63 protein-coding genes, 1 tRNA gene and 13 pseudogenes (2 of these 77 cut by a window edge) are annotated in these 57,671 nt (G+C 45.4%); 43 read left to right on the top strand and 34 right to left on the bottom strand.

Translation table 11 applies throughout. The features are described from left to right. The 7 genes from RS881_RS07545 to RS881_RS07515 form a co-directional block, all read right to left on the bottom strand. Window positions 1–269, bottom strand: the beginning of a protein-coding gene (locus RS881_RS07545; RefSeq protein ID WP_315820508.1) for a sensor histidine kinase. 592 nt of this gene lie to the left of the window's left edge; 269 of the gene's 861 nt are visible here — the first part of the coding sequence; the start codon lies at window positions 267–269; its stop codon lies beyond the left edge, outside the window. Between the two features lie 11 nt (window positions 270–280). Then, window positions 281–1,243 (bottom strand): tetratricopeptide repeat protein, encoded by a 963-nt coding sequence (locus tag RS881_RS07540; protein WP_315820507.1) that lies wholly within the window; start codon window positions 1,241–1,243, stop codon window positions 281–283. A 60-nt stretch (window positions 1,244–1,303) separates the two neighbouring features. After that, complete coding sequence (locus RS881_RS07535) at window positions 1,304–1,948, bottom strand: response regulator (RefSeq protein ID WP_315820506.1); 645 nt, start codon at window positions 1,946–1,948, stop codon at window positions 1,304–1,306. Window positions 1,949–2,311: 363 nt separating this feature from the next. Further along, on the bottom strand, window positions 2,312–3,580 hold the full coding sequence (locus tag RS881_RS07530) for a DUF1501 domain-containing protein (protein WP_315820505.1): 1,269 nt from the start codon (window positions 3,578–3,580) through the stop codon (window positions 2,312–2,314). A 121-nt stretch (window positions 3,581–3,701) separates the two neighbouring features. Continuing rightward, window positions 3,702–4,454, bottom strand: coding sequence for a DUF1800 family protein (locus RS881_RS07525; protein WP_315820504.1), 753 nt, complete (start codon window positions 4,452–4,454; stop codon window positions 3,702–3,704). Beyond that, a complete protein-coding gene (locus RS881_RS07520; RefSeq protein ID WP_315820503.1) occupies window positions 4,391–5,374 on the bottom strand; it encodes a DUF1800 family protein in 984 nt (327 codons plus the stop codon). The genes RS881_RS07525 and RS881_RS07520 overlap by 64 nt, the downstream gene beginning before the upstream one ends. A 337-nt stretch (window positions 5,375–5,711) precedes the next feature. Further along, window positions 5,712–6,890 (bottom strand): acetyl-CoA C-acyltransferase, encoded by a 1,179-nt coding sequence (locus RS881_RS07515; protein ID WP_315820502.1) that lies wholly within the window; start codon window positions 6,888–6,890, stop codon window positions 5,712–5,714. Between the two features lie 283 nt (window positions 6,891–7,173). Here RS881_RS07515 and RS881_RS07510 point away from each other — a divergent pair, with 283 nt between their 5' ends. The 4 genes and pseudogenes from RS881_RS07510 (at window position 7,174) to RS881_RS07490 (ending at window position 9,173) form a co-directional block, all read left to right on the top strand. Beyond that, a complete protein-coding gene (locus RS881_RS07510; RefSeq protein WP_315820501.1) occupies window positions 7,174–7,359 on the top strand; it encodes a hypothetical protein in 186 nt (61 codons plus the stop codon). Window positions 7,360–7,361: 2 nt separating this feature from the next. Next, a pseudogene (locus tag RS881_RS07505) lies at window positions 7,362–8,296 on the top strand (quinone-dependent dihydroorotate dehydrogenase). 68 nt (window positions 8,297–8,364) lie between these two features. Continuing rightward, window positions 8,365–8,748, top strand: a complete 384-nt coding sequence (locus tag RS881_RS07495; protein ID WP_315820499.1) for a TerC family protein — start codon at window positions 8,365–8,367, stop codon at window positions 8,746–8,748. Between the two features lie 26 nt (window positions 8,749–8,774). Further along, window positions 8,775–9,173 carry a TerC family protein gene (locus RS881_RS07490; RefSeq protein ID WP_315820498.1) on the top strand — a complete coding sequence of 133 codons (399 nt, stop codon included), beginning with the start codon at window positions 8,775–8,777 and terminating at the stop codon, window positions 9,171–9,173. Here RS881_RS07490 and RS881_RS07485 read toward each other — a convergent pair. Next, complete coding sequence (locus tag RS881_RS07485; RefSeq protein WP_315820497.1) at window positions 9,170–9,886, bottom strand: RsmE family RNA methyltransferase; 717 nt, start codon at window positions 9,884–9,886, stop codon at window positions 9,170–9,172. The two genes, RS881_RS07490 and RS881_RS07485, sit on opposite strands and share 4 nt — an antisense overlap. A gap of 253 nt (window positions 9,887–10,139) precedes the next feature. Beyond that, a pseudogene (dnaB, locus tag RS881_RS07480) lies at window positions 10,140–11,581 on the bottom strand (replicative DNA helicase). A gap of 732 nt (window positions 11,582–12,313) precedes the next feature. On the opposite strand from dnaB, the gene RS881_RS07475 reads away from it, so the two are divergent. The 11 genes from RS881_RS07475 to RS881_RS07425 all read left to right on the top strand — a co-directional run bounded on the left by RS881_RS07475 (window position 12,314) and on the right by RS881_RS07425 (window position 19,458). Next, window positions 12,314–12,559 (top strand): hypothetical protein, encoded by a 246-nt coding sequence (locus tag RS881_RS07475; protein ID WP_315820496.1) that lies wholly within the window; start codon window positions 12,314–12,316, stop codon window positions 12,557–12,559. A gap of 330 nt (window positions 12,560–12,889) precedes the next feature. Next, window positions 12,890–13,066: a hypothetical protein gene (locus RS881_RS07470; protein WP_315820495.1), complete on the top strand. Its 177-nt coding sequence runs from the start codon at window positions 12,890–12,892 to the stop codon at window positions 13,064–13,066. 166 nt (window positions 13,067–13,232) lie between these two features. After that, window positions 13,233–13,913, top strand: coding sequence for a hypothetical protein (locus RS881_RS07465; RefSeq protein WP_315820494.1), 681 nt, complete (start codon window positions 13,233–13,235; stop codon window positions 13,911–13,913). A 46-nt stretch (window positions 13,914–13,959) separates the two neighbouring features. After that, entirely contained in the window at window positions 13,960–14,778 is an 819-nt protein-coding gene (locus tag RS881_RS07460; protein WP_315820493.1) for an N-acetylmuramoyl-L-alanine amidase, read from the top strand. 27 nt (window positions 14,779–14,805) lie between these two features. Further along, window positions 14,806–15,219 (top strand): hypothetical protein, encoded by a 414-nt coding sequence (locus RS881_RS07455; protein WP_315820492.1) that lies wholly within the window; start codon window positions 14,806–14,808, stop codon window positions 15,217–15,219. A gap of 5 nt (window positions 15,220–15,224) precedes the next feature. After that, window positions 15,225–15,509, top strand: coding sequence for a hypothetical protein (locus RS881_RS07450; protein WP_315820491.1), 285 nt, complete (start codon window positions 15,225–15,227; stop codon window positions 15,507–15,509). Beyond that, window positions 15,485–16,072: a hypothetical protein gene (locus tag RS881_RS07445; protein ID WP_315820490.1), complete on the top strand. Its 588-nt coding sequence runs from the start codon at window positions 15,485–15,487 to the stop codon at window positions 16,070–16,072. The genes RS881_RS07450 and RS881_RS07445 overlap by 25 nt, the downstream gene beginning before the upstream one ends. A gap of 38 nt (window positions 16,073–16,110) precedes the next feature. After that, window positions 16,111–16,464, top strand: coding sequence for a hypothetical protein (locus RS881_RS07440; protein ID WP_315820489.1), 354 nt, complete (start codon window positions 16,111–16,113; stop codon window positions 16,462–16,464). A 267-nt stretch (window positions 16,465–16,731) separates the two neighbouring features. Next, window positions 16,732–18,714, top strand: coding sequence for a phenylalanine--tRNA ligase subunit beta (gene pheT, locus RS881_RS07435; protein ID WP_315820488.1), 1,983 nt, complete (start codon window positions 16,732–16,734; stop codon window positions 18,712–18,714). Window positions 18,715–18,779: 65 nt separating this feature from the next. After that, window positions 18,780–19,025: a phenylalanine--tRNA ligase subunit beta-related protein gene (locus RS881_RS07430; protein WP_315820487.1), complete on the top strand. Its 246-nt coding sequence runs from the start codon at window positions 18,780–18,782 to the stop codon at window positions 19,023–19,025. A 166-nt stretch (window positions 19,026–19,191) separates the two neighbouring features. After that, a complete protein-coding gene (locus tag RS881_RS07425) occupies window positions 19,192–19,458 on the top strand; it encodes a hypothetical protein (RefSeq protein ID WP_315820486.1) in 267 nt (88 codons plus the stop codon). A 6-nt stretch (window positions 19,459–19,464) separates the two neighbouring features. On the opposite strand, the gene RS881_RS07420 is transcribed toward RS881_RS07425, so the two are convergent. Next, window positions 19,465–19,719 carry a hypothetical protein gene (locus RS881_RS07420; protein WP_315820485.1) on the bottom strand — a complete coding sequence of 85 codons (255 nt, stop codon included), beginning with the start codon at window positions 19,717–19,719 and terminating at the stop codon, window positions 19,465–19,467. 154 nt (window positions 19,720–19,873) lie between these two features. Between RS881_RS07420 and zapA the strand changes: the two genes are divergently transcribed. Beyond that, window positions 19,874–20,164: a cell division protein ZapA gene (zapA, locus tag RS881_RS07415; RefSeq protein WP_315820484.1), complete on the top strand. Its 291-nt coding sequence runs from the start codon at window positions 19,874–19,876 to the stop codon at window positions 20,162–20,164. A 96-nt stretch (window positions 20,165–20,260) separates the two neighbouring features. On the opposite strand, the gene RS881_RS07410 is transcribed toward zapA, so the two are convergent. The 3 genes from RS881_RS07410 to RS881_RS07400 form a co-directional block, all read right to left on the bottom strand. Beyond that, entirely contained in the window at window positions 20,261–21,118 is an 858-nt protein-coding gene (locus RS881_RS07410; RefSeq protein ID WP_315820483.1) for a DUF6263 family protein, read from the bottom strand. 236 nt (window positions 21,119–21,354) lie between these two features. Continuing rightward, a complete protein-coding gene (locus tag RS881_RS07405) occupies window positions 21,355–21,996 on the bottom strand; it encodes a peroxiredoxin family protein (RefSeq protein ID WP_315820482.1) in 642 nt (213 codons plus the stop codon). Between the two features lie 181 nt (window positions 21,997–22,177). Beyond that, the gene (locus RS881_RS07400) at window positions 22,178–22,489 is read right to left on the bottom strand and encodes a DUF4369 domain-containing protein (protein ID WP_315820481.1); all 312 of its coding nucleotides are present in this window, start codon (window positions 22,487–22,489) and stop codon (window positions 22,178–22,180) included. Window positions 22,490–22,761: 272 nt separating this feature from the next. On the opposite strand from RS881_RS07400, the pseudogene RS881_RS07395 reads away from it, so the two are divergent. From RS881_RS07395 to RS881_RS07360, 8 genes and pseudogenes are all read left to right on the top strand, one after another. Next, window positions 22,762–23,315, top strand: a pseudogene (locus tag RS881_RS07395) (Rnase Y domain-containing protein); the annotation flags it as partial. Then, a complete protein-coding gene (locus RS881_RS07390) occupies window positions 23,295–23,567 on the top strand; it encodes a KH domain-containing protein (RefSeq protein ID WP_350340193.1) in 273 nt (90 codons plus the stop codon). The pseudogene RS881_RS07395 and the gene RS881_RS07390, both read left to right, overlap by 21 nt. A gap of 56 nt (window positions 23,568–23,623) precedes the next feature. Next, on the top strand, window positions 23,624–24,136 hold the full coding sequence (locus tag RS881_RS07385) for an HDIG domain-containing metalloprotein (RefSeq protein ID WP_315820479.1): 513 nt from the start codon (window positions 23,624–23,626) through the stop codon (window positions 24,134–24,136). Beyond that, on the top strand, window positions 24,073–24,324 hold the full coding sequence (locus RS881_RS07380; protein WP_315820478.1) for a hypothetical protein: 252 nt from the start codon (window positions 24,073–24,075) through the stop codon (window positions 24,322–24,324). The genes RS881_RS07385 and RS881_RS07380 overlap by 64 nt, the downstream gene beginning before the upstream one ends. 236 nt (window positions 24,325–24,560) lie before the next feature. Further along, window positions 24,561–24,851: a 50S ribosomal protein L19 gene (rplS, locus tag RS881_RS07375; RefSeq protein ID WP_425476373.1), complete on the top strand. Its 291-nt coding sequence runs from the start codon at window positions 24,561–24,563 to the stop codon at window positions 24,849–24,851. Between the two features lie 218 nt (window positions 24,852–25,069). Next, on the top strand, window positions 25,070–25,318 hold the full coding sequence (locus RS881_RS07370; protein ID WP_315820477.1) for a Sec-independent protein translocase subunit TatA/TatB: 249 nt from the start codon (window positions 25,070–25,072) through the stop codon (window positions 25,316–25,318). A 128-nt stretch (window positions 25,319–25,446) separates the two neighbouring features. After that, window positions 25,447–26,638: pseudogene (locus RS881_RS07365) on the top strand (amidase family protein). A gap of 376 nt (window positions 26,639–27,014) precedes the next feature. Next, window positions 27,015–28,061 carry a lytic transglycosylase domain-containing protein gene (locus tag RS881_RS07360; protein ID WP_315820476.1) on the top strand — a complete coding sequence of 349 codons (1,047 nt, stop codon included), beginning with the start codon at window positions 27,015–27,017 and terminating at the stop codon, window positions 28,059–28,061. Between the two features lie 225 nt (window positions 28,062–28,286). Here RS881_RS07360 and RS881_RS07355 read toward each other — a convergent pair whose 3' ends face one another. The 10 genes and pseudogenes from RS881_RS07355 to RS881_RS07310 all read right to left on the bottom strand — a co-directional run bounded on the left by RS881_RS07355 (window position 28,287) and on the right by RS881_RS07310 (window position 38,428). Next, window positions 28,287–28,472 carry a chorismate-binding protein gene (locus RS881_RS07355; protein WP_315820475.1) on the bottom strand — a complete coding sequence of 62 codons (186 nt, stop codon included), beginning with the start codon at window positions 28,470–28,472 and terminating at the stop codon, window positions 28,287–28,289. Beyond that, window positions 28,462–29,207 (bottom strand): annotated as a pseudogene (locus RS881_RS07350) (chorismate-binding protein). Before RS881_RS07350 ends, RS881_RS07355 begins: the two are co-directional and overlap by 11 nt. Then, window positions 29,195–29,482 (bottom strand): hypothetical protein, encoded by a 288-nt coding sequence (locus RS881_RS07345; RefSeq protein WP_315820474.1) that lies wholly within the window; start codon window positions 29,480–29,482, stop codon window positions 29,195–29,197. Before RS881_RS07345 ends, RS881_RS07350 begins: the two are co-directional and overlap by 13 nt. Before the next feature lie 773 nt (window positions 29,483–30,255). After that, window positions 30,256–31,516 (bottom strand): annotated as a pseudogene (locus RS881_RS07340) (adenylosuccinate synthase). 260 nt (window positions 31,517–31,776) lie between these two features. After that, window positions 31,777–32,331, bottom strand: a complete 555-nt coding sequence (locus RS881_RS07335) for a RagB/SusD family nutrient uptake outer membrane protein (protein ID WP_315820473.1) — start codon at window positions 32,329–32,331, stop codon at window positions 31,777–31,779. Next, entirely contained in the window at window positions 32,328–33,014 is a 687-nt protein-coding gene (locus tag RS881_RS07330; protein ID WP_315820472.1) for a hypothetical protein, read from the bottom strand. Before RS881_RS07330 ends, RS881_RS07335 begins: the two co-directional genes overlap by 4 nt. Next, entirely contained in the window at window positions 33,004–34,719 is a 1,716-nt protein-coding gene (locus tag RS881_RS07325; protein ID WP_315820471.1) for a TonB-dependent receptor domain-containing protein, read from the bottom strand. The genes RS881_RS07330 and RS881_RS07325 overlap by 11 nt, the downstream gene beginning before the upstream one ends. A gap of 113 nt (window positions 34,720–34,832) precedes the next feature. Further along, entirely contained in the window at window positions 34,833–35,465 is a 633-nt protein-coding gene (locus RS881_RS07320) for a TonB-dependent receptor plug domain-containing protein (protein ID WP_315820470.1), read from the bottom strand. Then, window positions 35,398–35,931 (bottom strand): carboxypeptidase-like regulatory domain-containing protein, encoded by a 534-nt coding sequence (locus RS881_RS07315; RefSeq protein WP_315820469.1) that lies wholly within the window; start codon window positions 35,929–35,931, stop codon window positions 35,398–35,400. The genes RS881_RS07320 and RS881_RS07315 overlap by 68 nt, the downstream gene beginning before the upstream one ends. Window positions 35,932–36,371: 440 nt before the next feature. Then, window positions 36,372–38,428, bottom strand: a pseudogene (locus tag RS881_RS07310) (RelA/SpoT family protein). A gap of 285 nt (window positions 38,429–38,713) precedes the next feature. Between RS881_RS07310 and RS881_RS07305 the strand changes: the two are divergent. The 16 genes and pseudogenes from RS881_RS07305 to RS881_RS07230 all read left to right on the top strand — a co-directional run bounded on the left by RS881_RS07305 (window position 38,714) and on the right by RS881_RS07230 (window position 48,057). Continuing rightward, window positions 38,714–38,795 (top strand) — tRNA-Leu (locus RS881_RS07305). 413 nt (window positions 38,796–39,208) lie between these two features. Beyond that, window positions 39,209–39,643, top strand: coding sequence for a hypothetical protein (locus tag RS881_RS07300; RefSeq protein ID WP_315820468.1), 435 nt, complete (start codon window positions 39,209–39,211; stop codon window positions 39,641–39,643). A gap of 37 nt (window positions 39,644–39,680) precedes the next feature. Then, window positions 39,681–39,869, top strand: a complete 189-nt coding sequence (locus RS881_RS07295) for a hypothetical protein (protein WP_315820467.1) — start codon at window positions 39,681–39,683, stop codon at window positions 39,867–39,869. 327 nt (window positions 39,870–40,196) lie between these two features. Further along, window positions 40,197–40,754, top strand: coding sequence for a sensor histidine kinase (locus RS881_RS07290; RefSeq protein WP_315820466.1), 558 nt, complete (start codon window positions 40,197–40,199; stop codon window positions 40,752–40,754). 52 nt (window positions 40,755–40,806) lie between these two features. Continuing rightward, window positions 40,807–41,076: pseudogene (locus tag RS881_RS59115) on the top strand (LytR/AlgR family response regulator transcription factor); the annotation flags it as partial. Window positions 41,077–41,332: 256 nt separating this feature from the next. Then, window positions 41,333–41,524, top strand: a complete 192-nt coding sequence (locus RS881_RS59110) for a LytTR family transcriptional regulator DNA-binding domain-containing protein (RefSeq protein ID WP_350340097.1) — start codon at window positions 41,333–41,335, stop codon at window positions 41,522–41,524. Between the two features lie 199 nt (window positions 41,525–41,723). After that, window positions 41,724–42,226, top strand: a pseudogene (locus RS881_RS07280) (universal stress protein). 32 nt (window positions 42,227–42,258) lie between these two features. Then, complete coding sequence (locus tag RS881_RS07275; RefSeq protein WP_315820464.1) at window positions 42,259–42,537, top strand: putative universal stress family protein; 279 nt, start codon at window positions 42,259–42,261, stop codon at window positions 42,535–42,537. Between the two features lie 98 nt (window positions 42,538–42,635). Next, window positions 42,636–43,147, top strand: a pseudogene (locus tag RS881_RS59105) (trigger factor). Window positions 43,148–43,161: 14 nt separating this feature from the next. Beyond that, window positions 43,162–44,115, top strand: coding sequence for a trigger factor (locus RS881_RS07260; protein ID WP_315820461.1), 954 nt, complete (start codon window positions 43,162–43,164; stop codon window positions 44,113–44,115). Between the two features lie 169 nt (window positions 44,116–44,284). Further along, on the top strand, window positions 44,285–44,710 hold the full coding sequence (locus RS881_RS07255) for a hypothetical protein (protein WP_315820460.1): 426 nt from the start codon (window positions 44,285–44,287) through the stop codon (window positions 44,708–44,710). 378 nt (window positions 44,711–45,088) lie between these two features. Next, complete coding sequence (locus RS881_RS07250) at window positions 45,089–45,784, top strand: ClpP family protease (protein ID WP_315820459.1); 696 nt, start codon at window positions 45,089–45,091, stop codon at window positions 45,782–45,784. Window positions 45,785–45,805: 21 nt separating this feature from the next. Next, window positions 45,806–46,434: pseudogene (locus RS881_RS07245) on the top strand (ClpP family protease). A 125-nt stretch (window positions 46,435–46,559) separates the two neighbouring features. Then, window positions 46,560–46,823, top strand: a complete 264-nt coding sequence (locus RS881_RS61545; protein ID WP_315820458.1) for a ClpX C4-type zinc finger protein — start codon at window positions 46,560–46,562, stop codon at window positions 46,821–46,823. Next, window positions 46,814–47,797 (top strand): ATP-dependent Clp protease ATP-binding subunit ClpX, encoded by a 984-nt coding sequence (gene clpX / locus RS881_RS07235; protein ID WP_315824388.1) that lies wholly within the window; start codon window positions 46,814–46,816, stop codon window positions 47,795–47,797. Before RS881_RS61545 ends, clpX begins: the two co-directional genes overlap by 10 nt. A gap of 110 nt (window positions 47,798–47,907) precedes the next feature. Beyond that, window positions 47,908–48,057, top strand: a complete 150-nt coding sequence (locus RS881_RS07230) for a hypothetical protein (RefSeq protein WP_315820457.1) — start codon at window positions 47,908–47,910, stop codon at window positions 48,055–48,057. A gap of 9 nt (window positions 48,058–48,066) precedes the next feature. Here the strand turns inward: RS881_RS07230 and RS881_RS07225 are convergent, their stop codons facing one another. From RS881_RS07225 to RS881_RS62535, 11 genes and pseudogenes are all read right to left on the bottom strand, one after another. Then, window positions 48,067–48,549 (bottom strand): c-type cytochrome, encoded by a 483-nt coding sequence (locus RS881_RS07225; protein ID WP_315820456.1) that lies wholly within the window; start codon window positions 48,547–48,549, stop codon window positions 48,067–48,069. A gap of 23 nt (window positions 48,550–48,572) precedes the next feature. After that, window positions 48,573–49,025, bottom strand: a complete 453-nt coding sequence (locus tag RS881_RS07220) for a c-type cytochrome (RefSeq protein ID WP_315820455.1) — start codon at window positions 49,023–49,025, stop codon at window positions 48,573–48,575. Between the two features lie 199 nt (window positions 49,026–49,224). After that, window positions 49,225–49,733 (bottom strand): annotated as a pseudogene (locus RS881_RS07215) (acyl-CoA dehydrogenase family protein). Then, window positions 49,730–50,365, bottom strand: coding sequence for an acyl-CoA dehydrogenase family protein (locus tag RS881_RS07210; protein ID WP_315820454.1), 636 nt, complete (start codon window positions 50,363–50,365; stop codon window positions 49,730–49,732). Before RS881_RS07210 ends, RS881_RS07215 begins: the two are co-directional and overlap by 4 nt. Window positions 50,366–50,468: 103 nt before the next feature. After that, the gene (locus RS881_RS07205) at window positions 50,469–50,996 is read right to left on the bottom strand and encodes a ComEA family DNA-binding protein (protein ID WP_315820453.1); all 528 of its coding nucleotides are present in this window, start codon (window positions 50,994–50,996) and stop codon (window positions 50,469–50,471) included. Further along, on the bottom strand, window positions 50,983–51,408 hold the full coding sequence (locus tag RS881_RS07200; protein ID WP_315820452.1) for a hypothetical protein: 426 nt from the start codon (window positions 51,406–51,408) through the stop codon (window positions 50,983–50,985). The genes RS881_RS07205 and RS881_RS07200 overlap by 14 nt, the downstream gene beginning before the upstream one ends. A gap of 66 nt (window positions 51,409–51,474) precedes the next feature. Then, entirely contained in the window at window positions 51,475–51,822 is a 348-nt protein-coding gene (locus RS881_RS62215) for an MBL fold metallo-hydrolase (protein ID WP_315820451.1), read from the bottom strand. Next, window positions 51,777–52,097 carry an MBL fold metallo-hydrolase gene (locus RS881_RS62210; RefSeq protein ID WP_315824387.1) on the bottom strand — a complete coding sequence of 107 codons (321 nt, stop codon included), beginning with the start codon at window positions 52,095–52,097 and terminating at the stop codon, window positions 51,777–51,779. Before RS881_RS62210 ends, RS881_RS62215 begins: the two co-directional genes overlap by 46 nt. A 183-nt stretch (window positions 52,098–52,280) precedes the next feature. After that, on the bottom strand, window positions 52,281–52,559 hold the full coding sequence (locus RS881_RS07185) for a hypothetical protein (protein WP_315820450.1): 279 nt from the start codon (window positions 52,557–52,559) through the stop codon (window positions 52,281–52,283). Window positions 52,560–52,858: 299 nt separating this feature from the next. Beyond that, window positions 52,859–53,170 (bottom strand): PglZ domain-containing protein, encoded by a 312-nt coding sequence (locus tag RS881_RS07180; protein ID WP_315820449.1) that lies wholly within the window; start codon window positions 53,168–53,170, stop codon window positions 52,859–52,861. Continuing rightward, window positions 53,170–54,242, bottom strand: a pseudogene (locus RS881_RS62535) (response regulator); the annotation flags it as partial. The pseudogene RS881_RS62535 and the gene RS881_RS07180, both read right to left, overlap by 1 nt. Before the next feature lie 421 nt (window positions 54,243–54,663). On the opposite strand from RS881_RS62535, the gene RS881_RS07165 reads away from it, so the two are divergent. The 3 genes from RS881_RS07165 to lpxC form a co-directional block, all read left to right on the top strand. After that, on the top strand, window positions 54,664–55,881 hold the full coding sequence (locus tag RS881_RS07165) for an HD domain-containing protein (protein WP_315820447.1): 1,218 nt from the start codon (window positions 54,664–54,666) through the stop codon (window positions 55,879–55,881). Window positions 55,882–56,113: 232 nt separating this feature from the next. Further along, the gene (lpxD, locus tag RS881_RS07160; protein ID WP_315820446.1) at window positions 56,114–57,037 is read left to right on the top strand and encodes a UDP-3-O-(3-hydroxymyristoyl)glucosamine N-acyltransferase; all 924 of its coding nucleotides are present in this window, start codon (window positions 56,114–56,116) and stop codon (window positions 57,035–57,037) included. Window positions 57,038–57,128: 91 nt separating this feature from the next. Further along, window positions 57,129–57,671, top strand: the 5' portion of a protein-coding gene (gene lpxC / locus RS881_RS07155) for a UDP-3-O-acyl-N-acetylglucosamine deacetylase (protein ID WP_315820445.1). The gene runs 420 nt beyond the window's last position; 543 of the gene's 963 nt are visible here — the first part of the coding sequence; it begins with the start codon at window positions 57,129–57,131; its stop codon lies beyond the right edge, outside the window.

Raw genomic sequence — 57,671 nt, 5'->3', positions numbered from 1 at the left:
TGAAGTATATGACTCCATACCTGGATGCTGGTAAAAGGAGTACTCAGATCGTGCGATACAATACTGATCAGCGAGTTCTTCTCATAATTAAGTTCAGCCAGTTTTTCATTTTGCTGAACAATCAGTTCATTGATATTCTTTAACCGACGATTAGCATTCCGTTTCGTAATGAAGGCAATGGCAATTAGTACCCCAATTATTGCCATGGCAATGGCCAGGATCGTCACTATTTTAGTTTTCAACGCCTCCTTCTCCACCTGTTCTTTCAACAGCTTATTTGCTACTTCCGTTCTTTTGCATGAAACCGCTCCTGCAACTCAGCAATCCTTTTATACGTATCCCCATTAATAATGGCTGTATCAAGCTTATACCATTTTTTTAGGTTATCGTAAGCTGTACGGTAATCTCCTTTGTATTCGGCCAGCTTGGCTAAAATTGCATACGAATCAGCTTCTTTTCCCTTTGATTCCAACTCCTGCGCCAACTTCATAGCGAGTTGACTATACTTTGTGGCCGAATCGAACCGCTTTTGTTCACTGTAAACATCCGCCATGTTCAAGAGGTCAACCCATAGATCGCCGGGATTATTAGCCACCCGGTGTTGCTCATAGTTGCGCCGGAAATAGATAAGCGCCTGGTCATAATTCTTTTCCTGGCAAAACAGGTTACCCATATTGTTATAGGTACTTGATAGGTCGAGCTCCTTTTCATAAGGCTTGCCATATCGGATCGCATCGTTCAGTAATAACCGGGCACTATCAAATTGCTTCAATTGCGTATAAATAACCGCCAGGTTATTATAGGTATTCACAAGGTCATATACATCCCCTGTTCCTTTTGAAATTCTGGCAGCCTGGATATAAAACTCTTTGGCCTTTATTGGTTCTTTGATATTGGCATAGGCTATTGCCAGGTCGCTCAATGCAGCTTTTTCATAGGCCACATCCGTTAATTTCCGGGAAGCATCCAGCGATTGCAGGTAATACTCAATGGCCACAGAATAATTATTATTCATCTCCTCATAGATGCCTTTGAGACGAAGGGACAGTACATCCCCTTTCACAAACTGTAGCCGGTCTGATTCTTTTTTGATAAGTACCGCATAGTGAAACATTGAATCAATCTTGTCTTCCGAAAAATCCAGGCAGCGGTCATACAGTGCCTTCAGGTAGGTAGTATCAACCTGGGCAGGGGCCTTGATAAACACGCAGAATAAGGAAAGGACCAGTAACCAATATTTCATTGATTAACAGATTACTGCGGCAAGATAACGAATTCTGGTGTTTGGGTAGTTTTAATTAAACTAATCGATCAGCCTGTTTTTAAGCGCAAATTTTACCAGGCCTACCGTATTGTTTACGCCCAGCTTGGCAATCAGGTTCTTTCGATGCGTTTCTACCGTACTTACACTCAGAAACAGCTTTTCCGCTATTTCCGAGTTACTGTACTCCTTACAAATGAGGGTGAGTATTTCTATTTCCCGCCGGGAGAGTATTTCATCCACCTTTTTGTCCTCGATCGTAATTGTATGGCGGAAATCCTGTTCCGTATCCAGGATATTAATTTCCTTACTGAAGTACTTCTGGCCATCCGCAATGGAATGAAGTGCCAGTTTCAATTCATCAATACTGCTGTTTTTGAGCAGATATCCCTGAATATCATATTTAACCAGCTTATGAATATAGCGGGTACCCCGCATAATCGTCAAATAAAGTATCTTCAGATCAGGTTTTACCACCCGGATCTTCTTCAAAAGGTCTTCTTCCTCAATATCAGGCAGGTTCACGTCCAATAACAGTACATCTATTTCCAGTTCGGGTAGCTTTTGCAACAGGCTTTCGCCGGTTAAGGCCGACCCTACTACCTGCATCCCCTCTTGCTTGTTCAACAACAATGTCAGGCCCTCCAGGTATAATTCGTGGTCGTCAGTGATAAACAGTTTCAACATAGTAGGTTTCGAATCGGTTTACTTTTAGTAAAGCTATCGAATTGTATGGATTCCCAATCACCAGCAATTTAAAACTATTTACTATATGATACAAAAAAGCCCCTTTCGGGGCTTAAATTTCGTATTCAGTAGGTAGGAACCTGAATTTACCGCGTCTTGAGCATCGACCTCACCTGCTGGATCGAGCCATTCTGATAGCGGGCATAATATACCCCTGTAGGCATCCCATAACTATCAAAACTAAACGTATAGACCCCGGGGCATACACCTTGTCCGTGAGCGTACGCACTACCCTGCCCAAACTATCCATTACCTGTATAAGCGTATGACCGCCCTTTGTGCGGAATGTAATTTTAGTGCTTTCTACAAAGGATTGGGATAATTAGTGATCAGCTCCTCACCCGATCCCCTGATAATATCATCCAGGCCAGTAGTACCGCAGGCCGCATTCACCGCAAGCGGTATTTGCTGAAAATTGCGCAACATGATCGTTTCCAGGTCCGTCGCATTCACACAAAACCACTGCTGCAGGATCGAAGCATAAATACTGCGGAAGTCATATTGAAAGGGGATATTATCATTTACCGATGCCCCACCCGGAATGAAGGGATTATTCCCCACGATGCCGGGTCGCACATTTTTCCCAAATACAAACATCGGTGCCGCCGAACCATGGTCCGTTCCCATACTACCATTCGATTTGATGCGGCGCCCAAATTCAGAAAAGGTAAGCCCAATCACCCTGTCTGCCACACCCAGCCCTTCCAGGTCATCCACGAAAGATTTAATAGCACTGGATAAGCCCGCCAATAAATTATTGTGCGTTCCAATCGTCGTATCCAATGAATTTACCTGGTCCGAATGCGTGTCAAACCCACCTGTCGTCACCATATAAATACGCGTTTTTAAGCCCCCTTTCACCAGCCGCGCCACGATCTTTAATTGTTGCGCCAGGTAATTATTGCCGGGATAAGTGCCCTGTGAGGTAACCTTTGCCGCTGCCGCCCTAATCACATTGGAAAATTGTTCCGTTTGACCAGCTATGAGCCGTATATATTTCAATTCTTTTCCCCAGGGTGTATCCGGCACAGGATCTTGTACCCCATCCAAAAAGTCATAGAAACTATTGGGATCAAAAATATTCATGGCCATATTCATCACCGGCCCTTGCAACGCCAGCGAAGGGATGGCGCCTATCTGAATAGCCAGCGGATCCGGTACCTGCGTATTGGGATAACCATTTGGATAATTAGGATACTGCGTGCCCAGGTAACGGCCCGCCCAACCTGAACTAAGCACTTCTTCAGGGTCAGAAGCACTCATCCAGATATCCGTAGCCCTGAAATGCGAAAAGCTGGGAGCAGGGATACCAACAGATTGTACAATCGATAATTTACCTTCATTGAATAGTATTTGCATGCCCGGCATTCCCGGATGAAGTGCTGTTTTCGTAGTTCCATTCAATGACAATACCTTATTCTGTGGTATCGCAATATTTTTACGCGCATTATAATAGTTGGCATAAAACTCAATTGGGATCACCATGTTCAGCCCATCATTACCTCCATTGAGCTGCACCAATACCAATACTTTATCAGTATCTGTTGGCGGAGCACTCATCAGGGCCTGCACCAGCGGCGAAGCCCCGTATAAGCTTTTACAGAAAAGCCATTGATCAGCGCCGGCATCGTGATGGCAGCCGGCAAACTTTGTTTGACAAAATCTCTGCGTTTCATAGCTATTGGGTTGGGTGTCAGGATAACTGGTATTCAGCCAGGTTCATGAAATATTTGTACATCGACTGTAAACGCATGTTTACCGTTTGATAGGCTGTATCATTGCCCGGGTTGTTAATATGCGCATTCCAGGCATTCGTCCAATAATAATCCTGTTCCTGGTTACTCAACAGTATCTGTTTTTTGATCGTTAGTCTGGATGCATCCGACAAGGGTACCCGGTACAATACAGTGAGCGAATCATTGATCAACGCATTGGGATCTCCCGGATTGGGCAGTGTTTTAGCAAAGGCTACCGGATCGATCTTCAGCGTGATATTGTCACGCATATAACCAATCGTTACCAGCATATCACCATAAATATTACGCTTAGGCAACGTATCCGAATTGATCCACATTTCATGAAACTGTGGCAATTGATAATATGCCGGCCAGCCCGATACGCCGGGCGGATCGCCAATATTCTGTTGCATATTGCCCGCTTGATCCTGCACAAAAGCCCACATATTATATACATGCCCATAATCACCAGCAGCCGGAAAGCTGATGCCAAATTCACGGCAAAGCCCCACTGTGAGGTCTACCGGACTTTTGATCAAACAGCCCTGGTTGAGCACATCAAAGAAATGTTCACTCTTAAATAGGGTAGCCAGTACTGGTTTTATTTCCCAGTTACCATCACGGAATTGTTGCGCCAGGGGTTTGATCACATTCGTTTCCGTGCTGGAATCGATGATGTAATAACAAAACCAGCGGTACAACTTGCGCACAATAAACTCCGATACCTGTACTTTTTATTGAAGATCATCGTAAGCATATCATCCAGTTCCGCATCACCGGCCGTAGCATCACTGCGGCCCGCGATCGTAACACCATAGAAGGATGAAAACGCTTTACTATTGGTATCATGTTTGGCCGGATCAAATTTCACTGTTTCCGTGGCCTTATCAATCGTCCAGCCCGTCAATACCCGGGCCGCCGCCATTACATCCGGTTCGGTGTAATTGGGATTATTTTCTTTTCCCAACGTAAATAATTCCTGCAATTCCCTCCCATAGTTTTCATCCGGCGCATCTTTAATATTGAGAAAACCATTCAGGTAGCGCAGCATGGCCAGGTCGAGCGTAATACCCCGCACCAACTGCTTAAAGTTGCCCAGCGCCATTTGGTGAAGCAATACATAATGCCGGTAACCGGCAATCCCATTCCTATACATACTGGCTTCAGTAGTAAAATGGTGGTGCCAGAACAGGATCAATTTTTCCGTGATACTACGATCCTGGTTGATCATTAACCCAGCCCACCAGGCTTTCCAGGACATGATACGTTTATCATTCGCTTCTTCATCCGTAGTAGGTGTATTAACCCAGGTACTACCCGTGGCAATCGCCAATTCAGCGTCACCACCTGCAATACCTGTATTATCATACGTTTTTACCGGAGGCGCTGGAGCCGGAGAGGTTGTTAATAAAGCATCGACTGCTTGGGATACCGACATCGACCTGAAATAATCTATGTCTGCTTTTTTAGAGCCAAACATCGTACGCTTTAGCAGGTGCGCTACTTCCGCCGAAGTCCACGGCCCTCCATAAGGAGCTAAACCAGAAGTGATGAATCGTAAACCAGCATAAGCCTTTTCCGCAGGCGCACTGGCTTTTCTATTAAGCAGGAAGAATGTTCTTCTATCCATAGGTTTGATTTTGGGGTGGTCGTCTGGATCAGGAAAGGTTAATCCTGATTAAGACGATCGCTTTCACTCTCCTCCTACAAACAAAAATGCTGCCATTTGGCCATAAATCACCCCAACGAGTACATTTCCTTGCTTTTTTCGTAAGAACTCGATTGAAAGGCAGGTAGAATGCAGAATTCCGAATACAGAAGCCAGAGAAAACAGCCAATCCATAATGCCAGCGATATATAAAAGTCAAAGTCATAACATGGACCTCACTGTTATATCCATAAAAAAATGCTATGTCTGCGACAATCGCAAAACATAGCATTTCATGTATACTGTTTACTGTATTCTTCTAACTAATGTTCTCAATAATCCCGGCTATTCCTTGCCCACCACCTACACAGGCTGTTACAATACCATACTTTTTATTAAGCCGTTTCATATCATTGGTAATTTGGATAGTAAGTTTCGTACCCGTACAACCCAGCGGATGTCCCAATGCAATGGCGCCGCCATTGATGTTCACGATAGCAGGATTCATTTCCAGCTTGCGAATTACGGCCAGTGCCTGCGAAGCAAATGCTTCATTCAATTCCACCAGGTCAATTTGCCCCAGGCTCATATTAGCCTGTTTTAAAACTTTGGGCACCGCTTCTACCGGACCAATGCCCATAATTCGTGGGTGTACCCCTGCCGAAGCACAATTGACCAACCGGGCAATCGGTTTCAGCCCCAACTCATTCACCATTTTCTCTCCCATCACAATCACAAAAGCGGCACCATCCGATGTTTGCGAAGAGTTGCCGGCCGTTACTGATCCATTCATAGCAAATACCGGTTTCAGTTTTGCCAGGGCATCCACGCTGGTATCCTGGCGCGGTCCTTCATCCGTATCTACTACATAACTTTTTGTTTTCTTCTTCCCTTTTTCATCCACATATACCTGCTCTACCGTCACCGGCAATATGCCACTTTTAAAATAACCCTGTTCAATAGCATTGATCGCCTTCTTATGCGAGTTATAAGAAAAAGCATCCTGGTCTTCACGGTTTACATTGTATTCTTTGGCCACCGCTTCGGCAGTAAGCCCCATACTGAGGTAATAATCCGGATCATCTTTCGCAATCGAGTAAGCAGGAACCGTTTTCCATCCCGCAGTAGGCACCAGGCTCATACTTTCCGTTCCACCGGCCACTATACATTCCGCTTGTCCCATCCTGATCTTCGCAGTAGCAATGGCAATTGTTTCAAGTCCCGAAGCACAATACCGGTTTACCGTCATACCCGGCACCTCAAAACCCAGGGCCCTGGCCGCAATGATACGCCCTACCTGCAGCCCCTGCTCCGCTTCAGGTACCGCATTCCCTACAATTACATCATCTACCCGCTTGGGATCCAGTTGTGGTACCGACGCCATGAGCCCCTTGATCACATCTATCGCCAGGTCATCAGGCCGGTAAAACCTGAATACACCCCGCTTTGATTTACCTACAGCAGTACGAAATCCTGCTACGATGTAAGCCTCTTGCATATAAAGATGTTTATAGTTTCTGAATTAAGTTAGTTGTTTATGCAACTTTGTATACCAAAGGTAACAAGAAGCAAGTAGTTTTCAAAACACCCTGCCCAGTCATAATCATCCGTTCACAATCATTTAGTTACAACTATTTCCAGTCTTTGGCGGGTAGAGAAAATGAAAGGCCTTACCCAACCGTCTTGCCACCCTGTTTAGCATGCTACCCTGAATGGTATCCGTAAAATATTACCTTTTTGCAGCGCCAACATTTGATAAAGAAATATCTTCGCAGCCGTCTATGTATACGTTTATCCGACAACTGTTGTTCCTGTTTCCAACCGAAGGAGTACACTATTTTTCCATGAATGCCTTAAAGCTGGCCTGTAAGGTTGGTTTTATCAAGCGTATTGTAAGTAAGAAAAGCACCCCCGCCCGCAAAGGCCTGGAGCATGAACTGTTTGGCCTGCATTTCAAAATCCCGTAGGATTGGCTGCAGGCTTCGACAAAAATGCCCTCTACCTCAATGAACTGGAAGCACTGGGCTTTGGCTATGTAGAAATTGGTACCGTTACCCCCAAACCACAGGCAGGTAATGATCCGCCCCGTTTGTTCCGGCTGCCTAAAGACAAAGCCCTCATCAACCGCATGGGGTTCAATAATGAAGGCGTAAAAGTAGTAGCCAAACGCCTAAAAGATTGGAAAGAGAAGAAGGAAGCAGAGATCAGGAACTTGAAAATAGATAGCCTTGTTGGCAAATCGGGAACTACCCACTCGCCGCTCCCTGCTCACCACTTGCCACTCATCATCGGCGGCAACATCGGTAAGAATAAAGTAACCCCCAATGAAGACGCCTGGAAGGATTATGAGATCTGCTTCCACGAACTATTTAATTGGGTGGATTATTTTGTGGTAAATGTAAGTTCTCCCAATACCCCTGGCCTGCGCGAGCTGCAGGAAAAAGACGCTTTAAGAAAGATCTTATCCCACCTCCAAACCATCAATCAAACACTGGCAGGCACTAAGCAGGAGCCCAAACCTCTATTGCTTAAAATTGCCCCCGACCTTACCCAGGAACAAATTGACGATGTGATTGACCTCGCCCTGGAGATCAAACTGGACGGACTTGTAGCCACCAATACCACCATCGATCGATCTAACCTGCAAACCACCGAAGCCGAACTTACGATTATTGGGGCAGGTGGTTTAAGTGGTAAACCCCTCACTAAAAAGTCGACTGAAATAGTACAATACATCACCCAAAAACCAATGGACAAATACCTGTAATTGCTTCAGGCGGTATATTTACTGGCGCTGATGCCAAAGAAAAATTACAGGCAGGTGCAGCACTCGTACAGGTATGGACAGGATTTATTTATGAAGGCCCGGGTATTGTGCAAAATATATGTCAGTCATTAACCTAAGCAGGACAGTATAGATTAATATTCCACCTGGTGTAATAAATACCAACTTATACAACTTATATATACAAATGGAACATCTATTTACGACGGATAGTATCATCAGCTTTGTGGTATTGGTTATCCTGGAAATTGTATTGGGTATCGATAATGTGATCTTTGTAAGCATCATCATGAATCGCTTGAACACCAGGAAGGAAATAAATAAGGCAAGGCGCTTCTGGATGATCAGCGGTATCATTGTGCGCAGCCTATTATTGTTGGCCCTCGGCTGGTTACTGGAACAAAAAGGCAAGTACGTTATTCCCGAAAGCTGGTTTGGCAAAGGTTTCGACCTGGCAAGCCTCGTTATGCTGGCCGGCGGATTATTCCTGATCTATAAAACAGTGATGGAAATACACCATAAACTCGAAGGAGAAGACCCCAATGCTTCTACAAAAATAAAAAGCCCTTAGCCCTGGGACAAGCCTTGGGACAAATAGTGTTGATAGATGCCGTATTCTCTTTCGATAGCATTATTACAGCGGGCGGTACCGCCAAACATGTAGAGATCATGATTGCAGCCGTGGTCATTGCCATGATCGTGATGTTCTTGTTCAGCCCCGCCATCTCCAGTTTTGTACATGAACATCCTACTATTAAAATGCTGGCACTCTCCTTCCTCGTAATGATTGGATTAAGCCTGGTCATTGAAGGTTGGGATTCCGAGAAAGCCCATGAACTTCACCTGAAGAACTATATCTACTTTGGTATGGCTTTCTCTTTTGGGGTGGAACTCCTGAATATGACCATGCGAAAACGGCAGGCAAAACGGGTGGTGCAGTTGAATGCTCCTACCTTGCCCTCCACAGAAGAAAACAAGGACGATGTAGCCCACTAAACGATCTTCAGTAGCGTAGCAGCCACTACACCAGCAGTTTCTGTACGTAGGCGATTATTACCCAATACCACCGGAATAAACTGGTGCTGTAATGCCAATGCTACTTCTCTGGGCGTAAAATCACCTTCGGGTCCAATCAGGATGATCTGCGATGGTTGAGCTGCTTGCACTGCCTGTTGCAATTCCTGACGGGCCTCCTCCATGCAATGCGCAATAAACTTTTGCTCATTGAGCATGACCTCTTCCTGTCGGAACAACTGCTCATATCCTACTGGCTGGTGCAGTACAGGTAACCAGCTTTGCTGGCTTTGTAACATAGCACTGATAAGAATACCCTGCATTCTATCGTACCTGAAATGCTCCCTTTCCGTTCTTTCACATAGCAAGGGAATAATCGTTTGTATGCCTATCTCTGTAGCTTTTTCCAGGAACCATTCAAAGCGACTGGCATTCTTCAGCAATGAGATCGCCACCGTAATACGTCGTGCGGGCGCCGGCGTAAATTGCCCTTGCAGAATGCGTACACCGCATTTCTTCTTATGGTCGTTGATGATCTCTGCCGTTAACAGGTTACCCATTCCATCTGTCAACAGTACCTGCTCACCAATTTGCTTGCGCAAAACCTGTATAATATGTTTGGAAGCTTCTTCTGGTAAAGTAAGGATACCATTTACCGAGGCGGTAGCTTCTATATAGAAGATCGGTAGGCTCATAATGCAAATTAAGTGAAAGAAATTTGTACCAGCCTTGCCATCAACTAGCAGGCAGTAAAAAGCCCTCCCCGTTGCATATTTGGGAGGGCTTAGGATAGAAACCTCAGAAGTTTATAATAATCTTTATAGTGCTTTTAATACGCTCAACTGCTCACTGATCTTTCCTGGTTAACCTATCAACTTTTCAACCTGTTGACCTTTTTACCTGCCTTCCTGCTCGTTGGCTCAATGCCTTTATACCTCGTGGCCTTAATTAAAACGGTGCATCGTCATCATCACCAAAAGGCATATCATTCATTTTGCTACCGGCCTGGATAAACAGTTTGGCGCCACCACCATCAGCTCCTTCCGTAGGTACTGGCTTCCAGTTGCCGCCACCACCGCCGGCGCCAATACCGCCAAAATCATCATTTTCCATCTCTTCAAATTTCTGGATGTGCAGCAAGGCACGCAGTTTGATCGTTTCCAGCGAACCGTTCCGGTGTTTGGCTATCCGGATATGCGTTTCCCCTTTATTACTTTCTCCCATTTCATTGGAAGTAATATCATAATATTCAGGCCGGTAAATAAACATTACCATGTCCGCATCTTGCTCGATCGCACCCGATTCCCGAAGGTCACTCAACTGCGGCATCTTATTACCCTCTTTACGCGTTTCCACCGCCCGGCTTAACTGCGACAGTGCAATGATCGGCACCATCAACTCCTTGGCCAGCGTTTTCAGGTTACGCGAGATCGTACTGATCTCCTGCTCACGATTTTGGTTCTTACCACCACCACCACTCATCAGCTGCAAGTAGTCAATGATGATCAGGCCAATATTGTGTTTATTCTTCAAACGCCGTGCCTTGGCCCTCAATTCAAACACGTTCAATGCAGCTGTATCATCGATAAAGATGGGCGCTTGTGCCAGCTTTTGGATACCCTTGGCATACAATTGCTTCATCTCATGCTCTTCCATTTTACCTCGCGAGATCTTTTCCAACCAGATCTCACTCTCGGCCGAGAGGATACGCTGTACCAGCTGGGCCGAACTCATTTCAAGGCTAAAAAAGCCACCGGCGTGGGCTTCCGCGGATCCAATGCTGCATTCCGCACCAGGTTGAGGGCGAACGCCGTTTTACCTACCGCAGGACGAGCGGCCAGGATCACTAAGTCAGAAGGCTGCCACCCATACGTCACCTTGTCCAACGAAACAAACCCACTGGGCACACCCGTAATATCTTCTGTACGGCTGCGCATATCTTCAATACGCTGTACCGTTTTCACCAACACACTGTCAATACTGTCAAAATTCTTCCGAAGGTGATTATTCGTGATCTCAAATAACTTGCTTTCCGCTTCATCCAGCAGATCAAATACATCCGTACTATCCTCGTATGATTCACTGATAATTTCACCACTGATACGGATCAACTCACGCTGGATAAACTTTTGCAGTATGATCCGGGAGTGGGCATCAATATTGGCAGAAGATACCACCGCATTCGTAAGCCGGGTTACATAGTAGGGACCACCCACCATTTCCAACTCGTCCTTTGATTTCAACTCCTCCACTACCGTCAAAATATCGATAGGCTGGTTCTTCTGCTGAAGACTCAGCATCGCCCGGTAAATACGCTGGTTCGCATCCACATAAAAACATTCCGGCTTCAGGATCTCGATCACTGTATCGAAAGCGCTCTTTTCCAACATAATAGCACCCAGTACAGCCTCTTCCAGGTCTTTGGCCTGAGGAGGTACTTTTGCCATACACCATCGTACTCATGTCGATGGTTCCTTTCCGGCGCTGCTTGCGGTCTTTATTAAAATTCGTTAGCTCCATTGGTTCAATTGGTCAGTAAGTAAATGAGAACGTTGGCAATACAATCCACTGAACGATGGTTTCTGTTTTAGGGGACGGTTTTCCTGGTCACTCAATCGGAAATCCAATCAATGACTGGCGGGTTAGTATTCCAGACTTGTGTTACGAAATTGTTAATCCAGGGTTACCTGAATGTTACCGCTTTAGTCAGGACGGCGAATATATAACCCCCTAACGTCCCGAAAAAAAATTTCTGGAACCTATATTTAATCACCCGCAATTCACGAGCCGATTCACATCATTTGCCGGGTTATCCACATTGATGTGCAGGATATTCCCAATTTACAAAAGTTTGACACCCTTTCCCAAAGGAAATACACACACCCTTGTGCGAAAGAATTATACCCCAAAAATTTGGTAAATAGGTCCTTCAGATAAGATACAGCAGCACTAAGGGTTTACCTGTTTTGGATATAAGAAAACTCTTACAGCGCCTGCGTTTTAACCAATTCATAATGCTCAAACTCGCATAAAATCGTTATTTTTAAACACAAAAAATGAACAAAGCTTTACTGCTATTGTTTTATGAGCGATATTAGTGGTGAGATCAATTTTAAGCCATCATGCGGGTATATCAACTAAGGCATTATGAGGTGTTGCTGAATGATCAGCAAGGAGAAGAATTGGAACTCCTGATCCAGTATGAAAAGCTTTGTAGCCGCTTACTCACCACCAAAGCACTCGCCTTCTCCAATACCATCGAAATCGCCCGCATACGCCACTATCGCATGGAACGCCGCGCTCCCCGTATCCACCGCCTCCTGGCCGAAACCATCCCCCCTTTCAGCTTCCTCATGAGCAAGAACTGAACGCTTATACCGTCTTTATAGCGAGTTTACAGCGACCTTATAGCGAGGTTATAGCGACCTTATAGCGATATTCCTTTACTCTTCCTTGCCTGTAGCTCCCTGGTTGCCCTATATCATATCCACATCCAAGGCATCCCCCCTTAATAATCCGGTTATCCTACCTACCCTATTTGTGGTATTGATTAAACCAGAAATTCTTCCCAGCTTTGCCCTTCCCCTCCCAACCAGTCACCTTTAATCCGGTTCAATCAGGTGCTATCCACCTTGTTTCTTGCCCTCTGATCAGACTACCTGGTAACGAAAGATTACTAACCTTTCAAATCAACCCATATGGCCAACAACAACTTGGCAGATCCCCAGATCACCCGGGGAGGCAAAATAACTGCCGGCATATTGCTCGTCTTCTTCACCGTCATTTCTATCATCACCATTATTGCCTTCTGGCCCGACCGCTTACCCGACCCCGGCAAAAATGCGCCCAGTATCAGTTTAAACTGTTTGCCATGACCCTCGATACCAGTGCCTGCAAACAAGCTCCCTCCCTACCCGACTCCATAGCCGATTCAACCCATAAGGCCCTGCCAAAGCCGCCCCTGATTCAACAAAAGCAGATACGACAGGCAATAACGCCCTTTCAAAATCAGCCTCCAGCCCAAAAGCCGATTCTCCGGCGGTGGCCATACCTGTTAAAACAGCCGGCACCTCCTCAACACATCACTATATCAACCTCAATATTATTCTACTCTTGCTGGTGGCCGCTGGTGGCTTCCTCGGCAATATGATCCATGTCGCCACTTCCTTCACCACCTTTGTAGGCGCCGGAAAATTTCAGCAAAGCTGGATACTATGGTACTGGGTCCGCCCCTTCACCGCCTCCGCACTGGCCCTCGCCCTGTACTTCGCATTCGGCGCCACCAACGATCCCGCCAACGCCGATATTGATCGCATCCTAACAGTAGCCATCCTTTCAGGCCTTTTTACCGATATCGCTACCCAAAAACTCAAAGAAGTATTTGACGTACTCTTCAGTCCCAAAGACAATCGCCCCAATAAACTCACCGATCCTGCCATCAAAATAAACGCCGTTACCCCAGATGAGCTGGCCAAAGAAGGCGAAAATAAAATGGTGATCAAGGGAGCTAACCTCAAAAGCCAAAAACTCCTGATCAAAATAGACGACCAGGAGATCCCCAATCCCCGGGTCACTGATGAAGAGGTCAGCTTCCCTATACCATTCCGGAAGAAGCCAAACAAAAGACCCAGCTACAACTGCTCATCTCCGACCCGGAAGGCAATACCGTACTTCATAAAAGGATGCTGTCTGTATCAGAAAACACCGCACCGCCTCCTATAGAAGGCACAGAGGACGATGAAGAAAAAGCAGTTGGCTAACCTTTAAATTGACCAGTCATGCCCGAAACATTCATCGAAAAATTCATCATTATAGCCCGCTACCTGCCTGTTCCTTCGCGCAGGCGGGCAGGAACCCCATCCAAAAAGTACGCTTCCTGGTAGCTCATGATACCGGGAATCCCGGTTCTACGGCAGCCAATAATATACAGTTCTATACCAATACCGCCCACACCGTAGAACCTGCTAAAACAGCCTCCGCCCATTTGTTTGTAGACGATAAAGAAATACTGGAATGCGTTCCGGCCCTCACCGCAAAGCCCGAAAAAGCATTCCATGTTTTGAAAAAGGTGACCAAAGACAATGAGCTCTATGGCGTAAACGCCAATGATGGCGCCATTGGTGTGGAATATTGCTATGGCGGAGCCATCAATGCCGATAAAGCCTATGAAAAATTTGTGTGGACCCTGGCCCGCTTATGCTTCCAATTCCAACTGGACCCCGCCAGGGATATAGTGGGCCACTTTTTCCTGGACCCCGCCCGCAAAACAGATCCCGTAACCGGACTAGCCCGCAGTCGCCGTACTTACGAACAATTGCTACGCGACATAGCTACAGAATTCCTTGCCTGCACAGGCAATGCAGCCCCAGCCCCAGCCACTACCGAACAATCAGGCACAGTTACAGTAACCGTAAAGCTCAACCTGCGTAAAGCCCCCAACACCCGCGCCGCCATCGTACAAGTTATACCTGCTGGTACCGTACTCGAGTTCGCGGCCATTGTACCCGATGGTGAACCTGTCAACAACAATCCCCGCTGGTACCAGGATACCCACGGCAATTTCTTCTGGAGCGGGGGAGTGAAATAAAATCATCCACCTCAAAAACATATAACCATGGCAAGACAAAAATCACTGAAAACAATCTTCAACCAGTCTAATACCAAGACTGCTCATTTTGACCTCTACAAAACAAACAATACCAACAATCCCATTAGCCTAACCGTACAGCCCGGCGATAATGGTCAGTCTGCCGTGTCCGATGCCAACCTCGATGGCGCCAGTTTATTTAAAGGCACAGTAGGTACCATCACCAATTTCCAGTTGGGAACCAATACCAACCTCGAAGGGAAATTTCTCGAAGTGTACACCCTGATTACCGATACCTCCCAGGAAACCGATCTCACCAGTTTCGACTTTAGCCTGCAGGGAGGAGTAGCTCCCTATAAATACTCGATGCAGAAAACCCTCCAAAGCCAGGGAGCTTCCATCGTTTATAAGGTCACTATTTTCTTTACCCAAAACGCATAACTCCTATGAAAAAAATAATTACCTCCCTCCTGTTCCTCACAGGCATGTATTCCGCTGCCTTTACGCAACTACCCAATATTGATACCACCATCAATCTCGACCTGTTAAAGTCACCCGTTTCTCCCGCCTTCAATATGCTGGGTATAGGAACCAGTGCTATTGAGCGGTATACCGACTTCAATGCTTTTCGCGTATCCATCCAAAATGCCACTAAGAACTTTACCACCATTCCCAATAGTTACGCCTTTGAGATAGCCCCTTCCTCGTGGGGTCCAAAAAATATACCCTGAATGATTTCAACAATAAGCAATACACCATTCCACAAACATTCATTGTTTCCGCCGGCTTTACCCACATGGGGCCTGAAGGAAAAGAAGATGTGGATAGCTTGAAAACAACCAAAATAGCATTGGGCATTAAATTCTCCATCATACGCCCCAAGTGGTCAACAGCTACCAAAACAGCCTATGAAAACCTGATCGCTGTACAGAAAGAACTGCTGGAGCAGTTTAAGAAAAATGAAAAACAACACGCTTCCTACATAGTATATGCAAAGAAAAGAGAAGAACTAAGAGCTGTAAACCGCGATACCACCATCAGTGCCGTAGAAAAAGCAATCAGGTTGGCCCAACTGGCCCATGTTATCGACAGCCTGGAAGTGCTGATCAATGACGATACCAACAACCAGCTATCCACCAATACCTCAACAAGCTACCTCGCTGTGCAAAAGCAGCCACCAGCTTTAAATCCGAAAGACAAGGTTTCTTCCTCGATTTCACCAGCGGTTTTTCACTCGACTTTCCCGACAACCGCTTTAACAATAGTTACCTTCAAAAAGCAGGAGCCTGGCTAACCGGAGGGCATGAAAATGGCAACAAAGGCATTACCTCCATGTTCATAGCCAGGTACCTCTACCAACCCAATGCCATCTTTGCCGATCCCGCAGGTAAACTAAGCACCGACAAGGTTTCCACTTTCGATGCAGGCGCCCGCTTTTTACTTAGTGCATTGAACGACAAATTGAACCTAAGCGGCGAAGCCTTGTATAGAAGCATACTGGGCAATAGTGAGCTCGATCCCTCCTGGCGGCTTATCTTCAATGCAGAATATGATATTGGTAAAAACCGCAGGCTGACCTTTTCATTCGGTCGTAATTTTGATGGCACCATCTCCAAAGGAGGCAACCTCATAGCAGCCATTAACTTCATTGCTGGTTTCGGCGGTGAAAGAAAAATAACCAATTAATTACCTGCCTACACACTTTAATGCAATATCATGGATACGAGCCCCTTTTGTGCAAACAGGAGCCGTTTGGACAGCCCTTCATCCTTCCCGGCTAATCCTTATCTTTGCCCCTCGCCCAAATACCCCTGATGAGCCGGAACAGATCATATAGACGGCTTCGGTGGAGGGCAACGCAAGTAATTCAACATCAAAAGATCAAACTAAGTAATGACGATCTCGTATAACTGGTTACATGAATATTTACCGGTAACCATTGAACCGGAGCGCTTGAGCAAGATTTTAACAGCCGTAGGCCTGGAAGTAGAAAGCCTGGAAAGATATGAAAGCATGAAAGGTGGCCTGCAAGGACTTGTTATTGGAGAGGTATTGACCCGTGAGAAGCATCCCAATGCCGATAAACTTTCTGTTACCACCATCAACGTTGGTAGTGGCGATCCCCTGCAAATCGTTTGCGGCGCACCCAATGTAGCTGCCGGACAAAAAGTAATTGTAGCCACTGTAGGAACTACCATCTACCCCAAAAACGGCGATCCCCTCACAATGAAAGTGGCAAAGATCAGGGGCGTAGAGAGCCACGGTATGATCTGCGCCGAAGACGAAATTGGCCTTAGCGATCACCATGATGGTATCCTCATACTGCCTGCCGAAGTAAAACCAGGTACGCCCGCAGCCGCTTATTTTAAGCCCTATACCGATTGGGTATTTGAGATCGGACTTACCCCCAATCGCATGGATGCCATGAGCCACCTGGGCGTTGCCCGTGATGTGACCGCCTACCTGGTACACCATGATAAAAAGGATTACCGCGTTAAATCGCCCTTCAACAATAGCTTTAAGACCGATAATACCAGCCTGCCCATTGCCGTAGAAATTGAGAATGCCAATGCTTGCCAGCGTTATAGCGGGGTAACCATTAGCAATGTACAGGTAAAGGAAAGCCCTCAATGGCTGCAGGACAAATTGCGCTCCATTGGTCTGCGCCCCATCAACAACATTGTTGATACCACCAATTTCATCCTCCACGAAACCGGTCAACCTTTACATGCATTCAATGCAGATGCCATAAAAGGCCGTAAAGTACTGGTTAAAAATCTGCCCGAAGGAACGCCCTTTGTGTCACTGGATGAAAAGACCCGGAAACTCAATGCCGAAGACCTCATTATTTGCAATGGCGATTGCGAACCCATGTGTATTGCCGGCGTATTTGGTGGGTTACACAGTGGTGTAAAAGCTGATACCCGGAACATCTTCCTCGAAAGCGCCTGGTTCAATCCTATTGATATCCGAAAAACCTCTTTCCGCCACGGCCTGCGTACCGACGCAGCCACCCGGTTCGAAAAGAATGTCGATATCAGCAATACCGTGAATGTGCTCAAAAGAGCCGCCATGATGATCAAGGAATTGGCAGGCGGTGAGATCACTTCCGATGTAGTAGATATTTATCCCGACCCTCGCGAAAAAGCATCCGTAGTCCTTAAATACCATTACCTCCGTAAGCTGAGTGGTAAGAACTACCATCCCGATACCGTGAAAAAGATCCTTACCACCCTCGGCTTCGAGATCATTAAAGAAGGCATGGACAATATCTGGGTCAATGCCCCCTATAGCAAACCCGATATCTCCTTGCCCGCCGATGTGGTGGAAGAGATCATGCGCATTGACGGACTAGACAATGTAGAGATCCCTACCTCCATTATGATCTCCCCTTCTATTGAAACAGACAGCTACAAACATACTTACCGCGAAAAATCGGCCAACTACCTGGTAGGATTGGGTTTCAATGAAATTTTCACCAACTCCATTACCAATGCCGCTTATTTCGATGAGGAAGAGCTGGGTACTGCCGTTCGCCTGCTGAATAACCTCAGTGCCGACCACAATATCATGCGTCCCTCCATGCTCGAAACAGGTTTGGAAGCCATTGCCCATAACCTGAACCGCAAAAACCACAACCTCCAATTCTTTGAATTTGGTAAAACCTACCACAAAATAGCCCCTGGCAATTACAATGAACAGGAGCATGTTTGCCTGTACATTACTGGCCAGGTAAAAGAAGATTCCTGGAAAGCCAAAGGATATACCGTTGATCTTTACTATATTAAAGGAATCGTGGCAAGGATATTGCAGCTCACCGGCATTACTAAAGCAAGCTGGCAAGCCAACACTACCCAAAAACTGGCCGACAGCCTGGAAGTAAAGATCAACAATGAAGTGATTGCCACATTAGGTACCGTAGCCCCCATGAACTGAAACGTTTCGATATCAAACAGCCGGTTTTCTTTGCCGATATTGACTGGGAATTACTCCTGAAGAAAGTGGCTAAAGGCACACTCAAAGTATCCGAATTACCCAAACAATTACCCGTTCACCGCGACCTGGCCATGATCGTTCCGAAAACATTACCCTATGCCGACGTTGAGGCTACCGTAAGAAAGGTACAGATTGGTAAACTACAGGAGGTTCAGCTGTTCGATATTTTCGAGAGTGGGAAGATAGGTGTCGACAAAAATCACTGGCCATTAGCTTCACCTTCCTGGATGAGGAAAAACCCTCACCGATAAGGAGATCGATGGAATGATGAATAAGATCATGACCGCCCTGGAAAAAGACCTCCAGGCCGAGATTAGAAAATAAACCGGAAAGCAGGAATTCCCGGCCACAGCTGGGGATTCCATAACCCGGAATCCTTTATTCGAAATCAATTGGCATGTCAGAAACACAGCAACCTTGGCAACGCATCAACGAAAAACTGCAGCAGGTGCTGCAGCAACACCAGGTGCTGCAAAAGACAATGACCGGCTGACCAAAGAGCTCAAGGAACTAAGATCGAAGGATGCTTCGCAGGCCAAAAAGATCGAAGAATTGGAAATTAAGATGGCAGCTTTAAAAACTGCTACCGGCCAACTTAATGAAGCCGATAAGAAAGAATTGGACAAACGCCTGCACCAGTACATCCGGGAAATCGACCGGTGTATTGCTATGCTGAGCCAATAAATTCAATTATACTCGTTTCACTAAACGCATTTTCATTTCATCGTCTCCCTGTGAAAGCTCTAAAGTGTAGATGCCATAAGGCAGGTCATTGAGGCCTTTCCAGGTAACCGTATTGTCACCCTTAGGTACACTGGCCTCCAGGCGACTGCATTCATCGCCTTTTTCATCTCGTAGAATGGCTCTTAAACTGGAGCGGATAGGTGCTACTAATTCGAGTGTCAGGACATCAATAAAGATGGACGACTTTACTTTTGCAAACATAGTTCGCTTGGTTTTGGTGTTTGTAATCATAGAATACGGGTCTTCCTAATCCTTAACCATCCAAAACGATCCATTAGTGTCCAAAGTGTATCAGATATCCAGTTGTTAATTCTGTGTGGATAAATATAGAATACTCTTTTCAAATTTGCAAGCAATGGAAGAATTAATTCCCATAAATGTAGTAATCGGCGACAGAACCTACCGGATCCGCATCGCCCCATCCGATGAAGAAGTGGTTCGTAAAACCATTAAACTCATCAACGACAAGATCGTCGAGTTTAAAACCCAGTTTGCCGGCAAAGACATGCAGGATTATGTGGCCATGGTAGTCCTTTGGTATGCCACACAACAAAAAGCGGCCGGAGACCAGCCGCTTATATCTAGTGAAGCAGATAAACAATTACAGTCTATGGAAAAACTCTTAGACAAGATCCTTCAGACCTAAACCGGAAAGGTTGCCTGGAAGCTTATATGGTATCGATTCATTATCGGACCAGGTGCCCTAACCGCAGACTTCCCGTCTTCCGGACTTCCCCCGACCTTATTTCTTCGTAATCCCTTCATCCATAGTTACTTTCATGGTAAATGGAGCCGATTGGCCGGCCATTTCCATAGTACCTGTTGCATCCAACACCATCGAGCGTTTCTTGATAATACCCGTAGCCAGTTCCATAGAATATTGCCCTTTGGAGGTACCCTGAATATTGAGGTTGATCGTCATTCCATTGTTCTCCGTTTCGCCCGATTGGGTCACCGTACCATCCAGACTTACAATCGCTTCATCCCCTTTAATTTCAAGTACCTTATAGTTCGTTACCGATTTGCCTTGCTTGGAAACCGTTGAATCTATCCAGCTATCTCCCGCTTTCAATGCCTTCTCGGGCAAATTGGCAACCAGGTCATAACTGCTGCCAGGCTTATTGGCCGCACTCGTCAAACCACCAGTCATACTCATTAAACCACCCGCTTTCTCAGCAATGGCATTAACAGTAGTATCATCAGTGGCCGTAATAAATCCCTTGGTATTCACTGTCAGGTTCGTGGTTTTGCCCACCAATTCTGCCATTTTCTTTCCCATTTCATCGGGCGCTTCATCCTTCTTATCCGAATCATAATTCATCTCCTGCCCCATTCCACTCATACTCGTTACCACACGCTTTACCGTACTGGCTATCGCATAGTCCTTGCCCGTGGCCGTTTTAACCTCTACCACCGAAGTAATGGTATTGTTATTATTCATATCAATCGTTTGGCCCATCATTTCCATTCCAAAAGCCATTTTTACAGCAGCCACCCGCTCCAGTTGCTGCCCTTGAGCAAATACCGCTTTACGGTTCAGAGATTGCGCATGTACCAATACTACACCAAGAGATAAAGGGATAAATAACAGTTTTTTCATATTTCTCAATTATTATAAAATATTTGTAACCAAATTGGATGTGATATTACAAAGAGACGGTGAAATTATGATTCATGGTGGCACCAAAAATAAAAAGAGTGGGCCATCGCCCGCGGCAAATAGCCCACTCCTGTATTAATTTATTAAAAGAATAGTCCGAAAGTCGGTAAGTAATGCAGTAGTTGGGTTGCCGTTTTCTTCCGTCCCGATAGCTATCGGGACCGACTTCCCGACTCTTAATTAAACAAGGCGGCCAGCTTCTTTTGCAAATCTTCTCCACGCAGGTTCTTTCCAATGATCTTTCCTTGCGGATCGATCAGAAAATTCTGTGGGATCGCCTGGATACCATACTGAACCGCTACCGAATTTTTCCAGTATTGCAGGTCCGAAACATGCGTCCAGGTAAGCTTATCATCATGGATCGCCTTTATCCACTTTTCTTTTGCCGTAGGTTGATCCAGCGATATGCCCAATATATGGAATCCTTTGTCCTTATATTTATTATAGGCTACTACTACATTGGGATTTTCCATGCGGCAGGGACCACACCAGCTGGCCCAGAAATCGATCAGCACATACTTACCTTTAAAGGAAGACAACTTAACAGGAATACCCAAAGTATCATTTTGAGTAAAATCCATGGCCACGCGACCAATACCGGTTTTCTTGGCAATCTCTATACGCTCTGCCATGTCTTTGCCCGCTTTCGACTCGCGCACGTCCTTGGGCAGGCCTTTAAATACGGGTTCCACCTTCCCGGCATTAATATCATAACCCGCAAACTGCTGGAAGGCATAGAAAGCAATGGGCGATTGCGGATTGGCTTTCACATAACTGCCATATACCTTTTCATTCATTTCCTCATACAAAGCATCCATCTGCCCATCCAGTTTGGCAGCTTCTTCCTTATTACCTGCTTTAATAGCTTCTCCGTAAGCCTTGGCCAGCTCCCGGCGCTTTTCATTATAACCCTTCGTTTGGTCCCCAGCTTCACAAACTCATCATGCGCTTTGGATCCTGTAACCATAACATTGCTGAACGAGTCTACGCTATTGACTGTTATATCACCCCTTGAAGAAAAACTGTAGCAAAATCACGCTGTATGGCCCTTCTTTTGGCCGATTCCGAACCCGCTGGATACTTTACACGGAGATTACCCATAGTAGGATTCGATAATTGACCCGCAAATTGGTATTGACCGTCCTTGACCTGTACACTGTCTGTTTTACGGTCCCCATTAACCGAGTAAGAAATGAAAACCCATTCAATGGGTTCGCCAGCTTTTGACACATTTCCCTTCAGGGCAAATTGCTGAGCATGCGTTTGGATAGCCAGTAGCAAACCGGCCCCTGCAAATAGTAGATATTTCATCGTAAGATGGTTTTGAGTGGTGAACGATACAATATTAAAGAATAAATAGCTTTTTCAGCTCCCACCCATCACGCAAAATGGCAAAGCGCCTGTTTTTATACACTTTTCAGCGAAGGGGCGTTCTAAACAGAAATTATGCAAATAGGTTCACCGGTCAAAAAATGCTTGTTTTATTTCCGTACTTTCGCACATTAACGTCTCACGTATGGACAATATACTATACATAGAGAGGATACATAATATGGTAGAACAATCTAAATTTTTAAAACACAATGGATCCGAACGCATTAACCTATATAATTGGAGGAGTGGCGCTGGTGGCCGGTATTGTAGCTGGAAAGTTCATTTTCGCTAAAAACACCCAACGCCAGGTCGATGAGGCAGACCAACAGGCTAAAAAACTGCTTGCCGATGCTCAAACCCAGGCCGAAACCGTAAAACAACAAAAACAATTAGAAGCCAAAGAACGATTTTTACAACTAAAAGGGGAACACGAAAAAGAGGTAGGAGAACGCAATCGCAAGCTCGTTGATTCAGAAAACAGGGTTCGCCAGAAAGAACAAACCATCAACCAGAAGGTAGACCAACTGGAAAAACAGGTAAAGGATAATGAAGTCATCAAGGACAACCTGAACCGCCAGATTGAAGTGGTTAACCTCAAGCGCACCGAACTGGAAAAACACCAGGAAGAGCATATCCGCCGCCTGGAAAAATAGCCGGCCTTACCGGTGAAGAAGCTAAAAAGCAACTGGTAGAAAGCCTCAAACAAGAAGCAACCACCCAGGCCCTGGCCCTCCAACAGGAAATCATTGATGATGCCAAGCAAAAGGCCAATAAAGAAGCCCGCAAGATCATTATCCAGTCTATACAACGTACTGCAGCTGAACAAGCTATAGAAAACTCAATTACCGTTTTCAACCTGGAAAGCGACGAGATCAAAGGACAGATCATCGGCCGTGAAGGACGTAATATCCGCGCTATTGAAGCCGCCACGGGTGTAGACCTCATCGTAGATGATACCCCGAAGCCATCATCCTGTCATCCTTCGATCCCCTGCGCCGCGAAATTGCCCGCTTAAGCCTTACCAGGCTGGTTACCGATGGCCGTATCCACCCGGCCCGTATTGAAGAGATCGTGGAGAAGACCCGTCGTCAGATCGAAGAACAAGTGATGGAGATCGGCGAACGTACCGTTATTGAACTGGGTATACATGGTTTACACAAAGAACTCGTTCGTATCGTCGGTAAAATGCGTTTCCGCTCTTCCTACGGACAAAACTTATTGATGCACAGCCGTGAAGTAGCCAACCTCTGCGGTATCATGGCAGCCGAACTGGGCCTCAATCCAAAACTCGCCAAACGTGCCGGTCTCTTGCACGATATTGGTAAAGTCCCTGATGAAGAGTCTGAACTGAGCCACGCCCTCCTGGGAGCCAAACTGGCCGAGAAATATGGCGAAAATCCAGCCGTGGTGAATGCCATCGGTGCTCACCACGATGAAATGGAAATGCAATACGTGATCTCCCCATCGTACAGGCTTGTGATGCCATCAGCGGCGCAAGACCCGGTGCCCGTCGTGAGATCATGCAACAATACCTCCAGCGTATCAAGGACCTCGAAAACCTGGCCCTCGCCTATAATGGAGTAGAAAAAGCCTACGCCATACAAGCCGGTCGTGAGTTGCGTGTTATTGTAGAAGCAGAGAAAGTATCCGATGCCGATTCCGATAAGCTGTCATTTGAAATAGCCCAGAAGATCCAAACCGAAATGACCTTCCCCGGCCAGATCAAAGTAACCGTGATCCGTGAAAAACGGTCTGTGAACGTAGCCAGGTAAAATGATCAATAGTGCCGTGAAGGCTCACAAACAAGAACTTAGGAACTAAATTATAAACAGGAAGCAGCAGATAAGGTAATAAGTTTTAAAAAATAAGGAAATCTAAATCCGAAATCCGAAATAAACTACTACCTTTGCCCTCCTTAAAATTTGAATGTCATGAACGCAGCAGTTCAATTCGTACAAGAGCAATTAATCGGTAAAAAGACTTCCCTAGCTTTAAAGCTGGCGATAACATTACCGTTAACTATAAGATTATTGAAGGTGGTAAAGAGCGTATCCAGGGTTTCCGTGGAGACGTAATTAAGCGTCAGGGCACAGGCGGTACTGCTACTTTCACCGTACGTAAGATATCTGATGGTGTAGGTGTTGAAAGAACCTTCCCCATTTTCTCCCCCAACATCGAATCTATCGAACTGAATAAGACTGGTCGCGTACGCCGCGCCAAACTGTTTTTCCAACGCGAACGTAGCGGTAAAAGCGCCCGTATCAAGGAAAAACGCCAGGCTGTTGCAGCTAAAGCTTAACATTCAGCTCGTTACAAAATATAGGAAAGCGGAAACCACTTGGTTTCCGCTTTTTTGTCCTTTTCTGCCAATGGCTACGTATATATAATGTGCATTTTGTTAATCGCAAGTAAAATACCTTCTTCAGGTAGCACTTGCGGGTAATTTGTGTTGAGGATTATACGTTTTACCTATGAAAAGCTGTAATTTCGTATTTCAATCTAAAATAAAAGAGTACCATGCTTGTAGCTACAAATTTCCTGATGATCTCGATGCCAGGTGGTATGGAGTGGGTGTTGATCATTTTGGCTGTACTGATCCTTTTTGGTGGTCGTAAAATCCCTGAATTCATGAGAGGTATCGGTAAAGGTATCCGTGAGTTCAATGATGCCAAGAGTAATGTAAAGAAAGAGATCGAAGATGGCATGAACGAAAAGGATAAAAAGCTCCTTCTTCTCCTGCGCAATAATTTTTCGTTCCTTCCTTAACGGGGATTCCAAACCGATTTGTTCTCTCAAAGCCGGCACCAGGATTTGTTTACCTTCGAATCAATAACCCAATACCATGCTGATCTGCTTAAGGGCACTACTACCTGCGTAGCAGCCGTTCAGCATTTTTGCACAATATTGATCAAAAACGCCACCTCAATGCTTACCTCCAGGTCTACGATCAGGAGGCTTTGTTGGTAGCGGCCCAATTGGATGCAAAACGTGCAGCCGGTAAACCCTTGGGTAAACTCCATGGTGTAGTGATCGCTTTGAAAGATGTGATCTGCTATAAAGACCACCCCGTATCCGCAGCCTCGAAGATCCTACAAAACTTCACGTCCATTTATAGCGCTACCGCTGTTGAACGCCTCCTGGCCGAGGAAGCCATTATTATTGGCAATACCAATTGCGATGAATTCGCCATGGGGTCCACCAACGAAAACTCAGCCCATGGCAAGGTCCTCAATGCCCAGGATGAAACCCGGGTGCCCGGGGTCTTCCGGTGGATCGGCAGTAGCCGTACAGGCAGCCCTCTGCATGGTAAGCCTGGGTAGCGATACAGGCGGCTCCGTACGCCAGCCCGCCGACTTCTGTGGCATCGTAGGCCTCAAACCCACCTATGGCCGGATCTCCCGCTATGGACTGATAGCCTACGCCTCCTCCTTTGATCAGATCGGTATCTTTGCCAACAATATACCCGACGTAGCCATTACCCTCGAAGTAATGGCCGGTCCCGATGTGTTCGATAGCACCGTATCCGACAACCCTGTTCCAGCCTACTCAACCGCAACCAATTCATTACCAGCCACTTTAAAGATCGCCTACTTCAAAGAAGCACTCGAAAGCCCGGCCCTGGACAATGAAATAAGAACCAATATCCTGGCCCTGATCGACAAGCTACGGGCTGATGGTCATACCGTAGAATCCGTCAATTTCGAGTACCTCGGCTACATCGTTCCTACCTATTATGTATTGACCACCGCCGAAGCCTCCTCAAACCTTTCCCGCTTCGATGGGGTAAAATATGGCTACCGCACCCCAAATGTGGATAAAAACCTGGACTTAACAGATTTTTATAAGTCCAGCCGATCTGACGGTTTTGGGTGGGAAGTCAAGCGCCGGATCATGCTCGGCACCTTCGTTTTGAGCGCGGGGTATTACGATGCCTATTTTACGAAGGCCCAGCAAGTAAGACAACTACTGGTAGAAAAACCAATTTGGTATTCAACCAGTTCGACGCAATCATTTTACCCACCGCCCCCTCCCCCGCCTTCAAGCTGGGCGAAAAATGGACGACCCCATCGCCATGTACCTGGCTGACATTTTTACAGTTTTTTCCAACCTAACCGGCATTCCCGGTATCTCAATCCCGCTTTTTGGCACAGTAATGGCATGCCTTATGGGCTGCAGATTATGACAAACCGATTCTGCGAATTATATTTGCTCCAGCTATCCCAACAGTGGTTGCAGCAGTATAGGTTCGCCGGTTAACATGAAAGGCCCAAATTTGCGACTCCCCGGCGTTATAATCTGCACTGCATCATTTTCCTCCTATCCTATCTCGAAAGACGATCCTGTTCCTATTTAAAACATCATCCGTTTAATCCATACCTGAGAGTCGGCATTGTTGTGCTAAAAAACGATGATGAAAAGAAAGCTAGTTTACGCCAGTATTTTTAGTCTGGTGTGGTTACTGATGGCATTTGATACCGGAGGAAAGAAAAAATCTTCTACCCAAAAGCCTACAGCCAAATCAACACGGGCCACAAAAGTAAAGGCCACTATTGTATTGAATGACACCATTCAATCTCCCGCTAAGTCAGATTCACTGGCTGATCCGGGTTTCAACTCCATATTTGAAGCCAATTCAAATGTGCGATTGAATCCCCGCGCCATCACCTTTGTACAGGACTATATGGAGAAAAACACGGAAGACCTCCTGGAAATCAAGGAGTGGGGACGTCCTTATTTTAATATGATGGAGAATATCCTCAATAAATATGGCCTCCCTACAGAACTGAAATACCTCGCCGTTATTGAATCCAGGCTGAAACGTTCAGCGGTTTCCTGGGCTGGTGCTGTAGGCCCCTGGCAGTTAATGCCCGCCACAGCCCGTATCCTGGGCCTGAAGGTTTCCCGCAGCTACGATGAGCGTACCGACTATTTCAAGAGTACCCACGCAGCGGCCAAATACCTGAAAGACCTGTATACCGAATTTGGCGATTGGTTATTGGTAATTGCTGCCTATAACGGAGGTCCCGGTAATGTGTACAGCGCCATCCGCAAAAGCGGTAGCCGCAACTTCTGGAACCTGCAGTATTACCTGCCAGCCGAATCCCGGACCCACGTTAAAAAGTTTATCGGTACACATTATATATTTGAAGGTCAAGGCAGTGTAACTACCTTAACCAAGGCCGAAGCCACCGAACAAATGGGCGTAACTGCTACCTATCTCCTGAAAAGGAATATCAGTGTACAGGAACTTGGCGAAGCCAAAAGCGTTACCGTATCAGGTAAGTACCACTCGGCCATCATTGCCCGTCACATTGCAATGGAACAGGCCGCTTTCAATCGATACAATCCCGATTTCGACAAAAGAATGGCCAGCGCCGATAATGCTTATGAACTGAAATTGCCTGCAGATAAAATGGAACTCTTTCAGGCAAATAAGTACACCATCCTAAATGAATCAGTTCAACTGTTGCTGAGCGGTGCTACCGTTGCAGCCAAAGAAGGTAAATAACAAAATGCTTTATACAAAAGGGTGGGTAGCCTTCCAGGTTGCCCACCCTTTTTTTTTATTTACTGGCTAGAAAATAGATGCCAAGTCCGTATCCAAGCGATTTTACAGCTCCCAAAACAGGCCGTTTCTGTGACCACTCCCCTGATCTGCACTCGCCTGCAATTCGGTTAGATTTACTTAACCTTATATTATTGGCCCACCAAGACTTTTTAATAGCTGCCGCTTTTAACAGGCATTCCTCATATTCCCCTTCCGGATTACTATAAAGGTAATGCCCGACCCCGCTTGAAAAGAGAGGTACCGGGTAGAAGCATTATATAGAATACTACGTATCACTACATTAAAGTCAAAGTCGCCAGCAGCCGTAATATATCCCAACGCACCAGAAAAACCCCTCTCTTTATTTTTCATATTGCTCAATCAATTCCATCACCCGCCGCTTTGGCGCCCCAGTCATAGAACCCATGGGGAAAGTATGCCTGATCGCATCCATAAAATGAAGGTCCTCCCGTAGCCGACCACTCACCGTTGAGATCATTTGGTGTACTTGCGGAAAACTATAAATACCATACAATTCCTCCACCTGCACCGTCCCTTCCTCACACACTTTAGAAAGGTCATTCCGCACCAGGTCTACCACCATCACGTTCTCCGACCGGTCTTTGGCACTATGATACAATTGCTCTTTATTCTTAAGATCAACTTCCTCGTTCCTAAGGTCCCTTTGCCAGGTTCCTTTGATTGGTTGGGAGAATAACCTGGCGCCTTCCTTTTTAGATAACGCTCTGGGCTGGCACATACCAGGTAATGATCTTCCACTTTGTAGTAAGCCGCGAAAGGATTGGGCGAAGTTTGGCCCAACGAGAGGTATACCGATAGCGGATCGATCACAGCATCAGTAGCATAAAACTCCTGGCAGTAATTAATTTCATAGCAATCACCCCGCAAAATATGTTGTTGTAGAGCTCGAATTATCTGCAGGTATTCGTCCCTTTCAAGTCGCGGGTGAATGGTGAAAGCTGTCTTATGGGATGTTACTTCAGGAAACCCTGCCGCCATGATCTGTTGGTAAATGAGCTCGTGGTCCTGCTGTAAAGAACCAATAAGGATGGAATGCTCATCCAACTGAATGATTACTTGCGGCACAAAAAGAACAAGTCTGGAAAACCGATGCCATCAGGATGTTCGCTCACCAATGGCTCTAAGCCATTCTTGAGGTCATATCCCAAATGGCCAAAAAGCCAGTCGCCATGCTGTTCATAAAAATCCCTTAGATTGGTAAAGACTGTTTCAGAAGCTGGAAGTGTAATGGAATGAATGGCACCAGCCGCAGCCAAACATTCATAGCGTTGAAAAGAGGATGGGTATAGTTGGCTATCCAGGAAAGAACAGATGTTGAACCGGTTACACCAGTTCAACATTTGCAATTTAGTTTGCTTAAAATCTTTTATCGGGAATGAAGTAAAACTTCTGCTCACGCGTGCCGTAGCGCCTCAAGAACGCTGTTGATTAAAAATCATCTTCTTCGTCATCAAATCCACGATCATTAAAGAGATCCATATCCTTGAATTCATCATCAAGGCCAAGATCATCCTCATCTTTTCCTGCTTTTTTGCCAGCGCCTGTGCCACCGTTGGAACCAGCTTTCTTAGTCTTTGACTTGGGTAAGTCAAACTCTTCGAAGTCAGGATCCCATTCCTCTTCTTCTTCAGGTTTATCCCAATCATCTACCTCATCATCATCACCGATGTCGTCATCATCATCGTCATCCTCCTCATCGCTTTTCTTAGCAGAGGCTTTACCACCTTTCTTAGAGGCTTTGGGTGTTGTTTCCGTATCATCATCCTCAAGGTCTTCATCATCCTCATCTTCTTCTTTCTTAGATTTCGATGAGGCTTTTTTAGGAGTTTCCTTAGAAGACTTTGGTGCAGGGCTTCCGCCGGTCTTTTTTTTTCTTTGTCAGATTTTGCTGCCATTGTCTGGTAAGATTATGCTGTAAATTTCAGCGAACTTTTTAATTCGCCAAACTTTTTATTAAAAAATTTTACTGGTAAATATACACTTCAAAGTACTTATAATAAAACCATACTTTCCCAACTTTCACAATGATTTGTGCCAATCTTATCCGCACATTTTATTATATACTAGTAAGATACATCCCGTTCTCTAAGAAACAAATATTTCACCAGAAATACTATATTTCTATTAATTGATCCCGGCCTGGCCCATTGGAGATATAAGCAACTTTCACACCCAGGTAATCATTGATAAATCCAACATAATCTGTCATCACCGCAGGCAGTTGAGCCGCCGATTTAAGGCCGCTTACATCCTGTTTCCAACCTTTAAAGGATTTCCATTCGGGTTCAATGGCCACCCTGGTCATCTGGAAGGGAACCTGGGCCGTTTTCTCCCCGTTTACCACGTATGAAGTACACACTTTTAGCTCGTCAAAAGCATCCAGCACATCGGCCTTCGTCATCACCAGCTTTGTTACCCCATTTACCATACAGGCAAAGTTGAGGGCTACCAGGTCAATCCAGCCACAACGGCGGGGCCTTCCGGTAGTGGCACCAAATTCATTGCCAATACGGCGCAATTCTTCACCCATCACATCATTCAATTCCGTAGGGAAAGGACCACTTCCCACCCGGGTACAATAGGCCTTGGTAACACCTATTACATCCCGGATCTTTTGAGGCGCTACACCCAAGCCCGTACATACACCGGCAGAAATGGTATTAGAGGAAGTCACAAAGGGAAAGTACCGAAATCCACATCCAGCATGCTTCCCTGTGCACCTTCGGCCAGCACCTTCTTGCCCTGACTGATCTTATCATTGATGAAATATTCTCCATTGACGATCTTGAACTGGCGCATAAACTCCAGTGCATCGAAGAACTCTTCTTCCCAAGCTGAGATATCTTCATGAAAATTCATGCTATCCAGCAGCTTCTGGTGTTTCAAACGTAGCTTAATATATTGAGTGGTAAAGCTTTTGTCGAGCAAGTCACCAACCCGCAGACCATTACGGCCCGTTTTGTCCATATAAGCTGGCCCAATACCTTTCAAGGTAGAACCGATCTTCTCATTGCCTTTCTGCAACTCAGATGCTTTATCCAGTGCCCTGTGCGTGGGTAGAATAAGGTGCGTTCTTTCTGAGATATACAGGTTCTTACGATAATCCACGCCAAAAGACTGGACTGTTTCACATTCCCTGCGCAGCGTTACCGCATCCAATACTACCCCATTACCGATCAGGTTGGTCGTATTTTCATGGAATATACCAGAAGGGATCTGGTGCAGTACAACCTTTTATCTTTTACATACAGGGTATGACCTGCATTGGGACCACCCTGAAAACGGGCTATAACATCGTAGGAAGGAGCAAAATAATCCACAATTTTCCCTTTGCCTTCATCGCCCCACTGAAGACCTAATAAAACATCAACCATCTATCTGAGTATTTGTATGATTTGCTGAACCCGCTAAGCAACGGGAGGGCAAAAATAGGCGAATGTGTTAAAAACGGGAAATAAAAAACCTGACAGGTTACACCCGGTTGCCATGGTTATTTTTGCAACCTTGATAAACCTGTCAGGCACTTAATTACCAGTATCTTAATTCTCTGTCAATGGTCTTGGGAATTTATCCCACACATCATAACCGGGCTTGTCGATCGGCAACTGGTTCAGGCGGTTATACCGCCTCATATCTACCAGCGGTGCCCTTCAAAAAACAAAGAATACCTGCGTTGGTACAACATTTCAGTAAGTAGGGCCGCCTGTGTAACAGCCCCGGCATAAACAGCCAGGTTATGCCCTGTTCTGATCCTGTTCAAAGCCACCACACCGTCCGGTATCTGCGTTAGTTGGATCTTGGCCTCCGCATATAACAGGATTAACTCTTCATTCCTGACCACTCCAAAAGGGTCGGTAGCACTCTTAAACACCCATACATCCCGGTTGCTGCTCAATTCACCGTAGGAAGCAGGATTATTACGCAAAGAGGCTTTCAATATCCTGTCATCCCCTGGAAGGATATCAGTAGCATAGCTCGGATGCGCCAGCCTCACCTCTCCCCCTCTATTCTGAGGGAAAAAAGCCCCATTTACCTGATCATTCGGGCCTGTTGAATAAACCATTTTAACACCCAGATCGAAAGCGCCATTCAAATCGAAATACGATTCATTCAGCGCTGTCAGCACAGCAGGCCATAACTGCCGGTAGGCCGCTACCCTGGCGGCTATGGCACGGTTAAATTTGATCAACCCCGCAGCGTTGTTGAAACCATCAAAACCCTTGAAAGCGCAAACTGGATATTAGCCCCTGTCAGATCGGTTTTTGCTTCATCCAACAAACCAGCAATAGCTTGCAGTGATTCGGGATATCCTAAAAAAGGGCCCCGATTTTCGGGATCAACTACATCCACACGTACACCATTCGTATAAGTGAGGTTGAGGTTCAATAACAACTGGTAAGCTTTAATCGTCTTCGCAAAACCCAGATACCCCTTTTTAACAGCAGCCGCAATATCAGCATTCGTACTATTGGTAGCAGAGATCAATAGATCACAGTTTTTCACTACCCGGTACCGCGCATTCCAGTTATTGGTCAAATAGAAAGCGTTATTGTCGAGTACAGTGGATCCTACACCCAAAAGATCCGTTACATAGCGTGGGTCCGAACTGGAAAACCGGTATAGCTCCCGCCCTATCACCCCTACTACTTCCAAATACAGTTCCATGTTATTACGCAAGCCCGATTCGGTTCCTATTATGAGGTTATCCAATTGCGGCTTGGATGCATTGGGAAAATAATCCTCAATGATCGGATTATTCAGGTTGCCGATCTCTTTTTTGCAAGAGGTAAATAAAGCCGCCCCACAAAAACGGCGATGATATAGATGATGAATTTCTTTTTCATTGTTCTTCTTTTGTAGTTTAAAAATCAACTGCCAGGTGGAAAGTGGCCCGCTTGGAAGCCGGGAATGGCATTACTTCCACATTGGTCGAGAAACCTGTTCCGAAGTTCGATACTTCCGGATCATAGCTCCTGTATTTCGTTTTGGTCCAATAATTATTGGCAGAAATACCCACGCGAAGCCCTTTAATAACATTCGTGGGCAATTTGGAGAAGGTATAGTACAACCCGACCTCCCTTAAGCGCAAATAGCCAGCTTCCTGCACAAAATTGCGGGCAGAAGGACTGAGGTAATCATTGACGCGCTGTATACCATTTACAACACCATTACCATCATCATCCTTGTCAAAGTCAGGACTGGTACCACCCAGGTCCGTCAGGAACTCACTCAGGTTCAGGTTATCCCCTTTATGCTTCCAATGCAGCAGGAACCGCAGACTGATGTTTTGGAGGATGGTTATTTCGTTGAAGAAATTCATCTGGAACTTGGGTTCTATATCGCCCAGCTTATGAACGCCATTTGCGCCATCCTTACCTACGATCTGCGTAGCTGTTGCCCCTTTCTCAATCCTGAATATACCCAGGCCAGTAGAAAAAGCACCTAGCTCTACCGGATCAACATCCAGCTTGGTTATTTTAGAGCGGTTCATCCAAAAATTGACCGTTGTTGTCCAACGGATATCCTTGGCGGCTACAGGTAGTGCGTTTACACTGATCTCAACACCCCGGTTACGTAGGTCGCCCGCATTGATCCATTGTGTACTGAAACCAGTGGAGCCAGCCACCGGACGTTGCAGCAAAAATCCCGTAATCGTTTTGTTATAAAAGGTCAATTCAAAATTCAGTCTGCTGTTCAGCATACTGAAGTCAATGCCCGCTTCCAACTCGGCTGTTCTTTCCGGTTCAATTTCCGTATTACCCCGTATAGTGCTTACCAGGGTACCTACCAAACCGCTCGTATTGGCCACAACCATTGAGTTGAACTTACTGCCAAATACCGGGAAGTTACCTGCCTGCCCATAAGCCGCCCTGATCTTCAGGTTGTCAAACAAATTACTTTTCCAGAAATTCATACGTGTCAGGTTCCAGGACAAGCCTGCTTTGGGATATGCAAAATTTTTCGACGCCTCCCCATTATTGGTCGACCTGTCAAAACGAATGCCTGCAGTAAGCGTAACCGCATCGAAAAGACTGGCCTCCTCCTGTATAAAAATGCCATTATCCTGGTTCTTGTTGCGGAATTGTATGGCCGTCAGGGCGCCCGCCATATTAATGTTGGACTGACCACCTACCAGGCGTGTAGCAATGTTCAATATGTTATCAAAATTGCCGTTTTCCTGTGTAATGCCTGCCGAAGTAGTCAAGCTTACATCAGGTGATGGATTGAAGTTATTCACCAAAGACAGGATGAAATTGGAACTTAAGCTTTTAGCAAACCCCTGTGCTGAAGTACCCTCATTGATCTCCTGCCCCTGAAGGGTATTCGGGAAAAGCGCAAGCGTTTTCAAGTTATAAAAATCTACCCCGCCACGGCCAATGAAACGGGTGGTGGAGTTGGTTGATCTTTGAAATATTGCATCTATATTGAAACCGGTGATAAAACGGTTCACCCCTTCATTATTCGTTGCCATGGCGATCGTTTCCAGCGGATTAGAACCACTGTACTTGTTGCGGGGAAAATTGCCGTTGGCATCCGGATGCAACTCTGTAAAGCCTGGTGTAGAAGATAGGGCCACACCATAAGAAATAGAGTTATTATCGTTGTTGGTAACACCCCGGTCGGCCGATGAATTGATATAGTTGGCCGATACCCCAATCTTGACATCATCATTGAGTCGGTGATCTACATTCAGCCGCAGACTATTACTCCGGAATCCGGTGTTCTTAACAATACCTGCTTCATTTTTTTGTGAGGCAGAAAAATAAAAACTCGTTTTCTCTGTCCCCCCGTCAAACTGATCGTACTATTGCGGGTAAGCCCTGTTTCACCAAAGACCTCTTTCTCATAATCGTATATCTTACCGGCAGCTACTGCTGCATTGTATTCTGCAACATCCCATCCCTGGTCGGCTACAATTTTAGAGGTCAACTGCCGGGAGCCCAACAACTTCCTGACCTTTACAAAACCGATATCCTGAGCAAAGCTAACTTTCGTCCTTCCTTGTTTGCCACGTTTGGTAGTGACCAAAATTACACCAGCAGCAGCTTTCGACCCATAGATAGCAGCAGCTGAAGCGCCTTTTAATATTTCAATATTCTCAATATCGTCAGCCCGCAGGTCGGCTATCCGGCTGGAAGGATTGTCCTGGTTACTGGTGGCAGCATTCCTCACCGCACCTGTTACAAAGGTCAGACCCGCCGAGGTAGACGTATTATCAATGAATACACCATCCACTACATACAGCGGCTGTGTATTACCAAAAATAGAGGTTACGCCACGCAGTTTTACCGAAATACCTCCCCGGAGCGCCGGAGTTCGCATTGATATAAGCACCGGTAATTTTACCATTCAGCGCAGCATCAAAGGTTTGTGCAGGGGCAGTACCATTCAGGTCTTTATTCGATATGGTAGCCACCGCATTGGCCAGGTTCCTTCTTTTCACACTCGTAGCAAGACCTGTTACGATCACTTCATCCAATTTGCCCACATCTTCTGCTAACTGAATGGATAAACTGGCATTGGCCGAACTTACCTGTAAGGTCTGTGATTTAAAACTGATTGCAGAGATCTCCAACGTCCCTCCTGTACCAGGGATCGTTAGGTTAAATTTTCCATTGACATCTGTGGAAGTGCCGAGGTTGGAATTTTTAAGTCTGATAGAAGCACCCGGAATCGTTTTGCCGGAAGCATCTGTAACGGTTCCAGACACCGCTATCTGTGCCCATAACATTGCTGGTAATGCAACGGCCATGAACACAAGCAGCGCCTGTTTCAACATTTGTCTCATGTTGGTGTAGCTTTTTGGTTATGAATATGTGTTTTATAGGACCGGTAAGGCATGGCAGTGCCACGCAGTACCTGATGAGATACGGACACGGTACGGGTTAGCAAGGGAGGGTTGCCGGGGCGAAGGTTACGTCAATAAATAACTATCCTGCATGTTGTGAATGCATTGATAGTACGGACTTTACGATATCTGAGAGTAGGTTGGAGAATTATCACGTCGGAGAGAGGCCGTAAGCTAAGTTATCTTGTTGCGAAAATTTCTCATGTTGTTTCGTTTTGGTTGGTTTTAAAAATGTCTGTTCTATACCGGATATAGCTCAAGACAATGGAGATTAGCTTTAAGCTGCACACGGATACAGAATACAAATGGAGGTAAAGGTGTGCTTGTATAACAATAACCCAAACACTAAGATAGGGGAAAAAAATAGTTTATCCAAACAATTAAGCTTCTGTATCATACCGGTCGACTGTTTCAATACCAGGCAGTCGTTTCAATCTTTCTACAAGTTCATCCAACTCCTCCTTATCATGAACATACACTTTCACATTTCCGTAAAACAATCCATCCTTAGCCTCAATCGTCATCGCGTTGATATTGATTTTCATCTCACCAGATATCAGGTTGGTGATCTTATGGATCACACCTACATCATCAATACCTACGATCTTGAGACCTGTTAGGAATGAAATCTCCTTATTGCGCGCCCATTTGGTTTTTACCACACGATGTCCGTAGTTAGACAGTAGTTTCGTGGCGTTGGGACAATTGGTGCGGTGAATAGTAAGTCCCTTTCCAGTTGTAACAAACCCAAATACATCATCACCTGGAATCGGTTTGCAACAATTGGCAAGTGTATATACAATTTTATCACTGCTTTCTCCAAAGATGATTAATTCGGCATCCTTTTTAGGCAGGGTAGTTTGTTCATGCTTATGCTCAATGACCGGCTTAACGGGCTTGGGAGGCTCCAGTTTATCGCCCAGTACCTGGAAATCCTTGAGTTCCTTGAGATCGAGGGCTTTTATCGATATCTGGTAATACAGATCGAGTGGTGATTGCAATTTGTAAAACGCCGTCAGCACATCAACGTTGTGCTGGTTAAATGCAGCACCCAATGCTTCTACTTTTCGTTGAAGCGTATACTTTCCTTCATCGGCTACCTTTCGCTTTTCCTCCTTCAGCGCATCCTTGATCTTACTTTTGGCCTTGGCTGTGATTACAATATTGATCCAGTCTTCAGAAGGCTTTTGTTTGGCCGAAGTAATGATCTCCACCTGGTCACCACTGCGCAACTTATGACTAATGGGCACCAGCTTATGGTTCACTTTGGCACCAATACACTGCGATCCTACCGCACTGTGAATGGAAAAGGCAAAATCCAGCGCTGTAGAGCTGACAGGCAGCATTTTCACATCCCCTTTCGGCGTATATACATAGATTTCCTCCGCCAGGAAACTGGTTTTGAAATCCTGCAGAAAATCAATGGAATCATTGTCCGGGTTATTAAGTACCTCCCGTATTTGCTGGAACCATTTATCAAAACGGCTTTCATCATTCGTACCTTCCTTATACTTCCAGTGCGCCGCCAACCCCTTTTCGGCAATTTCATTCATCCGCTTTGTACGGATCTGCACTTCCACCCACTTACCCTGGGGCCCCATTACCGTAGTATGCAATGCTTCATAACCATTTGATTTGGGATTGCTGAGCCAGTCACGCAAACGTTCCGGCGAAGGCGTATACTCATCCGTAATAATGGAATACACTTTCCAACAAGCTTCTTTTTCCTTTTCCTGAGTAGTGTTCAGGATTACCCGGATGGCAAACAGGTCATAAACCTCCTCAAAAGATACCCCTTTTTTCTTCATCTTATTCCAGATGGAATGGATGCTCTTGGGGCGGCCATATATCTCAAACTCAAAATTGATCTTCTCCAGCTTCTCCCGGATAGGACGGATAAACTCATTGATATACCTCGACCGTTCCCTTTTCGTTTCGGCCAGCTTACGCGCTATCTCACGATAGGCCTCCGGCTCCAGGTATTTCATGGACAGGTCTTCCATTTCCGTTTTGATATTGTACAAGCCCATCCGGTGTGCCAGCGGACCATATACATAAACGGTTTCCGAAGCTATTTTCAACTGCTTTTCCCGCTTCATACTATCCAGCGTACGCATATTGTGCAGCCGGTCACTTAATTTGATCAGGATCACACGCGGATCGTCTGTTAAGGTCAGCAGGATCTTTTAAAGTTTTCTGCCTGCTGCGATGCATTTACATCAATTACGTTGGCAATTTTAGTCAACCCGTCTACGATCCGGGCAATTTCTGACCCAAATTCCCGCTCAATATCTTCCAGCGTAATATCCGTATCCTCTACTGTATCATGCAAGAGCGCACAAATGGTAGACCGAACCCCCAGGCCGATCTCTTCTATCCCAATCCGGGCTACCGCCAGCGGGTGCAGAATATAGGGCTCTCCACTCTTACGACGCATGGTTTTATGCGCATCCGCAGCCATTTCAAAGGCCCGGCGCAGCAGCTCTTTATCCCCGGCTTTAATTTGGGCTTCAGGGCTCGCAATAAAGCACGGTATTCGCGGAGTATCAGCTTTTTCTCCTGCTCCTCATTCAAATTATATTTCGGTATCGCAGCTACAGTATCCATATTTGTATTCAAACGAATTTACAGTAAAAGAAAGTGTTTTTCTGTTTTCTCTTAAATCTCCTACTTTTGCAATCCTTTTCACCCCTAATCAAGGTGATTAGGATTTTTCAACCCTGCGGATGTGGCGAAACTGGCAGACGCACTAGACTTAGGATCTAGCGGGGTGACCCATGCAGGTTCGATTCCTGTCATCCGCACCTGGCGGGACTTATTAGTCCCGCTTTTTTATTTTTATCCCTTAAGATCAAGCGTTTTCTTTCAATTCCAGCAGGTTGTGGACGGATGCCGGTGTGGCCAGGTAGGCAGGCAAACTGCATTTTCAGCCACCTTTCTCTATTGCCCCAATTTTGTACCATTTTTTGTATCCTGCAATTCCACCCTAAAATAGGTGTCAGCTTGCCAGCCCAGCCTTTTCTCATCTGCCAGACAAGACCTCCTCTGCCGACTTTTTGACCCGGTGTATTACCCCTTGACCTGGCAACAAGGCCCCTGACCGTTTTGTACCGCCAATACCCCTATTGGTATAACATTTTTCGCCCCGTCTCCAGCCCTTTATAAGTTTGATCCATGAATGATAACAACCTATTCTATCAAACAAAAAACTAATGTTATGTTCCGCTTATTTTTCTACCTCCTCATCCTGTTCAAAAATTCCGCCCATGCCCAAACTTCCAATAGCGTGGCCCTCCACCTATCACCTGGTTCCACCATGGCCTTAATAGCCCAGCACAGGACCGACACCAGTTTACTCAAAGCAGACAGCCAATTCACACCACCTACCCGCACAACGGTAATCATTATCCCTTCAAAACTGGTCTGCCGGCAGCGGGTCACCACCTTCTTCCTGGTTGCCGACAATACAGGTACTTCAGAAAATTGGCCTACCCTACATCCTCCAACTACAAAAGCTGTTATCGCTAGCCCCATTCAGCCAATGGACAGCGATACTACGCATCAAACAGGCTTCGATTTGGAAGCCATTCCCCTGGGAGCTGGATCAGATGCACTTGAAATGATGCTGAAAACGCATGGCCGGAAAATATGAACCTATCCCTTTATACCGATAAAATCCCGTGTGCATTATGTTTGCTATCTTAAAGCCATCATCAGCCAATAAAATAGTTTCAACCTTGTTTAGAATATTGCCCCATAAAAAAAGGTTTTCGGTCAGGAAAGTATGCTGGATGGTATTGACCATACATATTGTGGTATTGGTGATTGCAGAGCTTTCCTACATCATGACACCTGATAGGAACAATCCCTATTTCTGAAATCACTCCTGGATGCCTGGACCCTGATCAACATAGCCGTAGGCTTTGTATTTTATACCTGGTTTTACTATTTCAGCCTGAACCATTTTTACCATCTCCTGGCTGAAAAGAAAGGGTTCTTTCATTTTTTACTGTCAACAATCCTGGTAACAACCATACTCTTTGCCTGGTTTATTATAGATGGTTACATGAAGCCAGATGCAAAAGAAGGCGCCTGGAGTGCCCCCATCGCAATGGCCCTCTTTTTATGTGCTTTATCCTTTCCGCAGCGCCCTCTATTGTCATTGCATTTATCGCCAATTTAAGAGATGAAAAAAACAAAGAAAGGTGCTGGAAGAAGAAAAGCTACAATTGGAAATAGAAAAAACCAACGCCAACCTAAACTTCCTGAAAGCACAGATCAACCCCCACTTCCTTCACAATACCCTCAATTTCCTGTATGCCAAATCCCTACCCTATTCCAATGAATTATCAGAAGGCATACTTACACTAAGTGATATTATGCGCTATGCCTTAAGTGAGCAAAATATCAAGGAAGGGAAAGCCGCCCTGAAAGACGAAATAGAGCATGTACGCAACGTGATCAGGATACACCAGCTACGGTATAATAACAACCTGCTGGTAAACTTTGAAGTGAATGGGATAGTAAATAGCATCACCATCATACCTTTTGTACTCATTACTATTGTAGAAAATGCTTTCAAGCATGGTGATCTCAAAAGTTCCGAATATCCAATAGACATCAAATTGATCGTTGAACACAAGAGCCTCCAATTCTTTTGCCGCAACAAAAAGAAAACAGGCCCCAAAGAATTATCAACCGGCATCGGCCTTGACAATATCAAAAGCGACTGGACCTTGCCTATAAAGACCAGTATGCCCTGATTATAAAAGACGAACACGAACTTTACACTACACACTTAACCATCCATTCAAGATGATACGCTGCCTTATTATTGACGATGAACAGCATGCGCTCGATATATTGTTGCATTATATTGGCCAAACACCACTGCTGCAACTGGTAGCTTCTACTACCAATCCCCTGGAAGCCCTGCAAATAGTAGCCACCCAAAAGGTTGATCTCATCTTCCTGGATATCCAAATGCCCGAACTATCGGGCATCGACTTCATCAGGTCCATCAATGGAAAATGCAAAATTATTCTTACTACCGCCTACAGTGAGTTTGCACTCGAAGGGTATGAACTGGATGTAGTGGATTATTTATTAAAGCCCATCCGGCTGCCCCGGTTCTTAACTGCTGTACAAAAAGCGGCCACGGCACTGAACAATACCTTGACAGATATAGACAAAGGGTTACCGGAAGATGATTATATATTTGTAAAAACAGAATCCAAAGGCAAGCTCCTGAAGATAAACCTGACCGAAATAGACTATATAGAGGGCATGAAAAATTATATCGCCATTTATACGGTCGGCAAAAATACTGGTGTATACCAGTATGAAAGACATCGTAGAACGCCTGCCAGTCAAACACTTCATCCGCGTGCACAAATCATTTATCATCGCCATCGACCGGATAACTGGCATAGAAGGCAACCAGGTTTTATTAAAAGGTATTACGGCAACCATTGTAGCTGGTGAAAATTACAAAGCCGATCTGATGAAAATAGTAAAAGATAAAATGATCTGATCTTACCCCTCCCGGAATGGGCAACAAACTCCCCAACCCGATTTTGACTCCTGCTCCCATAAACTAAGCCTATTAACCCATAAGACCCAGTGGCAATGCTTCAGGGCACTGTTACTGCTTATTATCTGCCATACTGGTATTCGTTTTTGTTATCCCATCCTCGGCCAACCTTTGGTAACTTTATACAAACCTTTTCAGTATGCAAACGATACTCGTTCCCGTAGATTTTTCACCAGTTTCCCGCAACGCAGCTGTATATGCTGCCGAGCTGGCCAGGATTTTCAATAGCCGCCTGGTATTATTCCATGCTTATATGCTGCCAACCCCCGTTAGCGAAGTGCCTTATGTAATGGTCACCGCCGATGAGATGCAGCAGGAAAATGAAACGCTCCTGAAAAAGAGGCAGAGCACCTGCATACTACCTATGGCGTACAGGTTGAATCTCTTGTCCGTATCGGTATTGCTTCGGACGAAATCAAAGAACTCACCAAAGAGCAGCCTGTTGACCTGATTGTAATGGGCATGAAAGGAGCCGGAGGACTGGATAAGATCATTGGCAGTACAACCACCAATGTGATCCGTAAAGTGAAAACACCTGTTCTCATCATTCCCCACGATGCCGGTTACAAGCCTATCCAGCATATTACCTATGCCAGCGACTTCAGCTACAAAACCAGCATTAACCTTTTCACCCCCTGCTGAAAATAGCCAAAACCCTCGGCGCCGGGATCCAGGTGCTCCATGTTCAAAAAGAAACGGTAAAGATGGAAGAATTGGCAGGCCGCAAAAGCACCGAGCGGGCTTTTAGCGGGTATGCCCATGAATTTGTGAACGTTAGCAATAATTCCGTTACCCAGGGCATCAATGAGTACCTACAGCATCATGCCAGTGAATTACTGGTGATGGTAGCCCATACCCATACCTTTTTTGAACGCATTTTCTCCAAAAGCCGTACCACTGCCATGGCATATGAAACCAAGATCCCCTTATTGGTCTTGCAGGATAAAGAGTAAATGCAGGTCAGTTATAGCATTGATTATCAACACAAAATACTTTTTTACGGTTCAACTGACATTCCTGTTGCCGGCCTCCTGGCCTTTGCAGGTCCGGCATGTTCAACTCCTATCCTCCAACTTCTGACCTCCGATTGCTGGCTTCAGCCCTCCCACTTCAGATTTTTCCCGTACTTTTGCACCCCAATAAAAAAAGCAATATGGCAACAGTTACCAGAGAGAATATAGGCCTGCTGAATGACAGGATCACTGTTAAAGTGGCCAAAGAAGATTACCTGCCTTCTTTTGAAAAAGCCCTGAAGAATTATAGCAAAACTGCCAATATACCAGGATTTAGGAAAGGAATGGTACCCTCCGGCATGATCAAAAAATGCATGGCCAGTCCGTTTTCACTGATGAAGTTTTGAGAACAGTAGAAAAACAATTGACTGACTTCATGCAAAATGAAAAGCTGGAAATTTTCGCCCAGCCTCTCCCCTTGCCTGAAAATGACGCCCGTCAGTTGAACGTGAATGAACCAACAGAATACGCCTTTGCTTTTGAGGTTGGTTTGAAACCTGAATTTAAAGTAGCTGACCTGGCTACTGAAAAACTACCCGCTATAAAGTAAACGTAACTGATGAAATGATCAATGAAGAAGTTGATCGTTTGCGTTTGCGCCACGGTAAAATGACCGATCCTGAAACAGTATCCGGCGACGATAATGTACTAAATGTAACCTTCACCGAAACTGATGAAGAAGGTAATGAAGTAGAAGGTGGTATCAAGAAAGACAATTCCCTGCTGGTAAAATATTTTGCAGAAGACTTCCGCAAAACCCTCATGGGTAGAAAGAAGGACGATGCTGTACAAGTACAGTTGAGCAAAACTTTCGACGAAAAAGAAAGAGAGTGGGTACTGGGCGATCTTGGCCTTGACAAGCATAACGCTGCTGCAGCTGGCAAATTCTTCAATATGCTCATCACGAAAGTAGGCCTGGTAGAAAAGGCCGAACTGAACGAAGAGTTCTTTGAAGCAGCTTTACCTGGCAAAGGCATCAAGACCGAAGAAGAGTTTCGCAATGCGGTGAAAGCTGATATCCAATCTTATTGGGACAAGCAAGGCAGCAACCACCTGCAACATGAGTTGTATCATGTATTGCTGGACCATACTAAAATTGATTTCCCCGAAACATTCCTGAAACGCTGGATACAACAAGGTGGCGAACAACCTAAAACTGCTGAAGAAGCAGAACATGAGTTCCCCACATTTGCCAATCAGCTTAAATGGACGTTGATCATTGATAAGCTGGTACGTGAGAATAATATTGAAGTAAAGCCCGAAGATCTGCAGGCTTTTGCCAGGAACCAGCTGTTCAGCTATATGGGTATGCCTGCTGGTGGTGAAGAACAACCCTGGGTGGCCGACTACATCAACCGTATGATGCAGGACAGGAAATTTGTAGAAGATGCCTTCCAGCGTATTCAAACCGAGAAAGTATTTGGCTGGGCCGAAACACAGGTAAATGCTACCGATAAGCCTGTTACAGTGGAAGAGTTTACCAAGGAATTGGAAAAACACCAACATCACCATCATTAATCGGTGATCGATCATATAATCAAAAGCCATCCGCATCCCGGGTGGCTTTTTTGTTTAGCAGCTTCAACACTACCAGGACCGATGGTCAGATATCAATATATTTGAAACCCGCCATTTACCCATGCAGATCAAAGCTTAACTACCATTGATCATCCTGTAGTTATAGCGAATGGAATTACATTATTTAAGAGTTTATGAGAGTGCATCCGGTGGATGGGTAGATTTGCATCCTTTACATGGAGAAGATGAATTGCCAGATAATCTGGAAGCATGTACACTGCTTGCTCAAAAGGGCTACCAACTTCAATTACTACCATGCCTTGATCGAGAGGAAATTGTGTTAAGACAAATCCTGCTGCCCGACGTATTTGGCAACAAAAATCCGGATGTCCGGGTAAGGAATAAAGCTATTGCCGATATCAAAACTCCTAACAAAAAAGAGGCAAGAAAAACAGCCTTAAAAGATGCTATTTACCGGGCAGCACAGCAAAAGGTAGAGATTGTAATTATTAACCTTTTAAAGCCAGCTTTTCCTTCAGTCATGTTAAAGAAGCACTGCTGTCAACTTTACAAGCAGACCGAGATAGAAGTATAAAGGAGGTATGGATCATTACTCATGATAATAATCTGTTGATTATACCTAGAAAAATGATCAACACTAAGAAATTTTAGGCTGTTTTAAATTGCCTGTAAACAGTCAGGGCGATCACCCCGGATGGAGCGATCGCCCTGCTGCTTAGGCGCCAAGCCAGTGGCTCGATGCATTACAAATATATAAAATAAACACCAAATATCAAAACACAACCTTTCCCGCCTCATTCCGGGTAAGGCGAACTGCCATTATCACAACTGCTGGTCCTGCTTTTTACTGGTGTTGACTTGCTTTTATGGCAAAATGTCCGATTTTTATATAGCACGGTAATTGATTTCCCAAATGACTTAAATTGCTCACTAAATCAATAGGAAAAATCTTATGAACCTCAGCAAAGAATTTGAAAAATATGCGGTGAAGCACAGGGGTATCTCCAGCAATACGTTGAATGATTACCAAAAATACCAGGTAACCAATCTTACGCCCAATATCATTGAAGAACGCCCTATGAATGTGGCTGTTATGGACGTATATAGCCGTCTGATGATGGACCGGATCATCTTCCTTGGCTATCCCATCAATGATGAAGTAGCCAATATTGTGACTGCCCAGTTATTATTCCTGGAAAGCACCGATCGCACCCGCGATATCCAAATGTATATCAACTCTCCCGGTGGTAGCGTATACTCCGGCCTTGGCGTATATGATACCATGCAATACATTACCCCCGACGTATCTACCATCTGTATCGGTATGGCAGCCTCCATGTCGGCCATTTTGCTTACTGCAGGTACCAAGGGCAAACGTACTGCCTTAAAACACAGCCGGGTCATGTTGCACCAGCCTAGTGGTGCCATTGGTGGTCAGGCAAGCGATATCGAGATCACAGTCAACGAGATCAAGAAGATCAAGAAAAACCTTTACGACATCATCTCCTACCATACCGGCAAAACAGTAAAACAGGTAGAAAAAGATTGTGAACGTGATTACTGGCTCACTTCCCTCGAAGCCAAGGAATATGGCCTCGTAGACGAAGTTTTGCTCATCAACCCACGTAAAGAGAAAAAAGAAGACTAACCACAAACAACAGTTTAATATATGAACTACTCAAAATATTCAGTACTGCCTTTTCACATGGACGATGAAGACGAAAAGGAAGAGCAGCCCAAGTCGGACCTCATGATGTTCAGCAAAAAGCTGGAGCAATATTTCTTTGAAACCCGTGGTGTTTACCTCTGGGGCGTCGTTGACGACAAATCAGCCAGGGATGTAACCGCCAAATTGTTGTTGCTCGATGCTGACAAGCCTGGCACGGAGATCAAGTTCTTTATCAATAGCCCCGGTGGTATTGTAACCAGCGGTATGGTGATCTATGATACCATGAAGATGCTTAAAAGCCCTGTAAGTACCATTTGCATGGGTCTGGCAGCTTCCATGGGTTCCATCCTCTTAAGTGGCGGTACCAAGGGCAGTCGCTATATCTACCCCCATGGTGAAGTAATGATCCACCAGCCAAGCCTGGGTGGTCATATTCAAGGTGTTAGTGCCGACTTGGAAATTCAGGCCAAACAAACCAAAAGGGTAAAAGAGATCAGTGCCAGGATTCTAGCCGAGAATTGCGGTAAAAGTTCGATCAGGTCATGAAAGATTTTGACCGTGATTACTGGATGGATGCCAAAGAAGCAGTTGAATACGGTATCGTAGACAAGCTCGTCGAGAAAATATAACACTTTAAAACTCAATACTTAACAACATTGAGCTTTATCAAATCCCCCAATATACCGCCTGCAGGCTATTTAGTTGGATATAGAGCTCCCTTTAAATACCTTTGTAGCCGGAGATTAATATAATAATGGCAAAGACAACCTTACATTGTTCTTTTTGTGGGCGTAGCCGTGATGAGGTAAAGATCCTTATCGCCGGTCAGGAAGGGCATATTTGCGAGAACTGTGTAGAGCATGCCCGGGAGATCATTGAGCAGGAACTAATGATCCGTAGTGAAACACCTGCCGCTTCACCCTCCTTCAAGCTGAACGTAAAAAAACCAGTGGAAGTAAAACGCTTCCTCGATGAATATGTGATCGGCCAGGATGATGCTAAAAAGTACTGGCAGTAGCCGTTTACAATCACTACAAACGCCTCCAACAAAAGGTCGCCGAAGGTGAAGTAGACATTGAAAAGAGCAATATCGTAATGGTAGGCGAAACCGGTACAGGTAAAACCCTGCTGGCGAAAACCATTGCCAAATTACTCAACGTTCCTTTCGCTATTGTAGATGCTACCGTATTTACAGAAGCTGGTTATGTAGGAGAAGATGTAGAAAGCATCCTCACCCGCTTGCTGCAAGTTTGTAACTACGATGTTCCTGCTGCCGAAAGGGGTATCGTTTACATAGATGAGATCGATAAAATTGCCCGCAAAGGCGATAATCCTTCCATTACCCGCGATGTGAGCGGTGAAGGCGTGCAACAAGGTCTGTTAAAACTACTGGAAGGAACCGATGTATTGGTACCACCCCAGGGAGGCCGTAAACACCCCGAACAAAAGCTCATCAAGATCAACACACAGAATATCCTCTTTATTTGTGGTGGTGCATTTGATGGTATCGACAGGGTAATTGCCCGCCGGGTAAATACCAATGCCATCGGCTTTAATGTAAACAAGGACCTGCAGGAGCATATGAAAAAGAACCTGCTGCAGTATATCAACGCCACTGACCTGAAGTCATTTGGTTTGATCCCTGAATTACTCGGCCGCTTACCCGTTGTTACCCACCTCAATCCGCTGGATAAGCCAACCCTGCGTTCTATCCTTACAGAACCCAAGAACGCATTGCTCAAACAATACAAGAGACTGTTTGAATTGGAAAATATCCAATTGAATGTGGATGATGATGTGCTGGATTTCATGGTCGACAAAGCCCTTGAATACAAGCTGGGAGCAAGGGGTCTGCGCAGCATTTGCGAAAGCATCCTTACCGATGCCATGTTTGAAATGCCTTCTTCCAAACAACAGGTATTCCACCTTACCCTGGAATATGCCGTGAAGAAATTCGATAAGAGCAAAATGAGCCTGCTGAAAGTAGCCTAGGCTTCATAAACATATTTCCATTAATTTACAGAGGCATAGGCAACTATGCCTCTTTTCTATTAGTAGCTAACTTAAATTCTACACACAATGGATGAGCTGATCAAAAACTCATGGCAGAGGGCCTTACCGAACAACAGGCTTATAAAGCAGTGGAGATCGTGAAAAACTTTGCCAAAGAAAAGTTCCCCATCTTCGGCGGCGCGATCGACAAAGTATTCGATAAGTACGCTAAGAAGAACGACGACGACTTTATGCCCTAAGCAAGCGGCCTATTCTATTATTACTGTTTGAGCTGCAGGGCTGGGTGCGGCTACTATGTATTGGCGTATATAAGAAAGTATATCTCCTATTTCTTCATCGGTCAGGTTAGGAAAAACATTCATTGGCAATTTATTCCACTGGTTGTATAGATCAGTAAAATAACGGTTGCCTGATTTTAGAACAGCGGGGTTGTTCCTGATCCAATTGTACAATAACTTCTTGTCTTTAACCCGTTCTTCGATACCCCTCAGAGCAGGTCCCGTCATGTCTTTCATTACATTATGGCATTGAGCACAATAGTCGTCAAATATTTTTTTGCCTTCATTTGAACTACCTATGTACGCTATTGGCTGCTCAATGGCATTACCAGTTAATGTATCTTGTTCAACAGGTTCTTTTATTGAGGCCAATAATTGGACAATCCCCATACCGGCCAATATCACCAGCAAAAGAAAAAAGCCCTGCCAAACATAACCGACTTCCTTATTCATATAAAAGGTTTTTAACAAGGTTGCTACTTCCTGAACCGCCAGATATATTCCAGGATCTCATCAATATCTGCATCAGTTAGGTTCGGATTAGGCGGCATACCAGCCTTATTCCACTTTTCATAGAGCTCATTAAAATAACGATTGCCCGTCTTCAATACTGAATCACTATTGCGTATCCAGCCACGCAGCAACTGCTGGTCAGGTACCCTGTCCTGCACGCGTGGTAAATCGAAGTTTTCAGCATGCCTGGTTAAATTATGGCACGGTTCACAATATGCCTTGAACAGCGCTTGTCCCCGTGGATTATAATAAGCAGCAATAGAAGAGGAATTGTTTTGTTCGTTCGCCAAAACAAGGGAAGCATCGGAAGAAAGGGTAGGTTTTGCGGTTGCCAGTTTCTCAACAATGCCCAAACCAGCCAATATTACTAACAACAACAAGAAGCCCTGCCATACATATGCGACTTCTTTGTTCATACCCTAAAGTTACAACCCAAACAACCAGCAGGCAAGAAATAAACACCTAAACCCTAACGGTCATCGACACATTGATACATTATATATTTTTATTATTCCAAGCCTCTTACTGTCATACAAAGCGGCTGACGCAACGACAATAAAAAAGGCCCCGCAACCAACGGAGCCTCTTGACGTGACAAGCAACCTTTCGTAACCTTTAGGCTCTCAAAACTTCCCTCGAAATAACCAGTTTCTGGATTTCAGAGGTACCTTCTCCGATAGTACATAACTTACTATCGCGGTAATATTTTTCAACCGGGAAATCCTTGGTATAACCATATCCCCGAATATTTGTACTGCATCATTGGCCACTTTCACCGCCACCTCACTGGCATAGTATTTAGCCATTGCCGCTTCTTTGGTCATCTGCTGACCACGAATTTTCAAATCACAAGCCTGATGGGTGAGCAATTCCGCAGCCATAATTTCTGTAGCCATATCTGCCAGCTTGAATGAAATACCCTGGAAATTAGAAATGGGCTGATCAAACTGGTGACGCTCTTTCGAATATTGAATGGATGCTTCATAAGCCCCTTTCGCAATACCCAACGACAGTGCTGCAATAGAGATACGTCCGCCATCCAATACTTTCAGGGATTGTTTAAATCCTGCTCCTACCTCACCCAGGCGGTTGGCATCCGGTATACGGCAATTATCAAAGATCATTTCGGCCGTTTCACTGGCGCGCATACCCAGCTTATTCTCTTTTTACCACCCGAAAAACCAGGTGTACCACGCTCTACTATAAAAGCAGTGGCATTGTCCTTACTTCTCGGTTCACCCGTCCGGGCAATCACTACGGCTACATCACCACTTTTACCATGCGTGATCCAACATTTGGTGCCATTCAACACCCAATGATCGCCATCCCGCACCGCCGTGGTTTTCATATTACCTGCATCACTCCCGGTATTGGGTTCCGTTAAACCCCAGGCGCCCAGCCATTGCGCAGTAGCCAGTTTAGGCAGGTGTTTTTGCTTCTGTTCCTCATTGCCAAAGGCCAAAATATGACCCGTACAAAGAGAATTGTGGGCGGCCACACTAAGGCCAATAGAACCACATACCTTGCTGATTTCCTGCAAAATAGCTACATACTCAAAATAGCTCAGCCCGGCTCCTTCATACTTTTCAGGAACCATCACACCCATCAAGCCCAGTTTTCCCATTTCCCTGAATACCTGGATAGGAAATTCCTGGCTCTCATCCCAATTCATTACATAGGGTTTAATATGTTGCTGCGCAAAATCCCGGGCAGTCTGTGCTACCTGTTGTGTTAATTCAGAAGTCTCGAAATTCATAAGATAAATTCGTTGGCAAGAACCCTTAGAGGCTGCTGCAAGATAATACTATTTTTGAAAAACTAACAATTGTTAGCACTAAAATAATATAAATATTTCCTCCTCACTGAACGGCCAGGTAAGGCCGTATTTTGCCCAGTATTTCAGGCGTAACAAGTTGGAGTTGCAATAACTGATCCACAGTTGAAAAAGCCCCATGCTGGTCCCTGTATTGAATGATGGCATTGGCGAGGGGCCAGCGGATATAAGGATGTTTTGCCAATAAGGAAGGATCGATTGTATTAATATTGATAATACGTAGCTTCGGTGAGGGACAATCCAAAAAAGCACGGATCTGCTGAAAGGTGGAATCGGACAGGCCATAGGTTTCTCCTACCTGCTCAATGGTATGAAAGCCGCCCAGCTTCTCTCTGAAATTAATGATGCGCTGGGCCAGTTTACTGCCAATTCCCCATAATGCAATGAACGCTGCAGTATCAGCTATATTAATATCGAGGATAGCTGGTTTAGCAAACGCTCTTCTATATTTCCTGGTGCCAGAATCGACGCTTAGACGGGCCGGAAAATGCTTCAGAGCCGGTCCGGCTATCCGCACATAAGGGAGCAGCCGGTCAGCATCAGCTTTCTTCAACCCGTAGATCTTGTACAGGTCTTCGGGCTGGCGGAATTGCCCCCTTCGCTAAATAATGATGAATGGTATTGGCTGTACGCGCCTGCAGCCCCAGCTTTTTCCAACCCGCTGTCGGCAAAGTATTGGGATCAAATTCAAATAATTCCGTCTCCTCCCCTGTTCCACTTTCCCACTTTTCCTCCACCCGGCTGGTTGTGACGGCCCGGTATATTTCCCCACTGCCCGAATCCTTGATCGCCCCCAGGGCGGCCACCTGTTGCCGTAGTTTTTCAAAAGCAACTTTGTCGGTTTGAAGAGCCTGTGGAGGCAACAAGTAGGGGATGAGAACGGTGGCCAGAATCAACACCAGTAATACAATGATGCCTGTTCGTTCCTTTTTGGTAAACGTGAAATATTCCTTGAGGTTTTTCATAGTATAGTAATGGAGTAGCCGGCAGCGTTACCACCAGCCTATACAGCTATATACGATATAAATATTTTATAGATTTATTTCCAGGCTATCCCAGGCCAGGTGACAGCCTGCAGGAAGTTCATTTTCCACATCAGCATGTTTGCCCATCTGATGGCTAAGGTGCGTAAAATAAGTGTTGGGCACCTCCAGTTCCCGGGCCACTTCAATTCCTTCGGAGAGACTATAATGGGAGATATGTTTTTCCTTACGCAAGGTATTTAGTACCAGTACTTCACTGCCCCGGATCTTCTCCTTTTCGGCAGCTTCAATATTATTGGCATCGGTGATATAGGTAAACTTCCCAAAACGGAAACCCATTACCGGCATTTTCAGGTGCCATACCTGTATTGGGGTAACCAGGATATCTCCCACCATGAAAGGGGTGAGGTCAATAGTTGTAAGCTGGATCTCCGGCAAACCGGGATACCGGGTTTCATAAAAGCGTAAGGGAATTCCCGGATGATCACTTCCTGCGTCATTTCATTGGCAAATACCTTCATCGGCTGCTGCGAGAAGAAATTAAAGGCCCGCACATCATCCAATCCCGCTACATGGTCCTTATGCGGATGCGTGAATACAATCGCATCCAGGTGTTTTACATTAGTCCGCAACATCTGGTAACGGAAATCGGGACCCGCATCTACCGCCAGGGTAGTATTGGCCGACTGTACCAGGATACTAGCCCTTAATCTTTTGTCTTTTTATCAGAAGATTGACAAACCGGACAATCACAGGCAATCATAGGTACACCACTACTGGTACCCGTTCCAAGGAATGTAATCTTTAATGAAGGATAACTCACAGAATAAAAATACGAAGTATGGGGGTATGATTTACTCCTTCTCTGCTGCTGCATGCCTGGCCAGTACATCTTCGTAGGTTTTACGCACCTCCGTAGAAAGTATATCGGGATCTATATTCATTTGGGGAATAATATCGATCAGGGTATTGATACGCCCTTCCATTTGAAGGAATTTATTCAACACCACCACTTTTCTGGCTTCCAGGATACAATAGCCACTCTGAAAATTGCCCCGCTCATAGCGAACCACATATTCCATCTCATCCAGTATCCGCTCAATCTTATCTAATGTGTTCTGGGTATATTTCATAGTCGTACTACCAAAGTTCACTATCAAAATTAGCCAAATGTCTGCGGTACACAGATTATCGACTATTAATGTTTTCCACACCTCGTGGACAGAAAATCATCCACTTCTCACAATAAACGTTAAAAATACCCTGAAATAGTGCTGCCTCCATCCCGCTCCCCTATTTATCACCTCTTAATTAGCCTTTCCCAATTGCCTCGCCAATCTGTATTTGCTCGAAGATCGCCGCTCGTAGCTGTCTTCCCCACTCGCCTATTTATTCGTCATCTTGATCACCGGCACGATCATTTCCTCCAGGCTCACCCCCCATGCTGAAAGGTATTGCGGTAATAATTCACGTAATAATTGTAATTATTCGGATAACAGAGGAACAAGTCTTCCTTGGCAAAAATAAAAGACGAATTAACCGTGGGCACCGGCAGACCCGCCTCTTTAGGATCGCGGAATGCCAATACTTCCTTGGGCTCATAATTCAGATTGCGGCCATGCTTATAACGCAGGTTGGTGGTGGTTTGCTTGTCGCCAATCACCTTGGCCGGCGTTTTCACCCGCACACTACCATGATCTGTAGCCAGCACAATATTGATCTTCTTGTCGGCTATTCTCTTCAAGGCCTGATGCAAAGGCGAATGCTCAAACCAGCTTTTGGTGACAGAACGATAGCTGATCTCATCCCCGCCAGTTCCTTCAATACCTCCATTTCCGTACGCGCATGACTTAGCATGTCAACGAAGTTGTACACGATGATATTGAGGTCATTCACCAGCAGGTTATGGATATTGTTAACCAGGTCCTGACCCGCCTGGTTATTGAGTATCTTGGTATAGGAAAAACGCACATCATCCCGCTTCATACGTTTTAATTGCGACCGGAAAAACTCCTCCTCAAACAGGTTTTTCCCACCTTCCTCATCATCATTCTTCCATTGTTGCGGGTAGTTCTTCTCAATATCCATGGGCAGCAATCCGCTAAAAATGGCATTACGGGCATATTGCGTGGCCGTAGGCAGAATACTGTAAAAACTTTCTTCTTCCAGTATCCGGAAGCTCTCGGCAAATATGGGTTGAATAGCCTTCCATTGATCAAATCGCAAGTTATCGATCAACAGGAAAAAGGTAGGCGTACCTTTTTCTACATGCGGCATTACCTTGTATTTAAACAGGGTATGCGACATCACCGGCCCTTCTACCGATTTAGGACCTACCCACTTGGTATAGTTCTTTGAAATGAACTTGAAAAACTCATTATTTGCCTCACTTTTCTGCGACTGGAACACCTCCTGCATTTCCGGACTGTCACTTTTTCCATCTCCAGTTCCCAGTACACCAGCTTTTTATAAAGATCCATCCATTCATTGTAATCCGGACTGCTGTTCAGGGCCATGAATAAGTTGCGGAACTGCTGCTGGTAAGCCGTGGTGGTCTTTTCGGCCACCAGCCTTTTATTGTCAATGATCTTTTTCAGGCTCAGCAATACCTGATTGGGGTTTACCGGCTTGATGAGGTAATCGGTGATCTGACTGCCAATGGCTTCATCCATCAGGTTTTCCGTTTCATTCTTGGTGATCATTACGATCGGAATGTGCTGATTTACCTCTTTAATTTTGGCGATTGTTTCCAGTCCCGTAATGCCCGGCATCGTTTCATCCAGCAATACCACGTCTACGATATTATCCCGCACAAAATCTACCGCATCAAAACCATTGGTTAGTGCGCTGACTTCATACCCTTTGTTCTGTAAAAAAGGATTTGGGATTGTAAGCTTTCTATTTCATCATCTACCCAGAGTATCTTTCCTAATGCCATGTAAAATTTTTAATAAATGTTGTTGTTTATAAAGGTTGTCTACATTAATCTTCAGCAATTCAAAAGCCACGCTCTCAAATAGTCCGAAAGTCAGTAGAGTCTGAAAGTCGGTAAGTAATACAATAGTGATGTTGCTGTTTTTCTTGCAGACTTCCCGACTTCCGGTCTTCCGGTCTTCCGGACTTCTCGACTTTCCGTCTTCCCGACTCCCAAAATACATTATTCCCGGTGCAATCAGTTAATATGTACTTTTGTCCGCTCCATTTGGTAGTAATTTTAACAAAACAGCAAGCAGCGAAATGGCATCCGGCATCAGAAAGATTATAAATGACCCTGTTTACGGCTTTATTACCCTCGATCATCCGCTTATTTTTAAGGTAATAGCCCATCCCTGGTATCAGCGTTTGCGGCGTATTCATCAAATGGCATTTGCCCAATTGGTATATCCCGGCGCCGTCCATACCCGCTTACACCATTCCCTGGGAGCTTACCACCTCATGTGTAATGCCCTGTACGAATTAAAAAATAAAGGGGTCAGTATTACCCCTGAGGAAGAGGTAGCCGCCAAAATTGCCATCCTGCTACACGATATTGGCCATGGCCCCTACTCCCATGCCCTGGAAAATAAACTGCTGAAGGGTATCCACCATGAAACAATCTCCATCCGGATCATGGAAATACTAAACCAGGAACTGGATGGAGCGCTGACCCTGGCCATTGACATTTTTACCAATAAATACCCCAAACCCTTCCTCCACCAGCTCATTTCGGGCCAGTTGGATGTAGACCGCATGGACTATCTCACCCGCGATAGTTTCTTTACCGGTGTATCCGAAGGGGTGATTGGTTACGATCGCATCCTCAAAATGCTCACCGTGCAGGATGGGGAGCTCATGGTAGAGGAAAAAGCCATTTATTCCATTGAGAAATTCCTGGTTTCCCGCCGCCTGATGTACTGGCAGGTATACCTCCATAAAACCGTACTCTGTGCAGAGAAAATGTTGGTGAAAATTGTTGAAAGAGCCCAGGAATTAATTACCCGGGGAGTTACCGTTACCTCCACTTCTCCCGTATTTGATTTCTTCCTACAAAACCACGAAAACGTTACTTCCATTGAGGCCCACCTGGAACAATTTTGCCTGCTGGATGATTACGATGTACTGGCTACCATCAAAAACTGGATGTTCCATGAGGATAAGGTATTAGCCAAGCTCTGCCACTGCCTGGTTACCCGCCGCCTGCTAAAAGTTAAATTAACAGCCACTCCTGTTAATACTGAATGGATGGAAGAACAACGGAATAGGATTTGCCGCGAAATGCAAATTGAGGAACGGGATTGCCATTACTTTCTTTTTGGCGGCGTAGCCGAAAATACCACCTACGATCCCCGCGAGGAAAAGATCAATATTCTGTTCAAAGATGGCTCCGTAAAAGATATTTCCCGGGTCGACAATGCTTTGATCCATCAGGCACTCGCCAGCCCTGTGAAAAAATATTACATTTGCTTTTTAAACTAGCTTCGAGGCTTGAGCTTCAGGCAGCGGGCAGAGACCTTGCTGTTTTAGCTCGCAGCTCAAGGAGCACAGCTCGCAGCTTGTATTCATAGCTCACAGCTCCAAAAAACACAACCATGCAATTCACGGCCGCCCAGATAGCCATGCTCATAAACGGAACCATTGAAGGCGATGCCAATGCCGCTGTGGGTTCCTTCGGAAAGATTGAAGAAGCTCAAAAGGACAACTGGCGTTTTTGGCCAATCCCAAATACGAAGACCATTTGTATACTACCAGTGCGTCTATCATCATCATCAATGCTTCCCAGGAGCTAAAACAACCCGTGAGCGCCACCCTATTGCGTGTGCCGGATGCTTATACCGCTTTTGCCACCCTCCTGTCGAAATACCAGGAAATGGTTACTCAACAAATGGCCGGTATCCAGGAGCCCAGCTATATTGCCAAATCGGCTAAACTGGGACAAAACATTTTCGTAGGCGCATTCTCCTATATTGGTGAGCAGGTAACCCTGGGCAATAATGTAAAAATATTCCCCAATACCTTCATTGGCGACAATGTGAAGATTGGCGACAATACCATTATCCATCCCGGCGTGAAAGTGTATCATGATTGCGTGGTTGGTAAAAATGTAACCATTCATGCCGGTACCGTTGTAGGCAGTGATGGCTTTGGCTTTGCTCCCCAGGCCGATGGCAGCTTCAAAAAAGTACCCCAGATTGGCAATGTAGTCGTAGAAGACTTTGTGGAGATAGGTGCCAATGCTACTATTGACCGCGCCACCATGGGATCTACCCTTATTAAATCGGGCGCTAAACTGGATAACCTTATCCAGATAGCCCATAATGTAGAAGTGGGTAACAATACAGTTATAGCTGCACAGGCAGGTGTAAGCGGCAGTACCAAGCTGGGCAATAATGTCATGATTGGAGGTCAGGCAGGTATTGTAGGCCATCTTTCTATTGCTGATGGCGCCCGCATCAATGCCCAAAGCGGTGTGAGCAAATCCATCAAAACACCCAATACCGCTGTAACGGGTTCACCTGCATTTGATTATACCAGTACCCTCCGCAGCCAGGCACTCAGCCGCAACCTGCCGGATATGGAAAACGCATCAAGGAACTGGAAAAGCTGGTTCAACAGTTATTGGCAGAAAAAGTAAACCTGTAGTTGCCTGTAGAAGCCCTCATTAACAATCGTTTATACCAAACAATCAGACAAACTAAGCCCGGCAAACAAACTTTCAGCTATCTTTGCGCCATCCTTTAAAAACAAGAATGGACGCTACCTTCAATCCGGATAAACAACATACTTTAGGCTCGGCAGTAAGCATTTCAGGTACTGGATTACATACCGGTATCAACGTGGATATGACCTTAAAACCAGCCAATGCTGGCTTTGGCTATCAATTTCAACGTATAGACCTACCCGGTCAACCCATTATTAAGGCTGATTGTGAACTGGTTACCGATACTTCCCGAGGTACTACCCTGGAAGAAAATGGAGCCAAAGTGAGCACGGTAGAGCATATCCTGGCAGCCCTGGTTGGTATGGGCGTAGACAATTGCCTGATCGAACTGAATGGTCCGGAGATACCCATTATTGATGGAAGCTCTTCCCCTTTCGTAGAGATCATCCAGGAAACCGGCGTAGTAGAACAAGAAGCTGCCAAGGCCTGGTATACCATCGATACCAATATCACCCACTACGACGAAAAGAAAAGGGTAGAAATGACTGCCCTTCCTGCAACGGAATACAAGATTACTACACTCATAGATTTTAATAGCCCCGTACTG

Source organism: Paraflavitalea speifideaquila (assembly GCF_032395985.1).
Lineage (GTDB): Bacteria > Bacteroidota > Bacteroidia > Chitinophagales > Chitinophagaceae > Paraflavitalea > Paraflavitalea speifideaquila.
Note: the sequence above shows the minus strand (reverse complement) of the source record. Positions and strands in the feature narration are given on the sequence as shown.

Coding starts and splice junctions, on each gene's coding strand:
- RS881_RS07540 (WP_315820507.1), bottom strand. CDS start 1,243: ATGAAATATTGGTTACTGGTCCTTTCCTTATTCTGCGTGTTTATCAAG.
- RS881_RS07535 (WP_315820506.1), bottom strand. CDS start 1,948: ATGTTGAAACTGTTTATCACTGACGACCACGAATTATACCTGGAGGGC.
- RS881_RS07520 (WP_315820503.1), bottom strand. CDS start 5,374: ATGGATAGAAGAACATTCTTCCTGCTTAATAGAAAAGCCAGTGCGCCT.
- RS881_RS07515 (WP_315820502.1), bottom strand. CDS start 6,890: ATGCAAGAGGCTTACATCGTAGCAGGATTTCGTACTGCTGTAGGTAAA.
- RS881_RS07510 (WP_315820501.1), top strand. CDS start 7,174: ATGTATACGTTTATCCGACAACTGTTGTTCCTGTTTCCAACCGAAGGA.
- RS881_RS07495 (WP_315820499.1), top strand. CDS start 8,365: ATGGAACATCTATTTACGACGGATAGTATCATCAGCTTTGTGGTATTG.
- RS881_RS07485 (WP_315820497.1), bottom strand. CDS start 9,886: ATGAGCCTACCGATCTTCTATATAGAAGCTACCGCCTCGGTAAATGGT.
- RS881_RS07475 (WP_315820496.1), top strand. CDS start 12,314: ATGCGGGTATATCAACTAAGGCATTATGAGGTGTTGCTGAATGATCAG.
- RS881_RS07470 (WP_315820495.1), top strand. CDS start 12,890: ATGGCCAACAACAACTTGGCAGATCCCCAGATCACCCGGGGAGGCAAA.
- RS881_RS07455 (WP_315820492.1), top strand. CDS start 14,806: ATGGCAAGACAAAAATCACTGAAAACAATCTTCAACCAGTCTAATACC.
- RS881_RS07450 (WP_315820491.1), top strand. CDS start 15,225: ATGAAAAAAATAATTACCTCCCTCCTGTTCCTCACAGGCATGTATTCC.
- RS881_RS07440 (WP_315820489.1), top strand. CDS start 16,111: ATGTTCATAGCCAGGTACCTCTACCAACCCAATGCCATCTTTGCCGAT.
- RS881_RS07420 (WP_315820485.1), bottom strand. CDS start 19,719: ATGTTTGCAAAAGTAAAGTCGTCCATCTTTATTGATGTCCTGACACTC.
- zapA (WP_315820484.1), top strand. CDS start 19,874: ATGGAAGAATTAATTCCCATAAATGTAGTAATCGGCGACAGAACCTAC.
- RS881_RS07410 (WP_315820483.1), bottom strand. CDS start 21,118: ATGAAAAAACTGTTATTTATCCCTTTATCTCTTGGTGTAGTATTGGTA.
- RS881_RS07405 (WP_315820482.1), bottom strand. CDS start 21,996: ATGGATGCTTTGTATGAGGAAATGAATGAAAAGGTATATGGCAGTTAT.
- RS881_RS07400 (WP_315820481.1), bottom strand. CDS start 22,489: ATGAAATATCTACTATTTGCAGGGGCCGGTTTGCTACTGGCTATCCAA.
- RS881_RS07380 (WP_315820478.1), top strand. CDS start 24,073: ATGCAACAATACCTCCAGCGTATCAAGGACCTCGAAAACCTGGCCCTC.
- RS881_RS07370 (WP_315820477.1), top strand. CDS start 25,070: ATGCTTGTAGCTACAAATTTCCTGATGATCTCGATGCCAGGTGGTATG.
- RS881_RS07360 (WP_315820476.1), top strand. CDS start 27,015: ATGGCATTTGATACCGGAGGAAAGAAAAAATCTTCTACCCAAAAGCCT.
- RS881_RS07355 (WP_315820475.1), bottom strand. CDS start 28,472: ATGAAAAATAAAGAGAGGGGTTTTTCTGGTGCGTTGGGATATATTACG.
- RS881_RS07345 (WP_315820474.1), bottom strand. CDS start 29,482: ATGTTGAACTGGTGTAACCGGTTCAACATCTGTTCTTTCCTGGATAGC.
- RS881_RS07320 (WP_315820470.1), bottom strand. CDS start 35,465: ATGCGAACTCCGGCGCTCCGGGGAGGTATTTCGGTAAAACTGCGTGGC.
- RS881_RS07315 (WP_315820469.1), bottom strand. CDS start 35,931: ATGAGACAAATGTTGAAACAGGCGCTGCTTGTGTTCATGGCCGTTGCA.
- RS881_RS07300 (WP_315820468.1), top strand. CDS start 39,209: ATGTTCCGCTTATTTTTCTACCTCCTCATCCTGTTCAAAAATTCCGCC.
- RS881_RS07295 (WP_315820467.1), top strand. CDS start 39,681: ATGTTTGCTATCTTAAAGCCATCATCAGCCAATAAAATAGTTTCAACC.
- RS881_RS59110 (WP_350340097.1), top strand. CDS start 41,333: ATGAAAGACATCGTAGAACGCCTGCCAGTCAAACACTTCATCCGCGTG.
- RS881_RS07260 (WP_315820461.1), top strand. CDS start 43,162: ATGATCAATGAAGAAGTTGATCGTTTGCGTTTGCGCCACGGTAAAATG.
- RS881_RS07255 (WP_315820460.1), top strand. CDS start 44,285: ATGGAATTACATTATTTAAGAGTTTATGAGAGTGCATCCGGTGGATGG.
- RS881_RS07250 (WP_315820459.1), top strand. CDS start 45,089: ATGAACCTCAGCAAAGAATTTGAAAAATATGCGGTGAAGCACAGGGGT.
- RS881_RS61545 (WP_315820458.1), top strand. CDS start 46,560: ATGGCAAAGACAACCTTACATTGTTCTTTTTGTGGGCGTAGCCGTGAT.
- RS881_RS07230 (WP_315820457.1), top strand. CDS start 47,908: ATGGCAGAGGGCCTTACCGAACAACAGGCTTATAAAGCAGTGGAGATC.
- RS881_RS07225 (WP_315820456.1), bottom strand. CDS start 48,549: ATGAATAAGGAAGTCGGTTATGTTTGGCAGGGCTTTTTTCTTTTGCTG.
- RS881_RS07220 (WP_315820455.1), bottom strand. CDS start 49,025: ATGAACAAAGAAGTCGCATATGTATGGCAGGGCTTCTTGTTGTTGTTA.
- RS881_RS07210 (WP_315820454.1), bottom strand. CDS start 50,365: ATGAATTTCGAGACTTCTGAATTAACACAACAGGTAGCACAGACTGCC.
- RS881_RS07200 (WP_315820452.1), bottom strand. CDS start 51,408: ATGAAAAACCTCAAGGAATATTTCACGTTTACCAAAAAGGAACGAACA.
- RS881_RS62215 (WP_315820451.1), bottom strand. CDS start 51,822: ATGGTGGGAGATATCCTGGTTACCCCAATACAGGTATGGCACCTGAAA.
- RS881_RS07185 (WP_315820450.1), bottom strand. CDS start 52,559: ATGAAATATACCCAGAACACATTAGATAAGATTGAGCGGATACTGGAT.
- RS881_RS07165 (WP_315820447.1), top strand. CDS start 54,664: ATGGCATCCGGCATCAGAAAGATTATAAATGACCCTGTTTACGGCTTT.